50 protein-coding genes and 1 pseudogene (2 of these 51 cut by a window edge) are annotated in these 57671 nt (G+C 38.6%); 35 read left to right on the top strand and 16 right to left on the bottom strand.

Annotated features, from left to right (window positions below; genetic code table 11):
• On the top strand, positions 1-1354 hold the 3' portion of the coding sequence (locus WBW42_RS13180) for an amino acid permease (protein WP_032070709.1). The gene continues 38 nt to the left of window position 1, outside the view; only the last 1354 of its 1392 coding nucleotides appear in the window; its start codon lies beyond the left edge, outside the window; the stop codon is at positions 1352-1354.
• Between the two features lie 58 nt (positions 1355-1412).
• On the opposite strand, the gene WBW42_RS13175 is transcribed toward WBW42_RS13180, so the two are convergent.
• Positions 1413-2498, bottom strand: a complete 1086-nt coding sequence (locus WBW42_RS13175) for an HlyD family secretion protein (protein ID WP_032070710.1) — start codon at positions 2496-2498, stop codon at positions 1413-1415.
• Positions 2495-4072, bottom strand: a complete 1578-nt coding sequence (locus WBW42_RS13170; RefSeq protein ID WP_032070711.1) for an MFS transporter — start codon at positions 4070-4072, stop codon at positions 2495-2497. The genes WBW42_RS13175 and WBW42_RS13170 overlap by 4 nt, the downstream gene beginning before the upstream one ends.
• A gap of 166 nt (positions 4073-4238) precedes the next feature.
• Between WBW42_RS13170 and WBW42_RS13165 the strand changes: the two genes are divergently transcribed.
• Positions 4239-4859, top strand: a complete 621-nt coding sequence (locus tag WBW42_RS13165; RefSeq protein WP_014206840.1) for a TetR/AcrR family transcriptional regulator — start codon at positions 4239-4241, stop codon at positions 4857-4859.
• A gap of 81 nt (positions 4860-4940) precedes the next feature.
• On the opposite strand, the gene WBW42_RS13160 is transcribed toward WBW42_RS13165, so the two are convergent.
• From WBW42_RS13160 to WBW42_RS13150, 3 genes are all read right to left on the bottom strand, one after another.
• Positions 4941-6518, bottom strand: coding sequence for an aldehyde dehydrogenase (NADP(+)) (locus WBW42_RS13160; RefSeq protein WP_032070712.1), 1578 nt, complete (start codon positions 6516-6518; stop codon positions 4941-4943).
• A gap of 15 nt (positions 6519-6533) precedes the next feature.
• Positions 6534-8321: an IlvD/Edd family dehydratase gene (locus WBW42_RS13155; RefSeq protein ID WP_032070714.1), complete on the bottom strand. Its 1788-nt coding sequence runs from the start codon at positions 8319-8321 to the stop codon at positions 6534-6536.
• A gap of 87 nt (positions 8322-8408) precedes the next feature.
• Positions 8409-9584, bottom strand: coding sequence for a fumarylacetoacetate hydrolase family protein (locus tag WBW42_RS13150; RefSeq protein WP_032070715.1), 1176 nt, complete (start codon positions 9582-9584; stop codon positions 8409-8411).
• 111 nt (positions 9585-9695) lie between these two features.
• Here WBW42_RS13150 and WBW42_RS13145 point away from each other — a divergent pair, with 111 nt between their 5' ends.
• From WBW42_RS13145 to WBW42_RS13130, 4 genes are all read left to right on the top strand, one after another.
• Complete coding sequence (locus WBW42_RS13145; RefSeq protein ID WP_032070716.1) at positions 9696-10631, top strand: LysR family transcriptional regulator; 936 nt, start codon at positions 9696-9698, stop codon at positions 10629-10631.
• A gap of 213 nt (positions 10632-10844) precedes the next feature.
• Positions 10845-11816 (top strand): D-erythronate dehydrogenase, encoded by a 972-nt coding sequence (gene denD, locus WBW42_RS13140; protein WP_032070717.1) that lies wholly within the window; start codon positions 10845-10847, stop codon positions 11814-11816.
• Between the two features lie 33 nt (positions 11817-11849).
• Complete coding sequence (locus WBW42_RS13135; RefSeq protein WP_017392709.1) at positions 11850-13226, top strand: MFS transporter; 1377 nt, start codon at positions 11850-11852, stop codon at positions 13224-13226.
• Positions 13226-14098: an NAD(P)-dependent oxidoreductase gene (locus WBW42_RS13130; protein ID WP_032070718.1), complete on the top strand. Its 873-nt coding sequence runs from the start codon at positions 13226-13228 to the stop codon at positions 14096-14098. The genes WBW42_RS13135 and WBW42_RS13130 overlap by 1 nt, the downstream gene beginning before the upstream one ends.
• Before the next feature lie 116 nt (positions 14099-14214).
• Here the strand turns inward: WBW42_RS13130 and WBW42_RS13125 are convergent, their stop codons facing one another.
• A complete protein-coding gene (locus WBW42_RS13125; RefSeq protein WP_032070719.1) occupies positions 14215-15558 on the bottom strand; it encodes a PepSY-associated TM helix domain-containing protein in 1344 nt (447 codons plus the stop codon).
• A 324-nt stretch (positions 15559-15882) separates the two neighbouring features.
• On the opposite strand from WBW42_RS13125, the gene WBW42_RS13120 reads away from it, so the two are divergent.
• The 18 genes and pseudogenes from WBW42_RS13120 to WBW42_RS13035 all read left to right on the top strand — a co-directional run bounded on the left by WBW42_RS13120 (position 15883) and on the right by WBW42_RS13035 (position 34688).
• Complete coding sequence (locus tag WBW42_RS13120; RefSeq protein WP_045126671.1) at positions 15883-16902, top strand: ABC transporter substrate-binding protein; 1020 nt, start codon at positions 15883-15885, stop codon at positions 16900-16902.
• 2 nt (positions 16903-16904) lie between these two features.
• On the top strand, positions 16905-17915 hold the full coding sequence (locus tag WBW42_RS13115) for a FecCD family ABC transporter permease (protein WP_080777090.1): 1011 nt from the start codon (positions 16905-16907) through the stop codon (positions 17913-17915).
• Complete coding sequence (locus tag WBW42_RS13110; RefSeq protein ID WP_032070722.1) at positions 17912-18676, top strand: ABC transporter ATP-binding protein; 765 nt, start codon at positions 17912-17914, stop codon at positions 18674-18676. Before WBW42_RS13115 ends, WBW42_RS13110 begins: the two co-directional genes overlap by 4 nt.
• The gene (locus WBW42_RS13105) at positions 18673-19164 is read left to right on the top strand and encodes a GNAT family N-acetyltransferase (RefSeq protein WP_032070723.1); all 492 of its coding nucleotides are present in this window, start codon (positions 18673-18675) and stop codon (positions 19162-19164) included. Before WBW42_RS13110 ends, WBW42_RS13105 begins: the two co-directional genes overlap by 4 nt.
• A 7-nt stretch (positions 19165-19171) precedes the next feature.
• Positions 19172-19267 (top strand): annotated as a pseudogene (locus tag WBW42_RS13100) (sulfite exporter TauE/SafE family protein); the annotation flags it as partial.
• A gap of 182 nt (positions 19268-19449) precedes the next feature.
• Positions 19450-20334, top strand: coding sequence for a phosphoribosyltransferase family protein (locus WBW42_RS13095; protein WP_032070724.1), 885 nt, complete (start codon positions 19450-19452; stop codon positions 20332-20334).
• A gap of 11 nt (positions 20335-20345) precedes the next feature.
• Complete coding sequence (locus tag WBW42_RS13090) at positions 20346-21839, top strand: nicotinate phosphoribosyltransferase (RefSeq protein ID WP_032026605.1); 1494 nt, start codon at positions 20346-20348, stop codon at positions 21837-21839.
• A 60-nt stretch (positions 21840-21899) separates the two neighbouring features.
• The gene (gene ntrR / locus WBW42_RS13085) at positions 21900-22667 is read left to right on the top strand and encodes an ADPR responsive transcriptional repressor NtrR (protein ID WP_032070725.1); all 768 of its coding nucleotides are present in this window, start codon (positions 21900-21902) and stop codon (positions 22665-22667) included.
• 72 nt (positions 22668-22739) lie between these two features.
• Positions 22740-24128 carry a methylenetetrahydrofolate reductase C-terminal domain-containing protein gene (locus tag WBW42_RS13080; protein WP_032070726.1) on the top strand — a complete coding sequence of 463 codons (1389 nt, stop codon included), beginning with the start codon at positions 22740-22742 and terminating at the stop codon, positions 24126-24128.
• A gap of 174 nt (positions 24129-24302) precedes the next feature.
• Positions 24303-24425, top strand: a complete 123-nt coding sequence (locus tag WBW42_RS13075; protein WP_000737387.1) for a hypothetical protein — start codon at positions 24303-24305, stop codon at positions 24423-24425.
• Between the two features lie 728 nt (positions 24426-25153).
• Entirely contained in the window at positions 25154-26215 is a 1062-nt protein-coding gene (locus tag WBW42_RS13070) for an HlyD family secretion protein (RefSeq protein WP_032070727.1), read from the top strand.
• A 24-nt stretch (positions 26216-26239) separates the two neighbouring features.
• Complete coding sequence (locus tag WBW42_RS13065; RefSeq protein ID WP_163114508.1) at positions 26240-27787, top strand: DHA2 family efflux MFS transporter permease subunit; 1548 nt, start codon at positions 26240-26242, stop codon at positions 27785-27787.
• A gap of 187 nt (positions 27788-27974) precedes the next feature.
• On the top strand, positions 27975-28763 hold the full coding sequence (locus WBW42_RS13060; RefSeq protein WP_170248859.1) for a hypothetical protein: 789 nt from the start codon (positions 27975-27977) through the stop codon (positions 28761-28763).
• Entirely contained in the window at positions 28760-30346 is a 1587-nt protein-coding gene (locus tag WBW42_RS13055) for a GH3 family acyl-acid amido synthetase (protein ID WP_045126674.1), read from the top strand. Before WBW42_RS13060 ends, WBW42_RS13055 begins: the two co-directional genes overlap by 4 nt.
• Positions 30343-31671: a TolC family protein gene (locus tag WBW42_RS13050; RefSeq protein ID WP_032070730.1), complete on the top strand. Its 1329-nt coding sequence runs from the start codon at positions 30343-30345 to the stop codon at positions 31669-31671. Before WBW42_RS13055 ends, WBW42_RS13050 begins: the two co-directional genes overlap by 4 nt.
• Positions 31664-32827 carry a hypothetical protein gene (locus tag WBW42_RS13045; RefSeq protein ID WP_045126675.1) on the top strand — a complete coding sequence of 388 codons (1164 nt, stop codon included), beginning with the start codon at positions 31664-31666 and terminating at the stop codon, positions 32825-32827. The genes WBW42_RS13050 and WBW42_RS13045 overlap by 8 nt, the downstream gene beginning before the upstream one ends.
• Before the next feature lie 232 nt (positions 32828-33059).
• Positions 33060-34031, top strand: a complete 972-nt coding sequence (locus WBW42_RS13040) for a 5'/3'-nucleotidase SurE (protein WP_080777092.1) — start codon at positions 33060-33062, stop codon at positions 34029-34031.
• A gap of 12 nt (positions 34032-34043) precedes the next feature.
• Entirely contained in the window at positions 34044-34688 is a 645-nt protein-coding gene (locus WBW42_RS13035) for a hypothetical protein (RefSeq protein ID WP_032070733.1), read from the top strand.
• Positions 34689-34723: 35 nt separating this feature from the next.
• On the opposite strand, the gene WBW42_RS13030 is transcribed toward WBW42_RS13035, so the two are convergent.
• Positions 34724-35164 carry an HD domain-containing protein gene (locus tag WBW42_RS13030; RefSeq protein ID WP_032070734.1) on the bottom strand — a complete coding sequence of 147 codons (441 nt, stop codon included), beginning with the start codon at positions 35162-35164 and terminating at the stop codon, positions 34724-34726.
• A gap of 805 nt (positions 35165-35969) precedes the next feature.
• On the opposite strand from WBW42_RS13030, the gene WBW42_RS13025 reads away from it, so the two are divergent.
• On the top strand, positions 35970-36551 hold the full coding sequence (locus WBW42_RS13025; protein ID WP_032057752.1) for a TetR/AcrR family transcriptional regulator: 582 nt from the start codon (positions 35970-35972) through the stop codon (positions 36549-36551).
• On the opposite strand, the gene WBW42_RS13020 is transcribed toward WBW42_RS13025, so the two are convergent.
• Together WBW42_RS13020 and WBW42_RS13015 are read right to left on the bottom strand one after the other, a co-directional pair.
• Positions 36552-37661, bottom strand: a complete 1110-nt coding sequence (locus WBW42_RS13020) for an XRE family transcriptional regulator (protein ID WP_032057753.1) — start codon at positions 37659-37661, stop codon at positions 36552-36554. It abuts the gene before it with no gap.
• Positions 37662-37673: 12 nt separating this feature from the next.
• Positions 37674-38387, bottom strand: coding sequence for a hypothetical protein (locus WBW42_RS13015; protein ID WP_032057754.1), 714 nt, complete (start codon positions 38385-38387; stop codon positions 37674-37676).
• A gap of 209 nt (positions 38388-38596) precedes the next feature.
• Between WBW42_RS13015 and WBW42_RS13010 the strand changes: the two genes are divergently transcribed.
• On the top strand, positions 38597-39115 hold the full coding sequence (locus WBW42_RS13010) for a GNAT family N-acetyltransferase (RefSeq protein WP_032057755.1): 519 nt from the start codon (positions 38597-38599) through the stop codon (positions 39113-39115).
• A gap of 252 nt (positions 39116-39367) precedes the next feature.
• Complete coding sequence (locus tag WBW42_RS13005; protein ID WP_032057757.1) at positions 39368-40309, top strand: type II toxin-antitoxin system HicB family antitoxin; 942 nt, start codon at positions 39368-39370, stop codon at positions 40307-40309.
• A 125-nt stretch (positions 40310-40434) separates the two neighbouring features.
• Here the strand turns inward: WBW42_RS13005 and WBW42_RS13000 are convergent, their stop codons facing one another.
• On the bottom strand, positions 40435-41358 hold the full coding sequence (locus WBW42_RS13000; protein WP_171072118.1) for an alpha/beta hydrolase: 924 nt from the start codon (positions 41356-41358) through the stop codon (positions 40435-40437).
• A gap of 110 nt (positions 41359-41468) precedes the next feature.
• Between WBW42_RS13000 and WBW42_RS12995 the strand changes: the two genes are divergently transcribed.
• Positions 41469-42368, top strand: a complete 900-nt coding sequence (locus WBW42_RS12995) for a LysR family transcriptional regulator (protein ID WP_032057759.1) — start codon at positions 41469-41471, stop codon at positions 42366-42368.
• A gap of 94 nt (positions 42369-42462) precedes the next feature.
• On the opposite strand, the gene WBW42_RS12990 is transcribed toward WBW42_RS12995, so the two are convergent.
• Genes WBW42_RS12990 through WBW42_RS12980 form a run of 3 tightly spaced genes read right to left on the bottom strand, consistent with a single transcriptional unit; the run spans position 42463 to position 45156 of the window.
• Positions 42463-43305 (bottom strand): SDR family NAD(P)-dependent oxidoreductase, encoded by an 843-nt coding sequence (locus WBW42_RS12990; RefSeq protein ID WP_032057760.1) that lies wholly within the window; start codon positions 43303-43305, stop codon positions 42463-42465.
• Positions 43306-43350: 45 nt separating this feature from the next.
• A complete protein-coding gene (locus tag WBW42_RS12985) occupies positions 43351-44211 on the bottom strand; it encodes an SDR family NAD(P)-dependent oxidoreductase (RefSeq protein ID WP_032057761.1) in 861 nt (286 codons plus the stop codon).
• Between the two features lie 30 nt (positions 44212-44241).
• The gene (locus WBW42_RS12980; RefSeq protein ID WP_032057762.1) at positions 44242-45156 is read right to left on the bottom strand and encodes an alpha/beta hydrolase; all 915 of its coding nucleotides are present in this window, start codon (positions 45154-45156) and stop codon (positions 44242-44244) included.
• A gap of 191 nt (positions 45157-45347) precedes the next feature.
• On the opposite strand from WBW42_RS12980, the gene WBW42_RS12975 reads away from it, so the two are divergent.
• Positions 45348-46367, top strand: a complete 1020-nt coding sequence (locus tag WBW42_RS12975) for an AraC family transcriptional regulator (protein ID WP_032057763.1) — start codon at positions 45348-45350, stop codon at positions 46365-46367.
• A gap of 43 nt (positions 46368-46410) precedes the next feature.
• Here the strand turns inward: WBW42_RS12975 and adeT1 are convergent, their stop codons facing one another.
• Positions 46411-47406: a putative multidrug efflux protein AdeT1 gene (gene adeT1, locus WBW42_RS12970; RefSeq protein ID WP_032057764.1), complete on the bottom strand. Its 996-nt coding sequence runs from the start codon at positions 47404-47406 to the stop codon at positions 46411-46413.
• 1449 nt (positions 47407-48855) lie between these two features.
• Between adeT1 and WBW42_RS12965 the strand changes: the two genes are divergently transcribed.
• The 6 genes from WBW42_RS12965 (at position 48856) to WBW42_RS12940 (ending at position 55693) form a co-directional block, all read left to right on the top strand.
• Positions 48856-49146 carry a hypothetical protein gene (locus WBW42_RS12965; protein ID WP_032057606.1) on the top strand — a complete coding sequence of 97 codons (291 nt, stop codon included), beginning with the start codon at positions 48856-48858 and terminating at the stop codon, positions 49144-49146.
• Between the two features lie 479 nt (positions 49147-49625).
• The gene (locus WBW42_RS12960; RefSeq protein ID WP_002113678.1) at positions 49626-50159 is read left to right on the top strand and encodes a fimbrial protein; all 534 of its coding nucleotides are present in this window, start codon (positions 49626-49628) and stop codon (positions 50157-50159) included.
• Between the two features lie 87 nt (positions 50160-50246).
• Positions 50247-50981, top strand: coding sequence for a fimbrial biogenesis chaperone (locus tag WBW42_RS12955; RefSeq protein WP_032070685.1), 735 nt, complete (start codon positions 50247-50249; stop codon positions 50979-50981).
• Between the two features lie 55 nt (positions 50982-51036).
• Complete coding sequence (locus tag WBW42_RS12950) at positions 51037-53598, top strand: fimbria/pilus outer membrane usher protein (protein ID WP_032057602.1); 2562 nt, start codon at positions 51037-51039, stop codon at positions 53596-53598.
• A complete protein-coding gene (locus WBW42_RS12945; RefSeq protein ID WP_002113594.1) occupies positions 53595-54617 on the top strand; it encodes a fimbrial protein in 1023 nt (340 codons plus the stop codon). Before WBW42_RS12950 ends, WBW42_RS12945 begins: the two co-directional genes overlap by 4 nt.
• Before the next feature lie 104 nt (positions 54618-54721).
• Positions 54722-55693 (top strand): DUF4882 family protein, encoded by a 972-nt coding sequence (locus WBW42_RS12940; RefSeq protein WP_002113831.1) that lies wholly within the window; start codon positions 54722-54724, stop codon positions 55691-55693.
• A gap of 57 nt (positions 55694-55750) precedes the next feature.
• On the opposite strand, the gene WBW42_RS12935 is transcribed toward WBW42_RS12940, so the two are convergent.
• On the bottom strand, positions 55751-56860 hold the full coding sequence (locus tag WBW42_RS12935; RefSeq protein ID WP_032057601.1) for an S-(hydroxymethyl)glutathione dehydrogenase/class III alcohol dehydrogenase: 1110 nt from the start codon (positions 56858-56860) through the stop codon (positions 55751-55753).
• A 226-nt stretch (positions 56861-57086) separates the two neighbouring features.
• On the bottom strand, positions 57087-57671 hold the 3' portion of the coding sequence (locus WBW42_RS12930) for a non-contractile tail sheath protein (RefSeq protein WP_032057600.1). 1287 nt of this gene lie beyond the right edge of the window; 585 of the gene's 1872 nt are visible here — the last part of the coding sequence; the start codon falls outside the window, past its right edge — the gene reads right to left on this strand; it ends in the stop codon at positions 57087-57089.

Genomic DNA, 57671 nt, shown 5'->3' with positions numbered 1-57671 from the left:
TTCAAATCGCCATATCACAATGATTAGTATTGGTGGTGTTATTGGTGCAGGTTTATTTGTAGGCTCATCTTCTGCAATTGCCAAGGCGGGCCCAGCAGTAATACTTGCATACCTGATTACCAGCATTATGGTATTTCTGGTGATGCGGATGTTGGGTGAAATGGCCGTTTTAGAACCGGACACTGGTTCATTTTCTACATATGCCCGTAAAGCGATTGGCCCTTGGGCAGGCTTTACCATTGGTTGGTTATATTGGTGGTTTTGGGTGCTTGCGATTCCGGTAGAAGCCATTGCAGGTGCTGAAATTTTACATTCGTGGTTTCCGAACGTTTCAGTTTCTATCTATGCATTTTGTTTTATTGTATTTCTAAGCTTAGCTAATTTTTTTAGTACCAAAAGTTTTGGTGAGTTTGAGTTCTGGTTCTCTTTAGTCAAAGTAGTAGCTATTATTGGTTTCATTATTATTGGTATTTTGGCAATTTCAGGTATTTGGCCTTTAGCTAAAAATGTTAGCGGCGTTGCTAATTTATATAACAATGCTGGTTTTATGCCGCACGGTATGGGCGGAATTTTATCTGCTATTTTAATTACGGCATTTTCATTCTTTGGTGTAGAAATTGTCTCAATTGCCGCAGCAGAATCATCAAACCCTAAACAGAAAATTAGACGTGCAACGAACCTCGTGTTGTACCGCATTATTCTTTTCTTCGTGGTCTCAATGTTTATTGCCGTTTCACTTGTCGATTGGCGTTCACCAGATTTACAGAAGTACGGGACATTCCAATACGTTTTAATGAGCTTGAACGTACCGGGTACTAAACTCATCATTGATACGGTTGTATTTATTGCTGTTGCGAGTTGTATGAATGCTGCGATTTATACGTCCTCTCGTATGCTATTTCGTTTGGGCACTCGTAGTGAAGCGCCTCAAGCCGTAACTAAAATCAATTATGCGGGCGTACCTGCAATTGCAGTGTTTTCTTCAACTTTTATTGGTTTAGTATGTTGTGTTATTAACTATGTATTCCCTGGAAAAGTATTTGGATTATTGCTTTCAAGCACAGGGTCAATTGCTTTACTGGTGTACTTGGTTATTGCGTTCTCACAACTACGTTTAAGACATAAGCTCGAGGCAGCTGGAGCCGAAATACCATTTAAAATGTGGTTATTCCCATGGCTGACTTGGTTTGTGATTATTATTATTTTAAGTGTGTTGGCTTATATGTTCTTCTCGCCAGCATATAGTTATGAAACGACTTTATCTTTAGGGGTAACTTCGCTTGTGGTGGTTTGTGGATTGTTCGTCACGCGAAAGCGTAAAGCAACCAGATCGGTTGCCATGAATTTAGATTAATTAAAAAAGAGACCGTAAAAGGTCTCTTTTTTCTCTCATATTCCAAGGTTTAGACTAATTATTTAGTCGTATCAATAGAGACTAAAACCGATAAACCAGGACGTAATAATTTAACATCTTTTTGATTTTTAATGAGCTTGATGCGTACAGGAAGGCGTTGAACGATCTTGGTAAAGTTACCAGTCGCATTGGTTGCAGAGATCGGAGAGAAAAAAGCGCCAGTAGAAGGAGAGAAGCTGTCTACCACACCTTTTAGCTCAACGTTATAAGCATCTACATAGACATTAACAGGTTGTCCGATCTTGATTTTTTTTAACTCAATTTCACGGAAGTTGGCTTCTACATAAACCTGATCTAAAGGAACAACCACCATGAGTGGATTACCAGCGCTCACAAAGTTACCTACGTTAGCTGACTTTTGACCAATCATGCCATCAATAGGCGCACGAACCTCTGTATAGCTCAAATTCAGTTTTGCTTTATCAAGTGCGGCTTGTGCTTGTTTAAGAGCAGCTTGTTTGGCTTGTACCTGAATCTTGTATTGGTTGAGCTGATACTGTGCATCAATCACTTTTTCTTTACTGCTGTCTAAGTCAGCATATTGTTCAGTCAATGTAGTCTTAGACTGCTGGGTAATTAATCTAGATTCAGCACCAAGTGCCTGCAACTGCTCATAACGCGCCGTATTATCTTTTGTGAGTTTAATTCCAGCTTCTACTTTTCTCAGCTGTGCTTCAGTTTCTCGAATAACTGTCGGTTGTCTTTCTACCGCCAGCATTGCTTCGTTCAGATCTGCTTGTGCTTTTGTATAATTAGATTCAGCTTCTGCCAAAGCAGCTTGATAATCGCGTGCATCAATCCGCGCTAAAAGTTGGCCTTTTTTTACGGTCTGGTGATCTTTAATGTAAATTTCCTCAATATTGCCCGATACTTTTGGGGCAATTGTTGAGTACTCTACATCTACACGTGCATCGTCTGTTTCAACAACCGAAGAGGGTAAAAATATAAGTTTTAAAACCCACAAAATAGATGCTAAGACAATAATAAACGCAATAGCCATAACCCAATGCTTTTTGAGAAATTGCACCTTGGTTAACTTGGGCGGTTCGGTATGGGGGGTGTCTTGGGCTTCGAGAGTACTCATAAAGATTTTCCTGAGTTATGACTATTCATTAACTTAATGAGAGCAATACGTGGCGGATAAGTTCGAACTGGCAAAATCAACATCACGATGAATAAAATAGCGGTAAGGCCAGCTAAGATGAGATATTGATCGCTAATAACTAAAACTGATTGTTGCGCTTGAATCGCAGAATTTAGGGCAGATAAGCCACCTGAAACACGATCTGCACCATTTGCAGTGAGCACAGGTGGAGTAAGTGGGTTAATAACAGGGCCTTGAATATTTTGGAAAACATGTTGGGCGGTATTTTCAATCAGCCGGGTTGAATGGTATTCACCGCGCACTCGATTGATCCAATCCAAAATACAAATACCCAGTACACCGCTAATGGCACGCGGGGTATTAATCATAGGGGATGCATAAATTGCCATGGTTGGGTGAACACTGTTTGTACCCATCATTAAGAGCGAGAGCACGACACAGGTTTGGCCCAGACATGAGATTGCATGCCAAAAATAAAATTGGTCTTGATTCCATGTGGTATCAAGTTGACTTGCACCTAGGCAACCCGCAATGACCAGAAGTAAACCAAATCCGTGTACATATCGGCTATCCACCCAAGCTTGATTTAAAAGCTTCACAACAATAGGAATATAGATAAATTGCAATGCCGCAATTTGTAAGCCAATCCACATGGTCTGAGTGGGTTTATAGCCATGCACAGCACTTAAGTAATTGAGTGGTAATGTGCTGGTGGACATACCAATAATAACAAAGCAAAAGAGTGCGAAAACAGCATAAGCAAAATTTCTGATTTCGAGCATTTGCGGTTTAATGAGTGGTGAAGGATAGCGCCATTCATGTATAAAAAACCAAGGTAAAGTAATCGCACTGATTAAGGCCAATACACAAATTAATTGGGAATGGAACCAATCTAAATGGTTGCCATGCAACAACATGGTGCTCAGGCTCGCTAAGCTAATAATTGCTAAAATGGCACCCATCCAATCGTAAGTTTTTATTCTTGAATAATTAAGAGGATCTTGGGGAATCCCAAAATAAACCAGTGCAGCGCTTAGCGCACAAAACGGAATGGTTTGGAAAAATATCATTTTCCAACCAACCACATCTAAATAAAACGCAGAGAGTGCGGCACTTAAGTTGGGAAAGAACGTCGCAGTTAATGCATAGCAGGCTAATCCCCATAGTCGAATATCAGGTCCTAAAAATCTAAGCGCACAGGCCATGAGTAAAGGAATGGTTAAACCATTGGCGAGGCCTTGTAAGCCACGTAATAGATAAAAGATTTCGATATTTGGACTAAAAGGAATTAAAACGCTAGAAAAAAGGCAAAGTCCTATAGCAAAAAGAAGAACTCTGCGCATAGAAAAAATGACTGCCCAACTCGTAGACAGGATCATTCCAATAATCATGGCACTTGCGTAAATACTGTTAACCCAATAACCCGAGTCGACACTAATGCCCATTGCACCTCGAATGTCGACTAAAGTAATGCTGGTAATTCGGTTATTAAATTCAACAGTCATTGCAGCAAATATTGCACCTGCTAAACCGATGAGTGGCTTTGTATTCATCTTTTACCTTAAATCTTAAACATCAATTCATTGCACGGAGTAGATATTTACTGTACTGTACCGATCGGTACTCTACTCTTTAATTAAATTTCCGTCAATTCTCGATTTTGAGCTTTTCGATGAGTTACACTTAGAACGAAATCGCTAAAATTTTTATAAGGTCAATATGTCTGGTTTAACGAAAGCTCATGAAAAAGATCAAAAAATTCTGGATGCAGCAACAAAGTTTTTTTTGATCCACGGCTTTAGTGGCACAACGACAGACATGATTCAAAAGGAAGCGGGGGTTTCAAAAGCAACAATGTATGGTTGCTATAAGAATAAAGAAGCGATGTTTGCAGCGGTGATCGAACGTCAATGTACCAACATGCAAAAACAAATTATTTTAGTTGAAACAAAAGCCGACAATTTACGCTCAGCACTAACTGAAATTGGGAAGACCTATCTGTGTTTTATATTATCGCATTCAGGCTTGGCTTTTTTTAGGGTCTGTATTGCAGAAGCGGTAAGGTTCCCAGAGTTATCTGAAAAATTCTTTGAATTGGGTCCACAGCGTCTAGCAAATATCATTGCAGGATATCTAGAAAAATCCGTTAAACAGGGCGAAATTGAATTAAGTTCTTCTTCAGAAGTTGCTGCGAATATATTTTTATCGTTATTAAGAAGTGATGCTCATCTAAAATGTCTGACGCATCCTGATTATTTAATATCAGAGAATGAAATTAGTACTTGGGTTGAGTATGCTGTTGATTTATTTTTAAAAAATATCAATTACAAACCAAATTAATTTAGGAAATTTTATTCTATCTATAAGCTTTGGATGTAGAAATTAAAAAGAGACCAGTTTGTGGTCTCTTTTTTTAATTGATTAGATCGCCTCTTTGGTCATCTCACCATTCACTAATCTTAAAATCTGCAATGGATTGCTGTCTTTTAAAGCCTCTGGCAATAAGCTTTGCGGATAGTTTTGATAACACACAGGTCTTAAGTAACGATCAATGGCCAAGGTTCCGACTGAGGTGCCTCGTGCATCTGAAGTGGCTGGATATGGCCCGCCGTGCACCATCGCATCACACACCTCAACACCTGTTGGGTAGCCATTTATAAGTAATCGACCGGCTTTTTCTTCTAACACAGGAACCACATCTGCAAACTCGGTTAAGTCTGCTTCATCAGCAATTAAAGTCGCAGTCAGTTGTCCATTCATGCTTTGTAAGGACTGAATGAGTTGGGCTTTATCTGCTACTTTAATGATGACTGTGGTTGGCCCAAAGATTTCTTCTTGTAAAAGCTGGTCACCTGCTAGCAATAATTCAACATCAGCTTTAAACAGTTGCGGTTGCGCCTGATTGCCTTGCTGGGTTTGACCTGCCAAATGTTCAATACCTTGATGCTCAGTTAAATGCTCAAGACCTGCGGTATAACTTTTTAAGGTGCCGGCATTCAGCATAGTCTGTGCAGGTTTGCCACCTATAATTTCGGTTAGGTTGCTAATGAGCTGAGTAAATTCGGCTGATTTAATTCCCAAAATTAAACCTGGATTGGTACAGAACTGACCACAGCCTAAAACAACTGAATCTGCCAAATCCTGTGCAATTTTTTCTCCACGGTTTTTTAATGCTTCTGGCAACATCAGCATCGGGTTAATGCTGCTCATTTCAGCAAATACGGGAATTGGTTGTGGACGGGCTGCGGCCATATCACATAGAGCACGACCACCACGAAGTGAACCGGTAAAACCTACAGCCTGAATTAAAGGATGTTTCACTAGTGGCTCACCCACGCCATTACCGTAGATCATGTTAAATACACCTTTAGGCATATTTGATTTTTCTACGGCACGTTCGATTGCCTGCGCTACAAAATCTGCTGTCGCCATATGTCCACTATGGGCTTTTACCACCACAGAACAACCTGCGGCGAGTGCCGACGCAGTGTCACCACCTGCGGTTGAAAAGGCGAGCGGAAAGTTACTTGCCCCAAAGACTGCCACAGGGCCGACACCGATTTTAATCTGACGCAGGTCTGGGCGTGGTAAAGGCTGACGCTCAGGTAAAGCGGTATCAATACGGGCACCTAAAAAATCACCACGGCGCAGCACTTTGGCAAACAAACGCATTTGCCCACTGGTACGACCACGTTCGCCTTGCAAACGTGCAAGTGGCAAAGCAGTTTCCTGTGAGACGATTTCAAGGAAATCTGTACCCAAAGCATCGAGCTCATCGGCAATATTTTCTAAAAAAACTGCACGCTGTTCAGGAGACGTATGGCGGTAAGTTTTAAAGGCTTGACTGGCTGCTTCACAGGCTTGATTCACCTCTTGTTCGGTTGCATGGTGAAACTCATAAGGCAAAGTTTCGCCAGTCGTTGCATTGACACTTTTTAGTAAATTGGAACTTTGTGCACTACGTGAACCGCCAATAAAGTTGTGTCCGATAATGGTCATAATAGAATCCTGAAATTAATGAGAATGCCGTGGCAGGTTATTTTGATTGATCACACGCATGTATAACGTTGCAGGCTCTAAACAGCCGCCAGTAGATAATTGCCCCACCATGTTGCGATACATTTCTTGCCAAGGCGTTTGAGATGTAGAAACAGTGGGTTTCCATTCACGGCGGCGTTGTTCTAACTCTTCGTCAGAAATGAGTACGTTGACTGAACGTTTATTTAAATCAATACGTAAACGGTCATTGGTTTTAAGTAAGGCAATTCCACCGCCTACAGCCGCTTCTGGTGACATATTGAGAATAGATGGGCTGGCAGACGTACCGCTTTGACGGCCATCACCTAAACAAGGCAAAGAGTTAATTCCTTTTTTAATTAACTCTGCGGGTGGGGCCATATTTACAACTTCCGCACTGCCCGGATAACCAACAGTACCTGCGCCTCGAATGACTAAAATACAATGTTCATCAATTTTTAAAGCTGGGTCATTAATTCGTGCGTGATAGTCTTCGGGACCTTCAAAAACGATTGCACGTGCTTCAAAGCTATTTTCACTATTTGGGTCAGATAAATAGGTTTTCTTAAACGCTTCGCCCACTACAGACATTTTCATAATGGCGCTGTCAAAGAAATTGCCACTCAGCACAATAAAGCCTGCACCATGTTTCAATGGTTGTTCATATGGGAAAATGACATCTGCATTTGAAGTTTTTGCATTTTTAGCAATTTCTCCTATTGTTTTGCCGCTGACTGATGCACAGTCTTCATGTAAAACCCCCGCTTTTTGTAATTCATGTAAAACAGCAGGAACACCGCCAGCACGGTGAAAACCTTCACCCAAATATTTACCCGCCGGCATGCAATTCACAATAAGTGGAATATTTTCTCCAACGCGTTGCCAGTCTTCTAAACTCAGCTCAATCCCCATATGACGGGCAATCGCAATGAGGTGAGGAGGGCAGTTACTTGATGCACCTAATGCTGAGGCTACAGCAATGGCGTTTTCAAATGATTGTTTATTCATGATTTTAGATGGTCGTAAATCTTCTAGAACCATTTCACATATTCTTTTGCCAGTCATATAGGCCATTTGCCCACGTTCGCGATAAGGCGCTGGAATGCTTGCACATGTCGGTAAAGACATACCTAAAGCTTCTGCTAATGCATTCATTGAAAGTGCAGTACCCATGGTGTTGCAATGCCCGACCGAAGGGGATGCGGAAGTGGTCATTTCCATAAACCCTTCATAGTCAATTTCACCCGTGGCAAGTAAATTTCTTGCATGCCAAAGCACAGTGCCTGAGCCAATTAACTCACCTTTAAAGTGACCATCTAACATTGGCCCACCAGATAACACGATTGCTGGTATATCTGCTGTTGCGGCTGCCATTAAACAGGCAGGGGTAGTTTTGTCACAACCTGTGGTTAGCACCACGCCATCAAGTGGATAACCATGTAAGATTTCAACTAAACCTAAATAGGCTAAGTTGCGGTCAAGTGCAGCAGTTGGACGACGGGTTTGTTCTGCAATCGGGTGGACAGGGAATTCCATGGGTATACCACCCGCATCTCGAATACCTGCTTTAACCCGTTCGGCAAGTTCTTTATGGTGACGGTTACATGGAGTTAAATCACTACCTGTTTGTGCGATACCAATAATAGGGCGGCCTGATTGTAGCTCGGCACGGGTCAGGCCATAATTCATGTAACGCTCAACATATAAAGCGGTCATATCGGCATGTTCAGGATCATCAAACCATTCTTGGCTACGTAAAAAAATCCGTTTATCTTGATCATTCATTTTTAGATCCTTCTACTGATCTCGCTCAGAAATTTAATTTTTTAAGTGATGAATATTACGATTGAATCAGTCGATAATACGTGAAAATTATAGTAATTCGCGTTGTTTTAAATTGTGCATCAAAGCATTTATGCCAAAATTCCATGGCATCGCTTTATCACTGGTCATGACTGTGTTGTATAAAGTGCCGAGCTTTGGTGAATGAATACGGACCACATCTCCAACTTTATGGGTAAAGCCAGCCCCAGCTTGTTCTCGATCTTGAGTAGGTGCAAATAAAGTACCTAAGAACAAAACAAAACCGTCTGGATATTGGTGATTTTCATTCAGCGTTTGTTGAATTAAATCTTCCGGGTCACGGCTAATTTGAGACATGGAACTCACGCCATTAAGCACAAAGTTATCTGTACCTTGAATTTGCAGTTCAACATCGCAAGCACGGATATCATTTAAAGTAAAAGTATGGTCAAAAAGGCGAATAAACGGTCCAATTGCACAAGATGCATTGTTATCTTTGGCTTTACTCAACAGTAAGGCACTACGGCCTTCAAAGTCCCGTAAATTAACGTCATTACCTAAAGTCGCACCTAAAATTTTACCGTGGCTATTTGCAACCAATACAACTTCTGGTTCTGGATTATTCCACTCAGACTTTGGGTGAATACCAATATTTTGACCCGTTCCTACGGCTGCTAAGACAGGTGCTTTAGTAAAAATTTCAGCGTCGGTACCAATACCCACCTCAAGATATTGAGACCACATTTTTTGTTCAATTAAATATTCTTTGAGTTGCAGCGCTTTTTCAGAACCGGGTTCAATTGTTTTTAAATTATCGCCAATTACCCCTTGTACCACTTCACGGATTGATTGAGCTTTTTGTGCATCGCCACCTGCTTGTTCTTCAATCACACGCTCTAACATGCTTGCTGCAAAGGTGACACCAGCTGCTTTAATCACTTGCAGGTCAATAGGGGCTAAAAAATATGCCTTGTTTGTATCTGGTTCAGCGACTGTGTTGGCAAACAACTCATCAATTGAGCCAACTAATTTTCCTTCAATTTCAGCTAAAGCTTTTAAAGGATCTGAACTCTCAAGTAACTGGGAAATAGTGTGGAACTTTTCAGAAATATCAAAAACCTGATCACCTTTTAAAAGAATTGGAGATGGACCGGAAATTTGATTTGGAATCCACGCGCGACCAATTAAACATCCTTGAGTAGCATCGTCTGGTAATGAGTTCTGGGAATTTAACGTAAAGTTCATTTAAAGCATCCTTCTTTTATTTGAAATCATGATATGTTTCTTATTTAATAAACACCAATCGTAATAATTTAATTATTAATAACGAAAAGTTATCGAAAAGGATTTTTGAAAATGGCGGATTTAACTTACGCAAGTTTAAATAATTGGTTGAAATTCAAACATCTGGTGTTGTTAGAAACTTTGGCGAGAACCAATAACATGCATTTGGCCGCCGAGCAGATGAACTTAAGTCAGCCTGCGGTGAGTAAAATGCTAAAGGAAATAGAAGGATTACTGGGCTTTCCTGTTTTTGAACGTTTACCCCGAAATATGCCAGTAACAGCTTTGGGTGAGCACGTGATTCGATATGCGCAGCGTGTTTTAAACGATGCAAAGCATTTTGTTGAAGACATTGAACTTTTACGGTTAGGCGGTCATGGTTTTTTAAAAGTAGGTGGTATTTTTGCTGCAACTGCTGTGGTGATTCCAAACTCAATTATTGAGATTAAGAAACAATGGCCGCTACTTTCTATTGATGTTGTTGAGCAGACCAGTGACCATTTAATGGAAATGCTAAGTGAACACACTTTAGATTTAGCTATTGGCCGTTTTACCGATGTGACGCAAAGTCAGTTTTTTGATTTTCAACCTTTAGGCCCAGAGCCGTTTTGTATTGTCGTAAATAATGCTCATCCATGTGCTAAGAAGAAGTTTTGTACATTAGAAGAATTATTAAATTGGCCATGGGTACTCTATCCTAAAGGCACGCCAATTCGACAACGTATGGAAGGCGCATTTGCCCGAGCAAAAGTTAAAATTCCCTTAAATACAGTCAATACCATGTCGATGCAGACCTTTTTGCAGATCTTAAAAGGTGCACCTATGGTAGGAATGTTGCCCGAAGCCATGGTGATCGATCAAGTAAAAGAGGGGCAATTACAGATTTTAGAAACGGATTTGATTTTAGATGCGCAGGATTATGGAATTTTGACGCGTAAAGATGAACCAGTTTCTGATATTGCAGCAGCATTTATTAATATCTTACTTAAAAATGCGAAACGTAAATAAAGTATTCAGCCTCAAGCCATGGAGTGGTTTGAGGTTTTCAAGTTGAAAGACAACTTGCTTTATTGAGTAAATTTATAAACATAAAACTGATATTAAAAAGTTATCAATATTTAGAAATTATTCATTGGAAATTATTGCAGGGACTCCTTATCGTTTAATTCACGACAATTACAAAAGTTTTTAAGTGAATAAAAACTAGGAAAGGACCTCTGTATGAATGTGCTAATCACTGGTGGAACAGGTTTTATTGGAAAACAAATTGCCAAAGAGATCTTAAAAACTGGCAGTTTGAATTTAGATAACAATAAACCTGAGCCCATCGATAAAATTATTCTGTTTGATGCATTTGCAGGCGATGATTTGCCGCAAGACCCAAGAGTTGAAGTGATTGTCGGTGATATTACCGATAAAACTACAGTTGCTCATATTACAGAAAATATTGATGTCGTTTGGCATTTGGCTGCTGTGGTGAGCTCAGCAGCGGAGGCTGATTTTGATTTAGGTATGGATGTTAATTTGTATGGACTCTTAAATTTATTAGAAGAATTAAGAAAGAAACAAACCACGCCTCGAGTCATTTTTGCTAGCGGCTGTGCTGTATTTGGTGGTCAATTGCCAGAAGTTGTGACAGATGAGACAGTGGTTACACCAAAGTCTTCTTACGGCATGCAAAAAGCAGTAGGAGAATTGCTGGTCTCGGATTACTCAAGAAAAGGCTTTATTGATGGACGTATTTTAAGACTACCAACTATTGTGGTTCGTCCCGGTAAACCTAATAAAGCTGCCTCGACATTTTTTAGCTCAATCATCCGAGAACCATTAAAAGGCGAAACGGCTATTTGCCCAGTACCGTCAGATACTCCAGTCTTTATTACTTCACCGCGACGTTGTGTTGAATCAATGATTAAAGCGGCATCAATTTCTTCAGATGTACTTCAAGATAACCGAATTATTCCGTTACCGGGATTAACAGTCACGGTTAAAGAAATGCTTGAGGCGCTTGAAAAAGTTGCGGGCAAACAAGCAACTGATTTGGTGCAATGGCAAGAAGACAAAACCATTCAACGTATTGTTCAAAGTTGGCCTGTTCAGGTGAAAGCTGAATATGCCGAATCTTTAGGTTTCCAAGCAGATAAAAATTTTGAAAGCGTGATTCAGGCACATATAGAAGATACCCAAAATTAATGGCAGTGATCGCCAGTTGATGTGAGAGTTATTATGGAAGATATCAAGAATGTAACTGCTCTCGAAGAGCAGACAATCAAACGTATTTCGAACAGAATTATCCCGTTTCTCATTATTTTATTCATTATGGCATTTCTAGACAGGACCAATATTGGTTTTGCTGCGTTACATATGAATGATGCACTTGGAATTACTCAAACCATTTTTGGTCTGGGTGCGGGTGTATTTTTTCTAGGTTATTTTATTGCAGAAGTTCCAAGTAATATCTTGCTTCATCGTTTTGGAGCGCGGATCTGGATTGCCCGAATCATGATTACTTGGGGCATTATTGCAGCACTCATGGGTTTTATTCATAGCGGTACGCAGTTTATTGTTTTACGGTTTTTACTGGGTATTGCTGAAGCAGGTTTCTTTCCTGGTGTGATCTTTTATTTAACCTTATGGTTTCCTGCAAAATATCGTGCCCGTGTTTTTGCCACGTTTTATCTGGGATTGCCAATTGCTCAAATTATTGGAGCACCAATTTCAGTTGGCCTTATGCAATGGGGTAATACCATTGGTTACGAAGGTTGGCGTTTGATGTATGTGCTAGAAGGGATCCCTTCCATTATTTTAGGATTAATCTGTCTTAAATATTTAACCAATAACCCGAAAGAAGCAGAGTGGTTAACGGCTGAGCAGCGCCAATGGTTAATGTCTACACTAGAGCGTGAAGAAAGAGAAAAAGAGCAATCTGCCGATGCCGCTTTAACTAAAGGTGAACTCATTAAACAAGTGTTTAAAAATCCTTTGGTTTGGATTATGGCGGTTGTTTATTTTGGAATTACCTCTGGTTCAAATGCGATGTTCTTCTTCTTACCAAGTGTTTTAGAGTCATTCCGTAACACATTTGGTATGCAAATTAGCCTTATTCAAAATGGCTTACTCACCGCAATTCCATATGCATTTGCAGCTGTTGGGATGGTTTTATGGAGCCGCCGTTCTGACCGTAAACAAGAACGTTATAAACACGGTGCTTGTGCTGCACTTATGGCGGCATTAGCCATTGCGATTGCACTGATTGTAAATCAACCGTGGGCCATTATTGTCGGCTTTATTCTTCTTGCGATTGGTGTATTTAGTGCGATTAACATTTTCTGGACTATTCCTGGGCAAACTCTAACGGGAGTTGGTGCCGCAGCTGGAATTGGGTTAATTAACTCGGTAGGTAATTTAAGTGGTTTTACTGGTCCATATTTAACAGGCTATTTATATACCACCACAGGCACCTATACAGTGGCATTCCTTGCTATTGCTGGCTTTGTAGCAATGGGTGGTTTGGGCTTGTTGTTATTAGCAAAGTTAAAATCGAATAGCTTAAAAGTAGAACAGCAGCAACTTAAAGTTCGAACTGCTACGGAGATGAAATAATGGCGACCATCGGATTTGTGGGTACAGGCATTATGGGACTGCCGATGGCTATGCATTTACTCAAAGCAGGCCATCACATTAAGGTTTGGAATAGAACTTTATCTAAAGCAGATAGTTTAAAAGAAGCTGGTGCCCAAGTTTGCTCTGACCTTGAACAAGTGGGGAAAGATGTAGAGTTTCTAATCTGTATGCTTAGCGATGGAAAAACCTGTGATGAAATCCTGTTTAAAGAACACGGTGCAATTTCACAGCTAAAACCTGAAAGTACGGTCATGGTCATGAGTTCAATACCCGTTGAAGTTGCACAAGCACAAAGTGAAAAATGCAGAGAAAGAGGGTTTAAATATTTAGATGCCCCAGTCTCTGGAGGCGAAAAAGGTGCGAAAAATGCAAGTCTTGCTATTATGGTAGGCGGTGAAGCTAAAACATTTTCACAGGCTGAAACTATTTTAAGTGCAATGGGCCGACCAATTTTAGTAGGTGGAGCTGGCTGCGGAATGCTGGCAAAACTGGTAAATCAAATGATAGTAGCGACCACAATTGCAACTGTAAGCGAGGGGTTATTGCTTGCGACTAAAGCAGGAGCCGATCCTATTAAGCTCAAACAAGCACTCACAGGAGGTTTTGCAGATTCTCCAATTTTACAGCAACATGGCGAGCGTATGCTAAGTAGAAATTTTAAACCGGGTGGCACTGCTCGAAACCAGCATAAAGATATACATACAGCCGTTAGCTATGCTAAATCACTAGAATTGAATTTACCTGTTGCCCAACAAGTCAGCCAATTATTTGAAAATATGCTTGCTGCCGGAGACGGTGAACTTGACCATTCTGGTTTAATTCGTGAACTTGAGCGAATGAACCCAGTGTGAAATTGCTTTAAATTTAGCGGTACTTGATGAATAGACATAATCAAGTACCGCTTTTTTTATGGTTGATGCTTAGATTTTGTAATAAGAAAAATAATTAGTGGTTATTGAAATTTTATTTACGATTTAGACGGAATATATTTACGCATAGCAAAGATAAACAGCGTAAATAAAATACTAAAACCAAAAACAGGTAAGCTGAGACCTAACATGATCCCCACCAATATTAACCATATTTTTTGTGAGCTAGTTGCGCGGTTCCAAATTAATAGACTTTGACCAACAAAGTGAGTTGTCATAAGTTTTAAATTCGAGTTTTTAAACGCAGCTTTATATGCATAAATAATCATAATACACAGTGCGAAAGCATAAAGTGCCAGTACCAATTGATTTATCCAGCCAAATAAAACACCAATATGCGCATCAACTCCCCAACGGGTGAGCTTTGCCACTAAAGAGTAGTCTTTAAAAGCAAGTTGATCTATAACTTTGTGTTGTTCCATATCAATGGCGATACTGTCTGCTTGAGTTGGCCATTTGCGCTGAATTTCGGCTACAGTCCAGGCTTGATTTCCACTGGTTGGTGGTTTGATTTGTATCTGTGCTGCATCAATGCCATGTGCTCTGGCTATTGAAAGAGCAGTATCATACTCAGTAGAGATAATATTTAAATTAAGATTTTCACTATGAGACATCTCGTGATGTTCATGGTGCATCACTGTAGGTAAATTATCTGTTTGAAGAGAAGTTGCTAAAGTTGGGGTTTGCCAGTTAAACCACTGACGAGCAACTCGAATATTATCTCCAGCCCATTCAGACCATGTAAGACCTGTAACGGCGATTATTAATAAGAGAGGAAATAGAGTTAAACCCAACGTGCTATGCCATCTTAGTAATTTATTTTTTTGTGTTTGCCTGATTTTAAGATTTTGACGCCGTTTCAACCAATTATACAGTCCAGTTAAAGTCAAAATGGCTAACCAGCTTGCTGCCAGTTCACTATAAAAGCGGCCCCATTTTCCTAGCAATAAATTGCTATGTAACTGGTCGAGCGTAGTGCGAAATGGCAGAACCCCACTGGTACCATAAACCGCTAGATGACCTTGGGCTTTAAGTGTAAAAGGATCAATAAAAACGGCTTCACTTGTAAAATCGTGGATAGAGTCTGAAAAAATTACACGTGTTGTCTGATCAGAGCTTGGGGCTGGCCTAACTTCAATTACCTGTGCAGACTTTGGCATTACTTGCTTTGCAGCTTCAATTTGCTGGCTCAGCTTATGTGGTGTTTGATTCAGTGGCTCAATATATAGAACATCTTTATAAATGGCTTGTTCAAGTTGTGGTGTAATAGCATAGAGTAAACCAGTGATTGCTGCGAACAAGATAAATGGTGCAATAAAAATACCGGCATAAATATGAATTAAACGGTAAAGACTACGCCAGAAAGATGATTGGGTCAGCATCGGAAGATAATGTCTATCAGATTTTGGGCTGGATTATAACGAGTTATTTATTTTAATGTTGATTGAGCGGTAGCCATTATTAAATTATTTAAATAGCTCTAATGTGCACTTTTTAAGCCAATAATTAAATAGTTTTTATTACTTGGTAAATTTGGCGTTTTTTTTGCTTACTCTTTAATATCTTAGCTATTACATTTAATTTGACCGCTGTATTAACCATGATTCAAACCGTCTTGCTCACTTATGGTGTTTTTTCCACATGAAAAATGCACCAAATAGGCATGTCTTTTTATTTTGCACTGTATTTGTGCAAGGTATGACGTAATGAAGTTATTAGCTTCATTACTATCTTTACTCATTCTATGTGGATGCTCTTCATCTGAACAAAATGGGAAAATACAAGAAAAGTTAGCGGCCCATTCGATATGTGTCTTTGATAGTACAAATACAAAAGTCTGTATAGCCAAGCCTGCCCAAAGAATTGTTTCTCTGTTTGAGTCAGGTTTAGATGGCTTATATATGCTAGGGCAAGGCCACAAAGTGATTGGCATCCCGGCCGAAGTATACATCCAACCTTTATTATTTAATGCCTACTCAAAAATAGATCAACGTATTGCCAATAAACAGCTTGCTACGCCTTCACAAGGGGCAAATGCAACCAATATTGAAAGTCTAGTACTGTTAAAACCTGATCTGGTAATTGTAGGAAGCGGGCAGACCCAAACAATTGAACTGTTACGGCAGTTTGGCATTGCCGTATATGTCATGGAGTCAGGCACCTACAAACAAGTGAAAGAAGAACTTTCTGGAATTGCTATTCTGAGCGGAGCCCAAAAGCGAGCTCAGGAAATTTTAAATTTCTCTGATGAAATTGTGGCAGAAGTCGCAGCCAAAACGGCTCGTCAGCCAAATAAACAATCGATTTACTATGCTTGGTCAGGAGGGCGTATTTTTTCTACCTCGGGACGTCAGTCGATTACCAATGATTTTATTGAGCTAGCGGGTGCATACAATATTGTTCAGACCGCTGCTAACCAACCCAACGTAAACCCCGAAACCCTCATTGAATGGAACCCCGACAATATTGTGCTTTGGAATACCAACCCTAAACTGATTTATGAACGAAAAGAATTACAAGGTTTAAGCGCCGTACAAAACCGTAAGGTATTTAATTTGAGTCCTGCATTTATATATAACCCGCATACCATCAAAATCATTATTACGGCGATTTATTTGAATCATAGTATTTATCCTGAACAGTCTGATTTACCTGTAAGTGCTTTACAACAGCGTATTTTAACTAAGTTGTATGGTGAGCACCTTGCCAAAGCGTTGGTGCAATGAATATGGAAAAGCTGAAATATTATTGGTTTTACCCTTTACCTTTCTTCATGATTTTTATCTCGTTGCTCATAGGCCCAACGCAGACATTGAGTGCATGGGACTATTTGCGGTGGGGTGTGCAAGCAGTTTTTGGTACACCATATTTTGATGCTGAGCAATTTAGACTGATGCAAAACATTCTCGTAAATGTGAGATTACCCAGAATTTTACTGACCTTTATGGTGGGAGCTGCGTTAGCAACTGCGGGAAATGGTTTACAGGCCTTGTTTCGTAATCCCTTGGTTGATTCTTATGTACTTGGTATTTCATCTGGTGCAGCGTTTGGTGCAGCTTTAGCACTTTCTTTAAGTTGGCTTTCACCCAATCTATCAGCCTTTATTTTTGGTGTGTGCGCCGTTGGCTTAACGTATTTATTTGCACATCAAAAACATGAAAGTCAGACGTCTTTAGTCATGGTAATTTTATCGGGCATGATTGTTTCGGGGCTGTTTTTGGCAGGTCTTACGGTTATTCAATACTTAAGTGATCCATTTAAATTACAAGCGATTGTGCAATGGACGATGGGCAACTTACATCAGGCGTCTTGGCAAAAGGTTCAATACGCCATACTACCAATCTGTATTGGCCTTGCTGGATTATTTGCGATGCGTTGGCGCCTAAACCTAATGGCACTCGGTGCTGAAGAAGCGCAGGCCGTGGGTGTTAACCCAAGGTGGGAACAACTTCTTTTAATTGCGCTAGTGACTGTATGTACCTCAACTTCTGTGGCTGCGGCAGGTATTATTAGTCTATATGGGCTCTTTATGCCGCATATTGTGAGAATGTTGGTTGGGCCAGATCATCGCTACAGCATTCCTGCCAATATGGTGTTGGGCGGTAGTTTTCTACTGTTGATTGATAATTTTTCTCGGGTTTTACTGACGTTTGAAATACCAATTGGTATTTTTACCATGTTACTTGGCGCGCCATTTTTCTTATTATTAATGAAAACACAGAGGACTCATTGGGCATGATTCAAATTGATCAGTTAAATTATGCCTATGGGCACAAACAGGTTCTTAAAAACATTCATCTGGAGTTTCCTGAAAATCAGTTTTCCGTAATTTTAGGGCGCAATGGTTGCGGAAAATCGACACTTTTTAAATTGATGGCTGGCCTAGAACCTGTAAAAGATGGCTTGATTCGTTACTCTGGAAAACCACTATCGGACTTTAAAGGGAAAGATCGGGCTGCATTACTCGGTTTTTTACCGCAGTTTCATAAAACCGTATTTCCATTTTTGGTTAAAGATGTGGTGATTACGGGACGTTCCGCTTTTAGCCGATATCGTCCTTCAAAATCAGACTGGGAACGTGTAGACCAAGCTTTGCTTGATTTAGACATTGAGCATTTACGCGATCGCCCTTATACCGAGTTGTCGGGTGGTGAACGGCAATTGGTTATGATTGCCCGTATTTTAGTGCAAGCCCCGAAAGTCATTTTGCTTGATGAACCAACCAACCATCTCGATGTTTATTATCAGTCTTATTTAATGAAAAAATTGCGTCAGTTGTCGCGGCAAAATTTTACGGTGATTGCGATTATGCATGATCCCAATTTAGCTTTTTTATTTGCCGATCATTTGTTTTTTATGCGCCAACACGAAGTCGTTAAGCCAGAGTCAAAAACTCGAATAACTGATCCGAAGTTTTTAAAAAGTGTCTATGATGTTGAGTTTCATGAAGCCATGATTCAAGACAAAACTATTGTTATTCCTGATCATTCGTGGCTATGAATATGTTGAATTATCAGGTGGTTAGAAAAACAGATTATGAGCCTGCGGTAGAGTTTGCGCTTTATACAAGGCAGCTGTTATTTCGAGAAATTTATCATGGGCAAGTCCCCAAAGATTTAAAAAATTTTGAGCAATATTATGTCCATGATCCATTAGGCTGCTTTATTACTGTAAAAGATCAAAACCGCATTATTGGCACCATTGCTTATCGGGCGTATGACCACCGTTTTGATTTAAATCTGCCGCTTAATACGGTTGAGGTGGTTAAGTTATTTGTTTTGCCTGAATACCGTCGTAATGGCATCGCAACTCAGCTATGCAACATGTTGTTTAGCCATGCCAAAAACCATGCTATTACTAGTTTCTATTTGCATACTCATCCATTTTTACCGGCGGCTGAAGAGTTTTGGACTCTACAAGGTTTTGAGATTATTCAACGGGAATGGATTGATACGTATGACACCATTCATATGAGTAAATATTTATAGTTTGTTAGAAGAATTTATTTCAAAACTACCTGATTTATGGCGGGCAAAGTTATATCCGCTACTTTTAATAATAGTTTTACTCGTCATGTTTTTTGTAAATTAATTTTTTATTTCAATTGTTTGAAGAATAATTTCTCTGAAATATCGAATCTCTAAATACTCTAAAACTGTAAATTTTATGTCTTAAATGGCTTTGAAAAAAAGTTTAAAAATTAGACTTGCAATATATAGTGGCTTTGTGCCACTATATATTCATCAAAGGTCATCAGACAAAAAGAGGATGATATGGCTATCCAGCTTTTAGATGCGGCAAGAAATGAAATTCCAGTGAAATTCACGCAGTTTTCTGGTGGCGAGCGTCATGTTCAAATTGATGAAACAACGTTAGGTTCATTATCTGGCAACGTATTGGTCCGCGCCAACATGACTACAAGTCACGATGTGATGGACTATTTGTTACTTGAAAATATATTGCTGACTCAAGGCTTAACCGTTGACCTAGAAATTCCGTATTTTCCATATGCACGTCAGGATCGTATTTGTGCAGTAGGCCAAGCATTTTCACTTGATGTGATGACCAAGTTACTCAATATCAATGCTGACAAAAAAGCGGGCAAACAAGGCAAGATCACTGTTTGGGACTGTCATAGTGAAGTAACGACAGCCTTACTCGCTGCCAATACTTCTTTTAGCGAAGTTGTAAACATCAGTTCAGTCGACATCATCGCAAAGAGTGAAGCGCTAAGCACATTGTTAAAAGATGAAAAAACAGTGCTGATTTGCCCAGACAAAGGCGCGAAAGCACGTACACAAATGGTTGCAGATGCTTTTAATTCTGAGCGCAAACAGCCTATCACTATTGTTCAGTGCGATAAAAAACGTGACCCAGTGACTGGCAAAATTTTAGGTACGCATGTACATGCGACTGATTTATCAGGCCTAACAGCGGTCATTACCGATGACATTTGTGACGGCGGTGCAACCTTTATTGGTATTGCCAAAGAACTGCGTCGCCTCAATTGCCATAAGGTCGTTCTATATGTGACCCACGGTATTTTTAGTAAAGGGATTGAAGTTTTTGATGGGCTGCTTGACCAGCTATTTACCTCGGACAGCTTTCCACAACAACCATCAGACAAAATTTCAGTAATTGCTTTTGCAGCAAAATAAAGAGAACAAAGATGACTATTAAACTTAATCCATTAAACGCTATCGATTTTTATAAAGCGGATCACAGACGTCAGTATCCAGCAGGCACAGAGTACGTGTACGCAAATTTTACGCCGCGTTCATCTCGACTCGCTAAAATGTTGCCTGACTTTGACGATAAAGTTGTGTTCTTTGGTCTTCAGGGTTTTATCAAACACTTTTTAATCGATACATGGAATGAAGGCTTTTTTAAGCAACCTAAAGACAAAGTCGTGGCTGCATATAAACGCCGTATGGATAGCTCATTAGGTGAAGGTGCTGTACCAGTCGATCATATTGAAGCTTTACACGATTTGGGTTATTTACCTTTACGGATTAAAGCTTTGCCAGAAGGCAGCCGCGTCAATATGCGTGTACCCGTGCTCACCGTTATTAATACCGACCCGCGTTTCTTTTGGTTAACGAATTATATCGAAACCGTGTTAAGTGCTGAGCTTTGGAAAAGCTGTACTACGGCCACTATTGCTTATGAGTACAAACGTTTATTAACTCAATATGCCGTAAAAACTGGCGCACCACTCGATTTTGTACCTGTGCAAGGACACGATTTTAGTAGCCGTGGTATGAGTGGAATTTATGATGCAGCTCAGTCTGGTGTGGGTCACTTAACCAGTTTTATTGGAACAGACTCGGTTGCTTCAATCGACTACGCAGAAGAATATTACAATGCAACAGGTGTGATTGGGGTTTCTGTACCAGCGACCGAACACAGTGTGATGTGTATGGGTACAGAAGACAGTGAGCTAGAAACATTTAAGCGTTTAATCTGTGAGCTTTATCCATCGGGTGTTGTCAGTATTGTGTCTGATACTTGGGACTTTTGGCGAGTCATTACAGAATTTACGGTGGCTTTAAAACCTGAAATTTTGGCGCGACAACCCAATGCTTTAGGCTTGGCTAAATTGGTTTTCCGTCCAGACTCTGGTGACCCAGTTAAAATTATTTGTGGTGACACAAACGCCGAAGTCGGCAGTCCAGCATATAAAGGCGCTGTTGAATGTTTATGGGAAGTGTTTGGTGGTACAACAACTGACCAAGGCTATAAAGTACTGAATGAACGTGTCGGTTTAATTTACGGTGACTCGATTACTCTAGACCGTGCACAGCGTATTTTAGAAGGGCTAGAAGCCAAAGGTTTTGCTTCAAACAACTTGGTGTTTGGTATAGGCAGTTTTACCTATAACTACTTAACTCGCGATACCTTTGGGTTTGCTGTGAAAGCGACTTGGGGACAGGTGAATGGTGTAGGCCGCGAACTGTTTAAAGACCCGATTACTGACTCAGGCGTTAAAAAATCTGCGAAAGGTCTATTACGCATCGAAGAAAGTGAAAATGGCTTTACTTTGTTTGATGAGCAAACAGCCGAACAAGAACAAGGTGGAGCACTAAAAACAGTCTTTGAAAATGGTAAACTTCAGTATGAGTGTACTTTGGATCAAATACGTGAGCGTTTATCCATCGCATAACTGAGTTTAGATGAGCCGTTGCATGAGTATCGGCTCATCATTTTCACTGAGAGACTGAACGTGACTATTCAAACTGAACAAGAATTCCTTGCCAGTTATGATCGCCGAGATTATGACGCACCTTTACTCACTGTAGATATGGCTATTTTCTCGGTATTTAATGGTCAGTTGCAGGTATTACTCATTAAGCGGCCCAACTTTCCAGCCAAAGACCAATGGGCTTTACCGGGTGGTTTTGCCGATTTAACCCATGATCAAGATTTGATGGCCACAGCTTATCGTAAGCTCGTCGAAAAAACAGGGATTAGTTCACCTTACTTAGAACAAGTTGCTTCTGTCGGTAACGCGAAACGTGACCCGCGTGGTTGGGCCGTGACTATTTTGTATTTTGCATTAATTGATTTTAATGCCTATCAACATCAAGCATTGGCTGAATACAGTGAATGGGTGCCTGTAGCAAAAGCAAAAGATTTAGCATTGGCGTTTGATCATAATGAATTGCTCAGCTTGGCTTTAGAGCGTTTAACCAGTAAAACTCGCTATACCGCATTGCCAGCCAGTCTCATGCCTGAGTTGTTTACACTTACTGAGCTACAGACTATTTATGAAATTATTCTTGGGCAATCCTTAGATAAAAAAGCGTTTAGACGCCGTATGATAGAAGCGGGGGCAGTTGAAGAAACCAATCACAGTAAAATTGTAGGCAAACGACCAGCTCAGCTTTACCGCTATGCACTCGATTCTTTCGATTTTATATTTCCTCGCTCACTCGAATTACCTAGAAATAAAGAGAGTGAAGATAAGCAAAACAATGAGCTTTCTAACTAGCGCATCTTGATGCACTTTGATTTATAATGCCGCGCTTATGATTGATGTCATGTTTTGATCAGCACTTTGCCTATGTCTCACGTTTCTTCCTGCTTCCAGCAAAACCAGTTTTTTGTGTTGGTGGAATATCTCACTTCTTTGCATGAAATTTATCCTGTGAAACATGAGTTTGCAGGATATCCGACTGCAATGACATTGGCAGATCGTGTACATTCAGATCATGATATTGCGCCGCTTGAGGCCAGCAAAAGTTACTCTGACTCAATAGAGAAAGTCTTACATTTTTCAGGTAAGGCCCGAGATATACAAGACTTTGAGCGCTTTTTACGACAAGCTCAAGCAGCCAATATTCAAAACTTGTTATTGCTTACAGGCGATAAACTCAAAGAACACAATAATGGTCGAGATGGACAGCCGCGTAGCCGATACCTAGAGTCTGTAAACGCCGTAATGGCTGCCAAGCAACACGGCGGATTTCGCATTGGGGTTGCTTTTAACCCATTTAAATATGTCGAAGCTGAGCGTGATGCACAGTACTTAAAACTGCATAAGAAGATTAAAGCAGGCGCTGACTTTATCATTACGCAATTGGGCTATGACATTGAAGCCTTAAAACAAGTCAAATCATTTTTAACCAAGAACAATTATTCGCAGCAAATACTGGTTTGTGTAATGCCACTGACTTTGGGCCGTGCCAATTTTATGGTGAAGCATAAAGTCGCAGGTATTGTGATTACCCCCCACATGCTAAAAGTCTTGGCAGATGAAAAACAGACAGGGCATACAGACCATGTTTATTTGCGCTGTGCTTTACAGATTTTGATATGTAAACATTTAGGGTTTGCAGGAATTCACTTATCTGCCTGTCATAAGCCAGAAGAACAAATTCTGCTTGAAAGCTACATTGAGCAGTACAGACATTTGGAGCTTAAAGCCTTAGAAGAGCTTTGGAATTCACTTTGGCAAGTTACGATAGGTAAAGAGTTTTCACCTGAAATTGCTCGGTTTTCACGTCAGCCAACCTCTAAACAATTAATTAAATATCGCCAATTGCATGTTATGCATGAAGCAATGTTTGGATCAAAAATTGCCAAGGGGCTTGGACGCTTTATTTTCAAAGCATCCTTTTGGGAAAACTCTTTAGTAGCTAAAGTATTAATTAAAACCGAAGTGCTGAGTAAACATAGCCTAGTCGGTTGTGAAAGCTGTGGTCAGTGTCGCCTAAGCGATACTTTATATATTTGCCCTGAAACGTGTCCAAAAGGTTTAGCCAACGGGCCTTGTGGCGGTACAACTTTAGACCGCTGTGAATTTGGTGACCGTGAATGTATTCACTCAGTAAAAGCAAGACTTGCAAAAGCAGTTGCACAAACTGAAATACTACAAGAAAAACTGATTCCAACTGTGCCTCTTGAAACTAGAGGAACCAGTTCTTGGAAAAACTGGTATTTAGCGACTTAGGCTTAAGTTTTGTATTAACCGTTGATTTGATCTTGCTAAAAAAATCAAATGATAGGCTAAAGCACGGCGATAATTTAAAAATAACAATTGTTTGCCTTAATTATGTCCAATCAAAACGGCTATCGAGGAGTATACTTAAAGCAAATCTTTTGCGTTAAAGGAAAGGCTGTCTCAATGAAAAAATTGGTTGCTGTACTTACTGTAATTGTTGTTTTAACTGGATGCGTTTACGACCCTGTTAATTACAACAAAATACACGACCAAGAGTTCCAAGATCACCTCAGGCAAAACGGTTAGTAATAAAAAGCCCACTCAATGAGTGGGTTTTCATTTGGAATAACTTTAGAAGAAATATTTAAGGGTTTATATAAGTAAAAGATCACTTAAACCACTATTTTTAAAGGTTTGTTCGGCTTTTAAAAAAGGGTTTGAAATTATTTTATCTGGAAAATATAAGTCATTTTAGTCATCAGGATGACTTATTTATCAAAAATATCGTTTATTTATTTTATGGATATTGTTATTTTTGAAAAATATAATATTTATAACTTATATATATTTTATATTTATAAGTATAACAACTTTGATTGTTAACTCATTTTTAAATTAAATATTGTTTTAATTAATAATACTTAATGATTACATAATAAAACTTATTTTTAATGTTAGTGAAATAAATCACTCTATTCAAACATATATCTCTATTTGTTACTATTCTTATAAATTATTTATTAACAAATACTTATCTTTGTTTTTTTGAGATTTTTTTAACCAAAAATCTCCACAAATTAGAATTACATAATTTTTTAATATAGTTTATATAATATGTTTTATTGACATAAATAGAAAAAATATCTGGCAAATAGGTCAATGATATTTAATTCACTTAAGAACCATAATTTGCACCAAATTTTACGCTGTCACGATTCATTGAATAAAACCAAGTGAAAAGTTACGTAAAAAAGAAACCAATAATTTTATTGGCTTAAATAAAAAATCGAATATTACAAATAAGCGGAATGAATATGGATAACGTAGCTCAGCTAGAAACTGATACTAATTTCCAAAGCCGAAAGAAAATAACTTGGGGTGTTTTTAGTGTCCTGCTGTTATTTTTATTTGCTGGCATATTATATTATTTTTTTGTATATCGTTTCTATCAATCTACTGATAATGCTTATGTGCAAGCCGATGTTACTTGGGTGATGCCAAAGATTTCAGGCGAAGTGATGGAGTTATTAATTAACGATAATCAGGTAGTAAAAAAAGGGGAAACTTTAGCAGTATTAGATCACCGTGATTATCAAGCTCGTTATGATCAAGCTCGTTCAGTAGTCAGCTTGAAAGAAGCTGCACTGGGTGTACAGCAACAAAATGAAAAGTCTGCCAAGTCTTCAATTATTGAAGCTCATAGTGGCGTAGTGGCAGCACAAGCTGATTTAACTCGTTTAAGAAAAGAGTTTGAGCGTTATCAAGATTTATTAAAAGATGGGGTGATTACCCGACAAAACTTTGAAGGGGTTCAGTCTCAATATTTAACGGCTCAGGCACAACTCAGCAAAGCGCAAGCCGCCGTCAATGCAGCAGAAGCGCAGTTAGGGAGTTTACAAGCGAGTCGAGCGCAGCTTCTAGCGGATATTCAAAGTGCCAATGCAAACTTAAACCTGTATCAGGTCGATTTGGCTTCATCAAAAGTGGTCAGTCCTGTAAACGGTAAGATCGGTAGTCTTGCAATCCAGAAAGGTTCACGTGTTTCTCCGCAAACCCGCTTAATGGCGATCATTCCTGAAAATAGTTTGTATGTACAAGCAAACTTTAAAGAAACACAAATCGAAAAAATGCATATTGGTCAGAAAGTTAAATTAAAACTTGATGCTTATCCAAGCCTGACATATACCGGAAAAATTGAGAGCTTTTCACCAGCTTCCGGCGCGACTTTCTCACTTATGCCACCAGACAATGCTACAGGCAACTTTAACAAGGTTGTTCAGCGTATTCCTGTACGTATTGCCATAGATTCAAGCCCACATATTGATTTGATAAAACCCGGAATGTCGGTGAGTGCCACCGTTGACCTAAGAACTTAATAATAAAATTTTAGGTAATAACAAATGAATAAGCACCTTGAGGCCGAGTGGAGATTCCCAGCAAAAACTGCATGGGCAATTTTTGCTGCCATGATTTTTGGCAACTTCATGGCGATTCTTGATATTCAGATTGTGGCGAGTTCTCTAAACGAAGTTCAAGCTGGTATGAGTGCAAGTCGTTATGAAGTCACTTGGGTGCAAACGGTTTATTTAATTGCCGAGATTATTGCAATTCCCATGTCGAGTATTGTCTCGCGGGTACTTTCAACACGGGTGTATTACACCATCTGTGCAATTGGTTTTACGGTCAGTTCTTTACTTTGTGCCTTGGCATGGAACTTAGAAAGTTTATTGGTTTTTCGTGGCATTCAAGGTTTTATGGGCGGTGGAATGATTCCGACCTCCATGACGGCGTTGTACTTACTTTTTCCAGAACCAAAACGTTCATTGCCTTTGGTCATGTTTGGCATGATCAGTACCTTGGGTCCGGCTATTGGCCCAACCATTGGCGGTTGGCTCACTAATAATTTCTCATGGCACTGGATGTTCCTGATCAATATTATTCCGGGCATTATTATTGCTACGGTCATCTACTCGGGTCCAAATATCGACCGTGCCAACTACTCACTCATCAAAAGCATGGACTGGTTTAGCCTGATTGGTATGGCGATGTTTTTGGGTGGGCTTGAATATTTCCTTGATGAAGGTGCAAGACATGACTGGCTTGCAGACACAGGCGTTCGGATTGCGTTTATGATCTGCGTTGTGGGCGGCATGATTTTCTTTTCTAGAAGTTTTACCCAGCCTAAACCTTTGCTCGATTTATCCGTATTTAAAAATAAAAACTTTACCTTAAGTGCAATCACAACGTTTGTGATTGGCATGGCGCTCTATGGCTTGGGTTATATGATTCCCGTATTTCTTGGGCAAGTCCGTGAAATGAATAGTAGCCAAATTGGTCACGTCATGATGGTGACAGGCATTGTGATGTTCTGCTTTGCGCCGTTCCTTGCATGGCTCATTCCCAATTTTGATACCCGAAAAACCGTATTTGTTGGAATGATTTTGGCGGGCTTTGGTGTTTGGCTCAACTCACACCTCAGCATTCATAGCGATTATGACTTTATGTTTTGGCCGCAAATTTACCGTGGTATTGGTCTCATGATTTGCCTGATTGTGGTGTCGCATTTAGCCATGAGTACTTTGCCGCTGAGTAAAGTGGCTGATGCCAGCGGTATTTATAACCTGATGCGTAATATTGGCGGCGCGTTTGGACTAGCTCTCATTAACTCATCTTTAGATTGGCTCACTGCGCTTCATGTCACCCAGATTAATCAGGGGATGACACCCCAAAACTGGATATTTACAGAACGACTTGACCAACTCACGGCGCAGTATCAAGAAGTCGGCTCAAATGCACAGCAAATCGCGCTCAGTGTGATTTATCGTGACATTCATTTTCAGGCACTCACATCGAGTTTTAATGACCTATTACGCATGCTCGCAATCATCATGTTTGTGACCGCATTTTTAACCATCTTTATGGATCGGGGGAAGAAAATGAATATGTAGATATTTAAAAATAAAGGCAGCTTTCAAAGAATGAAAAACAATAGGGCATATCAAAACGTATCCCTTCATAGAAAAAGAACATTGATCTGAGTTTTCTAAAATCGGTTGATGAGATCGGGGAACTCACAAATTAGAGGTGGAAGGTTAAAGGATTATGATTAATACAACGTATAAACTAATTTCAAAATTGAACCTGAAAAACACGACTTATGGTCAATATTTTGAAAAAGAGCAAATCGATACTGAGCGATTAAAAGTGATGTATTCCATTTACGAACAGTATTATGAAAATACGAGATTTTCTATTTTCGTAGATGATTTCCAAAATAAAAGCGGTGCGATCTTAATTTTTGACTCTGAAACAGATGAGATTGTAGGTTTCTCGACTGTGGTGGTGCAGCATTTCTATTTAAACGGTAAAGACTACACCGTGTTATTTAGCGGTGATACGGTTATTTTGAAGAAGTTTTGGGGCACGCGTAGTCTACAAAGTACTATGCTCAAACTCATGATCAAGCTTCGAATCAAATATCCATTTAACGAACTCTATTGGCTCCTCATTTCTAAGGGCTATAAAACTTATCTGTTACTTGCCAATAACTACTATGTCTATTACCCAAATATTAAAGATGAAAACCAGCATCTTTCAGAAGTGGTTGAGCACTACTGTGAAAAATTCTTTGGTGAATACTACGACCGTGAAGCGGGCCTTTTAAATTTTGGCGATGACTATCAGCCACTAAAAGGTGAAGTCGCACCAATTACTGCCGAAATGAGAGAAAAGAATCCAAATATTCATTTCTTTGAACAAAAAAATCCGACATGGAAAGCTGGTACAGAACTACCTTGTATTGGCCGTCTTGGTTGGAAAGACATAGCCCGTTTCCCCGTAAAGCTGATGACTAAACCGACCAGTAAAGGAAAGTTTGAAGCATGCGTAACCCATAAAACAAAACGTAGAGAGGCCATCCAATGAAATCTAATGAATGGCTAACTTTGGGTTCGCATCTGATTTTAAAAAAATGGTGTGATGCATCTGACCGTAATTTTCAAAAACAATTTAATGCCTTAGAGACCACGCAACGTCAAATTTTGCATTCGATATTACAGACCTCGACCTTTGCCCAAGATAAAAAGGTTCAAAACTATGAGCAGTTTGTAAAATCATTTCCTGCGACACGTTACGGCGCATGGCGTGAAGACATTCAACGTTACCGTGAACAAAAACTTTCACTCTCTAGTAGTAAACTGGTTCGTTTCCAGCCAACCAGTGGTTCGAGCGAACAAATCAAGTTTATTCCATACACCAAGCTGTTTTTAGATGAACTTGACCATGCAATTGCGCCGTGGATGGCGAGTTTATACCGTAAATGCCCACAGCTTAGCTCGGGCACACATTACTGGTCGGTGTCATGGTTACCTGAAAGTCAGCGTGAAGTTTTAAAAGACAAAAACCTAAATGATGACAGTGCGCTACTCGGTGTAGGCAAGCGAATTTTGTCTAAGTTTACCCAAGCAGTTCCAAGTAACGTTGCATTTGCGGCCAATGCTGACGATGCACTGTTTGCTACCATTTGCTATTTGGTCGCAAACCGTAACTTAGCCATGATTTCGGTATGGAGTCCAACGTTTGCTTTGCAATTGCTCGAACGTTTGGAGTCACTACAACAAGACGTGATTGAGGTTTTACAAAGTGGTTCATGGGGTAACCGTCAGGCTTCATTAAAAGAAGTCACTGCACCGCATAGCCCTGAAAGTGCTCAAGCCTTAAGTGATGCTTCAAACGGCACACAGATCGATTTTAAAAAACTTTGGCCAAAGTTAAGTTTAGTGTCGAGTTGGGATACTGCAGGTTCCAAAGCTTGGGCCGAAAAATTAAAAGAGAAATTACCCAGTGTTCAGTTTGAAGGCAAAGGACTATGGGCGACGGAAGGTGTCGTCACGATTCCCTATAACGACCAATACCCACTCGCATACCAAAGTCATTTCTATGAATTTGAATATTTAGAAGGTGAGAAACAAGGGCAAATCATTCCGTCGTGGCAACTTAAGCAAGGTGATGTGGTCAGCCCGCTGATTACCTCTGGCAATGGCTTACTTCGCTACTGTTTGGATGATTGCTTACGGGTAACAGGCTTTATTGAACAAATTCCGTGTTTTGAATTCCAAGGCCGCCGTTTTGGGGTAGATCTGGTCGGTGAAAAGTTAGCACCTGAAACAGCTCAACAGTTATTGTCGCAGTTAAATGAAACCGAATCGAAAGCGATTTCCTTACTGGCGATTGATACCCAACAACAGGTTAAACCATTTTATTGCGTGCTTTTTGAAGGCGACATTCATCACAGCATTAACAATGAATATATCGACAGTATCTTGCGCCAAAACTTCCACTACGAACTTGCACGAAACTTGGGGCAGCTCGACCAGCCTCAAATTCGCCAAGCCAATAATGGCTGGAATGCCTACAAAAAACTGGTCATGTTTGATGGCATTATCGAAGGTAATATCAAACCTGAGCCACTTAAAAAAGTCACCCTCAATAGTTTGGAACAACTATGAAAGGGATGAAGCCATTTAATACTCGGTTTTTAACACTTCGACACGCCTTGTATTTAGGCGTGTTGGTTGTGTCGAATACACATGCCATGACTTTAGATGAGGCTTTATCTGCAAGTTTAAGACATGAAAGTCAGCTTGAAGTCAGCCGTTTAAGCGTGAACCAGTCCACCGCAGTGCTTGAACAGGCTAAACAGCGTGATGGACTTAAAGTCAATTTAGTCGGCCAACTGGACTATGAAAGAATAGATACACCTTCACACGTCCTGTTTCCAACAGAAGGAAACCGTAAAGGGCGAAGTTTGCAGTTGCAGGCAGATTATCCGATTTATACGTCTGGGCGACACCGTTTAGGAATTGATGTTGCCGAAAGTCAGCTTTCAGCCCAAAACCAAGGTTTGTCAGATCAACGGTCGGAAACCATTTTAAATACTGTGATGGTCTATACCGACGTATTAAAAAAGAAAGCCATTTTAGAACTTAGACAAAAGACCATGGCAAATTTGCAACGGTCTTTATATGAATCTAAGCGCCGTTTTGACGTGGGAATGATTACCCGTGCAGACTTGGCTCAGGTTTTGGCGCAAGTTGCTCAAGGCCAAGCCGATATCACACAAGCCCAATCTAACTTGACCGTAAGTGAAGCACAGTTTTATCAAGTAACGGGTACAACACCTGATAACCTTGTTGAGATTAAACAACTACCTGCTATTCCCGCTAACTTGGATGAAATTTTGGCGCAAACCAAAAACCATCCAGCTCTAATGCGTAGCAAATACGAAAAGCAGGCTGCCGAGAAACAATATGCTCTAACCAAACGCGAACTGTGGCCAACGGTCATGCTGACGAGTCGTGCCGGAAAGCAAGATGAAGCGAGTTATATTGGTTCTGAAAGTAATAACTATATGGTTGGGGTGCAGCTCAATGTACCGCTTTATGACGATGGCTTAAACCGTGCCAATGTTAAAAAAGCACAGGCCGATATCGATTTGGCTAACCAAAAAATACGAAGTCTTGAACTAGATTTAAATAAGCGTACCCGTACAACCTATGCACAGCTTCAAACCATTCGACAAAATAAAGAAGCATTGGCAAATGCCATAGAGGCAGCTTCTATTGCTTTTGTCTACACACGTAAAGAGTTTGATGTTGGCACCAAAACGACATTTGATTTGCTTAATACAGAGCAAAAGCTACTCGATGTCCAAACCCAAAAAACCGTAAATGACCAAGACGAAGTGGTGTTTGTTTATCAGCTACTCGACCAAATGGGTCGTTTAAATAGTTTGGTTCCTACACAGACCGCACAACAGGTGAATAATGAATAAAACAAATCCACCACTTGCTGACAGCACTCTCATTACCCGTGAAGCAACTTTGGCAGATGATCAGGCTTTGCGAGATTTAATCGCCGTACCCATGACCACTAAAGGCATACAAATTAGCTTTCAGCGTGAACCGAGCTATTTTAGAGCGTCCGACATTGTCTATCGACATAAACTGCATGTGGTGATTGAAGACACTGAGAGTCTAAAAAATGTCGCTTGTTATAGCAATGGTTACCGCCCGTGTTATGTCGATCGGAACGTTCAAAACTTACGTTACGCGGGTGATTTACGGGTAGATCATAACTATCGTGGCAAATCACTGGTGAAGGTTTTGGCGAAGCATGTAAAGCAGACCATGCATGAACCGAACTATAGCCAAATGATTATTTTTGATGATAACCATGCTGCGCGCGCCGCTTTACAAACGGGTAAAACGGGAATGCCCGATTATTATGATGAAGGGCTTATAGAAACACTCAGTCTGACGAGTACTGGCGCAAAACGAAAAATCACGGCTTTTTTAAAGCAAGTTGATAAACAGAGTGATCTTCAAGAGATCCGTACTTGCGTTGCAGAGGCTCAGCACATAGCTGCAATGAACCAGTTTATTAGCGACATGGCCGAGTTTTATAACTTTATTCCAGCCTATGACTTCGAAGAACTAGTCCAAGGGCATCAGTACTTTTCAGGGATGAAACTCTCAGACTTTTCACTTTACTTTAAAGGCGAAAAACTGGTGGGCATGTTTGGTTTGTGGGATCAGCATAGTATTAAGCAAACCAAGATTTTAAATTATAGTTCGGCCATAGGTGTGCTTAGACCCATTTATAACTTGCTAACCCCAATGACTAAAGGCATGCGTTTGCCTAAACTGGGTGACTCTATTCAGTACCATGTATTGCATACGCTTATGTGTCATCCCGAAGATTTGGCTTTGCATCATAAAATGCTCGAAGATGCCTATAACCAGTCAAAACAACAGGGCGTTGGTGTCGTGAGTTTTACACTTTCTCATAAAGACCCGCGTTATCAGTTAAACCAGTTTTATAAAGGTGAACGTTTAATAGGAATGCATGGTTTTATTAGTTATGAAGGTGACCCACGACCACATTTTGATAAAAACTTGATTCCATATTTAGAAGTTGGACGTATTTAATTTAAAGCTTGAAGTGATACTTTGAATGAAGCCCACGGAAGTGGGTTTTGTCATTTTGAATTTGAACGTTTAAGTTGAAGATCAGTTTATAAAAGAAAATATAGCAATAATTTATAATATAATTATTTAATTTTTAATGGAAAAGTATTTTAATTTTTATTGATGCGTAGTCACTAAACGTACATATAGCGCAACTACTATACAAATCGAAATTTAAGAACATGGTAGTTAAGTGATGAAAAAAAGTTTATTGGGCGGCCTTATTCTGTCTTTGTGTACAACTCCAGCTTTTGCACTAAATATTTTATTGGTTAACGATGACGGTCTTACCAGCAATGTCAAAGCACTCTATGATGAATTAAAAGCAAATGGTCATAACGTGCTTGTGTCTGTACCTTGTTCACCACAAAGTGGCCGTGGTGGCGCAATCGTGATGTACAGCTCAACAACGATTACCGCGGATAATGATAAGCAAATTTCGGCTGAAAATGGTTGTCACAATGGTGCAGCACCAATAGGTGCACCTGCGGCGGGGACTTTTACCAAAGCGGGTTATACCAATGGCGACTGGAATTACGCGCATGGTACACCAGTGATGGCAACGGTTTATGGATTGGATGTAGTTGCACCGAAACGCTGGGGGAAAGCGCCAGACTTAGTTTTATCTGGCCCGAATGAAGGTCAAAATGTCGGAAAAGTCGTTGTGCACTCTGGCACGATTGGCAATGTACAGTTTTCGGCAGGCCGTGGCATTCCATCAATTGCCTTAAGTGCAGATACAAACACGGTAGATGATAAGACTTTAAACAACCCTAACTCCGCAATTGTGGCAAAACAAACCATAGTGTTATTAAAAGAATTACAAGCTAAGGCAGGTAAAGGGCAATTGTTGCCAAAAGGCATCACGCTAAATGTGAATTTCCCTAAAAATTTAACAACCAGCACGCCGTTTGCGTTCTCAAAAATTGGAACTTATGACCTATATAAGCTGAAATTCCAAGTGACGAAAGACAATAAAGGCAATAACCAGTTTGGCTTAGGAATTGATGCGGCACCATCTGCGCCAACTGCCGCGCAAATGTCGGATGAAAGCGCCGTAGTGCAAAGTAAAATTGCTGTAACTGCAATGCAAGTTGCTTACGATCAGCGCCCAGCAGCTCAAGAATGGCTCAAAATTCGTTTAAAAAGCCTATTTAACAAGTAAGGGAGAAAGACCATGAAACGTTGTTTGTTGGTTTTACTTCTTGGGCTTGGATTGGCGGCTTGTAATGACAATGATCATGATGACCAAGTCTCGACTGAAAAACCTGCACTGGCTCCGAGCCTAGATGTTGGTACTTATATTATTAGTACCGAAACTGATCAAGAGTTGCCTATGGCGGGCAAATACTATTCTGGCGCAGATGGTTCTAAATTATTGGTTTTAGATGATGACGAAAATCGTGCCAAAATTGTGATGAGCTATGACGCAAAAACCAAAGCTTGGCAGAGCAACCAGTCTAATCAATCAATGACCGTTGAATTGGCGTATTATGAAAAAATTGATGATCAGAAAATTATGCTGAATCAATTGGTGGGTAATTACGATTTATCTTTTTCAGATGGAACAACGGTAAATGCCGAGGTGAATGCACAAGGCAAAATTGTCTCGAAAGACCCAAATTGTGTGTTTACAGGTGTTATTACTGAAAATGCCTTAGCCAATACAGCAAACTATCAACTGACCGATAATAAGTGTGATGCGCTAAAAAATAACTCGAAAGGTTATGTTGTGGTAGATGAAGACTTAGAACCTATGAGTTTTAGACTTGTATCTGACACGATTGCATCAAAAGACATTTGGGCATTTGCGCAATCTTAAAAATCAAAAAGGCAACGGATTCATTTCGTTGTCTTTTACCCCAACCTATCTTGCGCCGTTGAAACAATTAGCATGGTTTGAAGATAATAATCTACACGTGATTGATTATTTTCCTTATGCGAGTTATGCGCATTAAAGGCTGCGTCATGAAGTTTTACGACTCGAGCGATCGGGTTCAAACCACAACGAATTAAATATTCTTCGCGTGTTTCAGTTTCCCGTTTAGTTAATGCATCAACCGCATCACGGACTTCTTTGCCAAATAAACTTTCGATCTTGGCTAGGGTAAGAGGTGTGTCTTCAACGCTATCGTGTAGAAGGGCTGTAATAATATAGACTTCTGAAAATTGGTGTTCAATTAATGAATTGACCACACCTTTAATATGGTAATCAAAGTAATCATGAGGACCATACTTTTGACCTTGATGAGATTCTTTTGATAATTTCTCTGCGAGTTCAACTTTATTTTGAGTCATTTTTGCTCTTATCACTTTAAGTATATGACACGGCCTAATGTCTGAGATGGGTCGTTTAAGTCATAATTTTATACTGAATAGCCACTCTTAAAAACATCTCTTAATAACAGTAGTGTCTCTTTTTATTTATTCATTTTTAGTTGAAATAGGACAATTCAGACTTTAAGTTTTTGAAATTTTAAACTTTAACTTAATGATATAAGGGTAGATTAAAAATATTACTTAAGAATTTCCTTAATTATGTAATTAAATGAAAAACAATAATTATTTAAATAATTTCTAGCCAATTTCACATTGACACTTCAAATATTGGAGATTACCATTTGCGGGCTGGCCTACATTGCCAGACGGTTTTAGCAGACCGTATACGACCGCATCAGGATTATTTCTTCTGAGGAATAGTTTTGTGCGTACGCTCCTCGTTCCCTCCCGTAGCGGTAGGACGGGAGAGGGACACCCTCGGGTGTGCTGGTTGTCGTACCAGTCTGCTAACCCTCTTTCGTTCTGCCACCATAATTCTAATGTCTTGGCAGAACTCCATATATAAGGAGTTGGCTTTGCACATCCATCATTTCTTGGCAACCATTGCCAAAAGCTATAACGACACAGCTTAAAACCATTAAAGTAGCTTGATCGCCGTAAGGCTTTTCAGGCTTTAGCTCGTTATTACTTAAAACTTAGACAATTAAACCTTGAGATGTGCTGCGCACAGTCTTTACGGCTTTGCTATGCCTTTTTTTCTCCCAAAAGGCAGCGGTTTTTATATCTCATTTATATACAACAATAATTTTATAACGGTAAAAATATGCCAAAAATAGTTCTCCCAACACGTGCAGTACAAGTCGTAAATAAATCAATTGAGTTATTTCACTACAATGGGTTTCATCTGGTCGGCATCGACAGACTTGTGAAAGAGTGTGAAGTGACCAAAGCGACTTTTTATAACTACTTTCACTCTAAAGAACGGTTGATTGAAATCTGCCTGATTGTGCAAAAAGAGCGCCTAAAAGAAAAAGTGGTTTCAGTGGTTGCATATGACTGCAGCACAAACGCAATCGATAAACTCAAAAAGCTCTATGATTTACATGCAGACCTAGACGGACTGTATTACTTATTATTTAAAGCTATTTTTGAAACAAAACTAACTCATCCAAAAGCGTACATAACCGCCGTGCGATACAGAACATGGCTCACCAACGAAATATATAGCTTGCTTAGAGCGCTTAACACCGATGTTTCCTTTACCGATGCCAAACTATTTTTATATATGATCGAAGGTGCCATTATTCAGCGTTTAAGTTTGGGTGAAGTTGATGAGAGGGTGTTGGAGGTTTTTTTGGGGGGATTTAGAAATAAAAAAGGTGTCTTTATTGACACCTTACTATAATCAATCAACAAGATATAATTTTGTTTTCTTTTTCGGTATATCTACTTTAGCAAGTGCATCAAATGTTAGCTGATTGAAATCATCTTCAGAAATTCCTATTTCATCTAGCATCTTATTTTTATCAAAAGAAGGTTGCGAAACTAATAATGAAACAATCTTTGGAAGCATCATGCTTTCATCACGGTGAGTTTCTTCTGGCTCTTCAATATGATATCCAAGAGAGTTAATTTTCATTAGATTACTTCGATTAACCCAGTCACTGATCAAGCCTAGTTTATGAGCTTTATAGTTCACTGCTTTTAAAGATGTTCTCCAGATTTTTTTATATTCAATCATGTTATCAATTGATAGATAACGTGGAGAAGTTGCAAAAAATGCTTCTGCGGGCATTAAGAACTCTGATGCAAATTGATCTGCTTCAATTTCTAAGAGCTTATTATCTTTTTCCTCGCGAACCTTTCGATTATGAGTATGCATAATGATATGACCAAGCTCATGTGCACAATCAAAACGCGAACGTTCTGCCGATTTAAAATTATTGACGAATATAAAAGGAGAACCACTTTCATCATCGAAATAAGACAAAGCATCAATTTCTTTTACTTCATTTGGAAGTCTAAAAATACGAATGCCTTTAAGTTCACAGAGTGACACAATATTATTAATTGGTTGAAGCCCCAATCCCCATAACGCTCTTAATTCAATTGCAATATGATCAACATAACGATAATGCTGATCCTGTATCTCGGTAACATCCAAAACTGGACGAGAAAATTGGGGTAATTTAACCTTCTTGAGTAAGTAGGTATTAATATTCTTTGCTAGAAGTGTATAGGCTTCATTGGCTTTTCTATGTTGAGCCTTGATTCTAGCAACGGATCTATAAAAAATTTGTTCTGTGTCATGAGGTTGGATATCATTTTCTATAAAAAATGACATTGGCACATTTAATACTCTACAGATTTCGGTTTGATCATTTTCACTGATTTCCTTATCTGCATCTAAAAGCTGCTTCACTTTAGAAAGCGAGCAGCCTAGTTTTTCTGCAAAATCAGTATTGCTAAGACCTCTTAAATCTTTAGCAATTCTTAAACGATCTTTACTAAACACGTTAACCTCAAGTTAGACTACAAGCTGAATATCAAAATCATCTGGTTTAATCTCGTTAGATGGTTCCAATATTGGCTTTTTAGGATCATTGTCGACTGGATGAGTATTATCTATCTCAAATGCAATTCTGCAAGTGTGATTGCTTGGTAATATGTCAATTTTTGTCTTATCAGGAGTTTGTACAAAACTTGTAGGGTATGCGATTTCAAAAGGAATTGTTGGTATATCAGTTGCTGTGTAGGCTGGATGAGATGTAGAAGGAAAATAAAGAATCCAAGTTCTTAATTTTGATGCATCATCATAACTAGATTGATTTTCTTTAATATTCTTCAAAGTCATATAACCCTTTTCACAAAGAGCTGATAGTACAAGTTCTGGATGCCCAAGTGCTAAGTTACCACTCATGAAAATAATCTGAATTTTCTTATCAACATTTTCTAGTCTTGGCTGGCTTTCATTATGATAAACCCAAGCTGGATCTGATTTTCTAAGAAGTAAAGCGAGTTGTTCTCCAATCTTTCCCCAACGAGCGATAAATCTTGATCTGTTGTATATTGTATTGGTTCTAAATTCAGAATCACCAACCATAATTGCTTGTATAACTATATGAGGATCGGGTAGACCCAGTTCTTTAGCTTTTGCTATAGCATCTTCACCACTGAAGAAGTCACAAGGTGTGGGTTCTGAATCCTTTAAGGATTCATTATTAAACATATCCAAATTCATAAAAGCAAAATCCAAAAGATAGCGAATGTCTTTTTTATAACATCTTTTGATGTTAAAAAAAAGACATTTATATGGAGTTGTTTTACTTTTGTGAGAGATCATAAAAGAGTTAATGGAGGATGAATTAGTAAAAATCTAATTAAAAATAAGCAGTGCTTAGTTTGTGGTTCAGCAATGAAGGTTTACAACTATTAACTTTGAGAAAAAATATGAAAGATATTGAAATTTTAGAGATCAATGAAATTGGCGATTATGAAGAAGGCTTATCGCTACTGTTAGAAGATTCTATAAATAACGGAGCTTCAATAGGTTTCTTAGCTCCTATAGAAAAGAACGAAATCTTAAATTATTGGCGTGAGGTCAACTATAAATTAACACAAGGTAATAGCCGTTTATGGATTGCCATTCGACAAGGAAAAATTGTAGGTAGTGTTCAATTATCTCTGGTAAGTAAAAAGAACGGAGTTCACCGAGCTGAAGTTGAAAAACTCATGGTTCTGACAACAGCAAGAAAACAAGGAATAGCAACATTATTACTGAATGAACTAGAAAATTTTGCACGAGAAAAGGGTCTGCGCTTACTTGTCTTAGATACACGTGAAGGTGATGTGTCCGAACTTTTATATAGCAAAATTGGATTTGTTCGTGTGGGCGTAATTCCAAGTTTTGCATTAAGTTCAAATGGGAACTACGACGGAACAGCGATTTATTATAAAAGGCTTGTTTGAAACTAAAAAATACCCTTATTTATATTTTAGATTGCAAATTTGCACTTACATTTCTATAGGTAGGATAAAAATCTAAATAACCCTTTAACTCTAAAAAATAAAAAAATAGAGTTATGGTTAATTATTTATTTTTCAAATAGTTACATTATTTTTAATAAAAATAGTGTCTATATCATATTGACAGAAGTCTTTAATTAACTCATTTTTAAAGGATATCTAATAATCTATTAAATTGGAGTAATGGGGTTATCCATGAAAAACTATACTGTGACGGTTCGTGTAACAGAAACTAAATCATTGTTTAAAAAACAAGTTTTCGAAGCAACTTTTTTTGAAGATCCAAGTATTAGTGCTGTTGGCTCAAGCTATGATGAGGCAATTAATAAGATAAATAAAAAAATACTAGAATATTTTGATCAATTGTCTGATCGCGGTGAGGATATACCACAGCCAGCGGAAATGTCGACACTAATGTTCAAAAACAGGGACAAGGACGTATTCTTTCATGTGATAACAATTGATACATCTTTATATACAGACAAGACAGAAAAAATTAACGTCACAATGCCAATTTTGTTGATCAGACAAATTGATGATTTTTTGAAAGACAAAGTACACAATTCTAATCTTTTTTCTTCAAGATCTGACTACATCACGAAATCATGTAAGCAATATCTATCTTACGCAAATCATCTTGCTGCAATTTACAATAATGAATCTAGATTCACAGCTGTGCGTTATAAACAGAGTAATACAACTGATAACTGTTGTAATCTGATCGAATATTTGAAGCAGTCATTTTGTGAAGAAGTCATTCTTTTCGCAACTCATCGAAATCCAAGCAATGGTTATACCAATGATGATGGCCCAGATTCTAATCTTCCTCTCTTAGGAGCAATTGTTAAGCTCAAATTACCTGCGTTGCGAGAGACCTATGTTTTATTCGATGGTTTGTTTCTAACTGCTCAAAGGAAGCCACGCTATAACGAAGTAAAGTCGGTATTAGATGAGGCACTTATAACTAATAAAACGTCATTTATTCAGTTAGCAGTACCATTTACATCACAACTTGATCCAACTGAGGCAGTCAAACTACTTAGTAATTTTCCTCGTCAAAAACTTACTACAGAATCTCGACCATCATTTTTTGATCTTTTAAGTAATCTAAGTGAGGCAGAATACTCAAAGTATTAAATCTTTTGATTGAAAATCTTATTATTTCATTTTTTATGATACTCAAAAATAACCTCAAATTAGTGAGGTTATTTTTATGGACAGTCTAAATCGTGACGTTACTACAGTTGTCCCTCAAAAGTTATTTAAAGATGCTTTTGAAAGAACGGAATAATTTTTTCTAAGGCTTGAGCAACAGGTTCAGGTTGGTCATATAAGTCATAATGGCTTGCACCTTTAACCACAAAAAGGTTCTTATCTTTAGAAGCAGCTTTGCTATATAACTCATAACCATCGCGATAAGAACCGAATCCACCCGCTATATCACCAATCACAATTTGTAAAGGTTGAGTGAGCAAGTGTTCTGCCAAATGAAACGCATCAAACCCAACAGCAGCCGCTAAAGCTGAAAAGCGAAGTTTATTTGGTGAACCTTCTGCCTGACCGCGCGGAGTTTTGTAGTAATCTACAGCTTCTTTAATATCAATATCATGAATGCCAGCTTGCTCACGCTCTTGTTGTGAGTTTGGAATGTACTGGGTAATAAACGGTTCGGCACCACGAGCTTCCGCAGTACGCTGTGCTGCAATGGCTTCTAAAGTTTTAATGGCAGCTTCAGGTGTTTGGTCGCCTTCACGCATTAAACGACCATAGTTTGCTGCAACCACAGTTGCGACTGCTTTAAAACGGCGTTCAGTCATAGCAGCATTAACAGCATAACCACCGCCACCACATACGCCTAATACACCAATACGGTTTTCATCAACGTAAGCAAGCGTTGTTAAATAGTCGGCTGCACAGCGGAAATCTTCTACACGTGTTGCAGGGTCTTCAAGAAAACGAGGTTCGCCACCGCTAGCACCTTGATACGATGCATCAAATGCTAAAGTGATAAACCCAGCTTCAGTGAGTTTTTCACCATAGATTGCGCCTGCAGTTTGCTCTTTACAACTACTAATTGGATGCGCACATACAATTGCTGCATATGTTTTGTTTTCATCGAAATCTTTTGGAAAACGAATAGTTGCAGAAACATCGATATTTTTATTTTTGAAAGTTACAGTTTTCATCATCTTCTCTCCGAAAGAAGAACTAGGTCGATGAAATTAATATAACCGTAGTGATTTATTATGATAATCCACTATAATTAGATAGCACTTATATTGAATACTTATAAATAATGAAAGAAAATTTAAATGATTTGCATACTTTTATGGTCGTTGCTCAAGAGCGAAGCTTTACCCGTGCAGCCGCAAAACTCAGAACGTCACAGTCAGCCATTAGCCAAACACTCCGTAATTTAGAAGACCGAATTGGCATAAAACTATTATCAAGAACTACCAGAAGTGTCGCACCGACAGAAGCAGGTGAATATCTACTGAATTTGCTTCAACCTGCAATAGAAGAAATAGAAAATGGTATAAATCAAATTAGTGCTTTAAAAAATGATCCAGCAGGAACATTACGTATTAGTGCAGATGAATATGGAATACAAAGTGTTTTATGGCCAGCAGTTGAAAAAGTCATACAACAATTTCCAAAAATTTCAGTAGAGATCATATCTGACTATGGTCTTGTCGATATTGTAGAAGGGCGTTTTGATGCAGGACTTAGAAGAGGCGGTTTAGTTTCTAAAGACATGATCGCTTTACAGGTGAGTGAGCCAATACAAATGCTAACAGTTGCAACCAAAGAGTTTTTAGCTCGTTATGGTCACCCAAAGCATCCAAAAGATTTAATGGAATACCAGTGTATTAATTTAAGATTACCCACACATGGTGAATTCTATCGTTGGCAATTTACCAAACAAGGTAAAACACAAACAATTACTGTTAATGCTAAAGTTATTTTTACAACCTTATCTCCAGTGCTTCAAGCAGTAAGGAGCGGTGTAGGAATCGCTTATCTACCTATTGAAATGGTTCAGCCTTATATTGAAAGTGGTGAACTGGAAGAAACGCTGAAGGACTGGCGACATAGCTATGAACCATATCACTTATATTATCCCCATAGACGTGAGCAAGCACCTTTATTAAATATCTTAATTGATGCGTTAAAAGAAAATTTTAATAAAAAATAGCTGCGCATAAGACTTATAGTTTGAGTCAATGATTAGAATTTTGCTGCTAATTAAATAAACACGGGTATCTCAAAACATCCGTGTCTTAAAAGATTTAAAATAACTTATGGTTTTTCTCTGCCAAGAGCATGGTCTGTTTAAGCTGCTTACGATTAAAACCTAAAAACTCAATCACATTTCTAAACAATGCGGGTGCTTTCGCAATCGGAGTATTGATTTTAGGTATAACCGTCATATCTTTACGCCGTTCTATGCTTTCAACTACGCCTGAGACAACTTCTTCAATAGAGATATATTTCCAAATACCCGAGTTACCTTTCCATACAGCTTTACCTGCAGGGTCATTTTGAATACTGTCCATCATTGGGGTCTTAAAGAAGGTCGGATGAAGGCTACCAACATCTATATTTGAATATTTTAATTCTAGACGAAGGCTATCACATAAAGCCCAGACGCCTGCTTTACTCGAAGTATAGTGCGTGTTTAACGGGGAGTGGACGAAAGCCGCCATTGAGGACACAGCCAGTAAGTATCCCTGAGTTTGTTTTACATATGGTATAGCTGCGCGGAAAGTACGAAATACCCCTGTAAGGTTAATATCGATGGTTCGCTCAAAGGTTTCGGGAGCCATATGTTCGAGTGCTTCGGTTGAAGCTATGCCAGCATTTGCAATAACCACGTCAATTTTACCGAAGTGTTGAGCTGCATTTGCCATAGCCATTTCTAAGCTTTCCAAAGAGCGTACATCTGCTACCCAACCTGCGGCAATGCTTTTTCCACCTAGCTGTTTTGCCTGACTTTCAACTTTGTTAAGGTCTAAATCTAGGAGTACTAGTTTTGCGCCTTTGGCTTGTAATGCCTGAGCAATCGCAAGACCAAGACCACCTGTTGAGCCTGTGATGACCACAACTTTATCTTTTAATTTGTACTTAGACATATCAGATTTCCAGACATTTTTATAAATGAGTTTTAAGGAAATGGATTATTTCTGGATAGGTTTAGATTCACTTTCAAGTTGTTGAAGTAATCCCTGTAATTTCTTATGGCGTACAACCATTGCATCACTACCTGCATTAAACAGTCCGCGTAATATCGAGAACGGAACCCAACGCACTGGAGCAAAAATGCGTGGCTGGCGACGCTGCACACCTTTTACAATTGCTTGCGCCATATATTCCGGAGAAATAGGCTTGCGTAACCATGCTGGAAATCCTGCTTCAATCATCTCCGTTACAGTTGCGTTCCCTCCAAAGGCAACCTTGGCGATTGGTGTTGCTGTCCAGCCTGGATAGACAACGCTGGCTGTTGCACCGGTATATGCAATCTCTGTACGGAGACAGCGTCCAAGCATTTCTACTGCCGCCTTTGAAGCTGCATATGGAGCATTTGCCATTCCATTGACGAAGCAATAAACAGAAGAGGTTATGAGGATTTGCCCTTTGTTGCGAGTCACCTCTGGTAAGGCAGCACGGACTGTGCGCCAGACACCAAGTAAATCAACCTCAACAATTTTATCGAACTCAGCTTCATCACAGCTAGCAATTGTCGAAGCACCATCACGCCATGAGATACCTGCATTGGTAAAAGCTATATCAAGGTGTCCAAAGTGTTTTATTGTTTTCTGGACTACATCTTTTGTGGCTACTGCATCAGTAACGTCTACCGCTAATGGTAAAACACGAGATGCCTCAAATTCAGATGCAAGTTTATCTACAGCTACCTGTTGCATATCGGTGAGTACCAAGTTTGCACCTAATGCATAAAATTCACGAGCTGTTGCTGCTCCAATTCCTCCAGCGGCTCCTGTAATTAAAACAACTTTTTTGTTAAGGTCATATTTCATGGTTTTTCTCCAAATGTTTTAAATTTACTGTTACTTGACTGGAACGATGCGTTTAAGAAAGTCGATCTGATCACGAACAACACGCTCAAAAGCTTCTCCAACGTAAATTTCAAAATGACCATCGGCGTAGTGCTTAATTTCATGATTGGGCGTATGGCTCGCATGACGCAATGTTGTTTTTGAGGGCGCAACAGAGTCGGTATCACAGACACAAAACAACACGGGCGCTTGAATACGTGATGTCTTACGGCCCGGGTAATAGCGTATGATGTCGAATACAAAACGTGCAGCGACATAGTTTGGAATATTTGATCCAGAAGGCATAAGTGCGAGATAGCCTGAATAAGCGTCAGGTGCATTCATTAATGCTGTGTGTCCTGTTGGAGCTGCAAGAGGCACCATGACTGGCTTTGTGCCGAGCATTGATCCGATCTTGTCTTTTAAAGCGAGTCCCGTGAGCTTAAGGGTTGTTATTGGGTTCATTGCCATGCTGGATGAGAAACCATCAGTGAAGGGGCATTGTGATATAACAGCAGCAAGCCGATTATCGTTAGCCGCTGTTGCCAATACATGGCCTCCACCGAAAGAAGTCCCCCATATAATCACGCGGTTTGGGTCAATTTTTTCTAGGCTACGTGCATAGGCAATAGCGGCTTTCCAGTCTTCGAGCTGACTTTTTATATCTAGTAATTGTCGAGGTTGTCCTTCGCTATCACCAAAATAGCGATAATCAAACACTAAACAAGCATAACCTTCTGCCACAAAGCGTTCTGCAAAAGCAGTTAAACGCATTCTTCGAGTACCACCCAGACCGTGCGCCATCACAATAATTGGCGTAGTGGCTTCGGTCGCTGGACGATATAAATAGGCACTGCATTTCATGCCATTTGAATCAAACTGAACATCAAGTGGTGCTTGGGGCACATTATTTAGACTTTTACCCATCGTATTTTTCTCAATATTGGCTATAACGCTATCTTCTGAAAAATAATGAGATAGGGCTTGATGAAAGCTGCCATATTGCTTGACACTTTGCGCCAAAATTTGGATTGAGCAGGTATTTTTAGTCATTTGCTTTTGCGTGAAAGCTTTAAGTACACTAATTGATAATTGGCGCCAAATTAGAACTATACGGAATGAATGGATTGAATAAGCCGTTGTATAGAAGAAGGATTTCTGAAATCTATGTTCAGTTATTATTTGAATATCTGGAAAAACTAGGACATGACCCAGAAAAGGTGCTGTGTGAACCGTGGCCTAAAGCAGATTCAAATCATTTAGAAGGCGTAGATATCGATCATTGGGAAAGTCTTCTCATTATTGCTAAAGATTATTTAAATGACCCTTTCATTGGTTTACATGTGGGTCAAACCATTACAGCTCAGCATCTAGGTGTATTAGGATCAGTATTTCTTGCCTGCGAAAATCTGGGAGCAGTTTTAGAAAGGTTTGAGCGATATCAGCGGCTTGTCTATGACGTTTATCCTGCCACTGTTCGTATTTATACTGAATATGTAGAGCTTTCATGGGATACAAAAGGTGAGCAAGTAGGTCCTTTATCGGATGAAACTGGCCGTACCGTTATAGTTCAATTTTGCCGTAGCCTCATTAGAGGAAAAGAAAGACTTAAAGAAATACATTTTATTCATGAACAGCCTGAAAATGTTCAGCCTTATGAAGAATATTTCGGCTGTCCTGTGCTTTTTGAGCAACCCGTGGCACTTATGCGTTTCGATAAGGAAATCTTAAATCTACCGCTTAAAAACTCCGACGCGGCTTTAGTTGCCATACTAGAAAAGCATGCCGACAAGTTACTGGCAAGTCTGCCACATATTGATGAAATTACAGATCAAGTTCGTAAACAGATTGCTTACTTACTTCATCAAGGCGAACCAACTATTGAACAACTTGCAGAGCGATTAAATTATTCACGTAGAACCTTGCAACGCCGTTTAACCGAGGCAGGTACAAATTTTCGGAAAGAATTAAATATTGTTCGTTACGAATTGGCAAAATCGTATTTAAAAGATCCAAGGCTACAAATTGTAGAAATAGCCTTACTGTTAGGTTATGCCGAGCACAGTCCATTTACACGGGCTTATAAAGAGTGGTCGGGTAAAACGCCACAACAAGCCCGTGAGGAAATGAATAACTGAGGGTAGAGCTTCTTAAAAGAAGATGTGCATATATTTTGAGTGTTCATTCATCGTTTAATGCACATTCAAAATTACTTGGGTTTTCTTTACATCTCACTTTTTTCAAAAAGTTCATCATTTTTGGGTCGTAGATACCTGCTTTGGTTAGCTGTATACGAGCCTCGCGCATCATTTTCATATAGTTTAATTGTTCATTTTTAGGAATATCCATCCAATATTTAGAAGGAATATCACTTTCATATTTGGCAATAATGCCAAAGGTTCTATTTAATTGGCTGGCTACCCAAGTCCGCGACTTTTGCCCAAAACCTGCTGGGAACTGGTCTTTACGAATAATGAAGTTTGCTGAAATTTGAGTTAAAGGAAAACGAACAATTGCTCCTTTCTCACCTAAACCCTTGTGTAGTTCAAAAGGTTTAAATGCCACAATAGGAGCGGGCACAATATCAATTTCATGGTTATTAAACTTCGAACCGGCATTGGTAACATCTACAGATACAGCCTGACCGCCAACCTGTTGCACAAGCTTTGGTTGCGCCTCATCGTATTTAAATACCCCAATTTTTTTACCGGCAGCTTTAGCGAGTGTATTGATATTTCTATCATTTACAAATAAATATGCAGGGCCAATGGTCCCTAAACCTGCAATTTCGTAAGGACCGACCACCATATTTTTTGCGGCCATTGGTGAAGACAACAGCTTATAGGCATTAATCGCCGTTTTCATATTTGTTAATGCGCCGACCGCATCTAAAGATCCTGTGTATTTATTAAACTGACGGCCACGTAAACCACTAATAATAGCGCCATCACACTTACCGACTTTTAAATCTTCAGCCGCAATGCGTTCATCTACATATGCTTTTAAAGATAGATCAGCACCCCAGTTTTTAGCTTCAAGTGCATAGTCTTTGGCTAAAGCGAAAGCATCTCCCGATTTACCAATGGGGTCATACACACAAACGACTTGTTGTTTTGCATAAATAGTTGTTGTTAAACATGTGCTTGCAATGAGTAAAATAGTTTTAAAACGATCCATATTTAATTATCCATTATTTAAATTATAAAAATTATTTTATGAATCTTGCTTAGATTAGATATGACATTTAAATAAGAATTTAAAGAGAAAAGGTCAAAAGGTAGCCTTAATTAGCACCTTATTTTTTAATTGTATGGCTATGTTGTATATGAATTGAGATCTACCATTGAACTAAATTTAAAGAACAGCTGCATACCGCACTATATCGTTTTTTTCAAGCACGTAAAAGAGGTTTTTAAATATTCTATTTAAATTTCAATAGTATACATAATAATGAAGGTTTCAGTTTTTAGCTTACCAGGTTAAAGATTTTGAGGCTTAAAAGGAGATTTAGAAAACGAAATCTATACAGCAGACAGTAGTTGCAAATACAGCTTGTGAATTTAGTAAGTAGCTCAGCTCACTAGGGTAAATATAAAAATTTAATTACAACTTATAAGAAGTTGTCTAGAAAATTATTCTGGTTAAGATTAGAAATAGGGTTTAATACATAAGCATCCAATAGAACCAGCTTAGGCGTTTAGTAAGTTGCTTGAGCAACAGATGCAGTTGAAGAAGCCTTTAATAATTTAGTGTAGTGAAGTATAAACGGCGTAGTAACAATGCAGAGTAGCCAGAGCTTTATATATCGTAGGTTTCCAAATCTTCTATTTAACATAATATACATTATACGAACAGTTGTATAATTCAATATTGTCCCATAGCTTGGTAGCTATCTTTCATTTGTTTGTAGTGCTTATTTCTTTCTAGCTATTGCGGTACTTTTAGCTATGTGGAATGAATTTTTATTCTAATTAAATTCAGCACTAGCATCTTCTGACGTTGCTATTGATGGATAATAAATAGGATTCATAAAATCTAATTAAATAGAAATTATGATTAGGTTTGGCTAATAATCGCTTGTTTGATTTTTATTGAGCTTTTCTCTACCTAGAGCTCCTAGAAATTAAAACTATATTTCGCCAGACCATTTTCCTAAAATCTTTAAAGTCTATGCTAAATTCTAATTTATTAGCTCTGATATGCTCAAATCCGCAATATAAAGCAAATTACAGATTAGTTTAATAATGTATATTTAGTCACATTTTTATTAAAATCTATATTTTATTTCTCAGTAATAATTTTGAAATATAAATTCTAAATTAAAAAATGAATTATATTTTTATTAAATATTTTAATGTATATCATGCTGTTTTAATTTGCAGTCTGTTTTTTTATTAATCATTATTTTTTAAATTTTTAAAAATAACAATAACTTAATATTGTTTTGGTGGTTTTATTATTAATAAATTTTTAGAAATTATAACTATTGCATTATTTAAAGTATTTAATGTGATTTATATCACGTATAAATTAATAATTTTTTATTATTTAAAGATTAATGATTGTTTTTAAATTAAAAATAAGGTATCAAATATATATAAACTATTTTATAAATAGGTATATAAAATGAAAAATAATATATTTAAACTTCTTGTTTTGATAGTGCTTTCCTCTTACACACTATTTTGTTATGCAAGTAACACAATAATGATAAGAGGAAATATTGTTGAAGATACATGTTCAAGAGAACATAGCGAGATAGAATGTGTTGAGGTAAATAATTTAAATATTAAACTTGATAGTGAATATTTAAATAAAGATAGTCTTTTTAAATTAGCTCAACATACTGAGAAAATGGACACAAGCATTGAGAGCATAAGTTCTAACCACAAAGTCGTGCTTATTAATTACCATTAATATCCAAACTTATTTCTGCAGTAAGTTTGATGAAAGAGTGATTTGTCGAATTCGTCGCATGTTTTGATGAATTGATTGATGAGTCACTCTTTTTTTATAAAAAATGACTATTTGTATATTTTTTCTGTATACATATGCATAATTTATTCTATATAATTGTATTCTATGAATTTAAGCTTATTTTTCACATAATTTGTTTAATTCTTTTTTATTTACATCGTGTTCTTATGTAACTTGCTTCTCTTCATAGCTTTTCTTTTTTATAAAACAAAAAAATGTTCATAAACAATGGTATAGGCTATTGATAGCGGCTATACATCTCAAATAATAAATGTGATTGAATTAAAATTATGAAAAAATAATGTGATCTAGTTTGCATTTTGTTTAATAAGTGTTAAGATCGCCGCATTACTTTTCAAGATGTCAAACACTGGAAAAGTAAGGAAATAAACTTTTATCCAGACTTTTGAGAAAACACTATGAAAAAACTTGCTTTGATCGCTGCTCTTTCGGTTGTAGGGATTGCTAATGCTCAAGCTGCTGATGGTACAATTACAATTAATGGTTTAGTTACAGACAAAACTTGTGACATCGTTACCCCTGCTGGTAAAGACTTCACAGTTACTCTTCCAACTGTTTCTAAACAAACTTTAGCTGTTGCTGGGGATGTTGCTGGTCGTACTCCTTTCCAAATCAACCTAGCTAACTGTTCACAAGGTAAAGTAGCTACTTACTTCGAACCAGGTGCAACTGTTGACTTTAATACTGGTCGTTTACTTAACCAAGACGCTACTGGTGCTAAAAACGTTAACGTTCAACTTTTAGGTAGCAACAACAACTTCATCCCAGTACTTGCTGCGGGTGCAAACGGTGCTCAAGCTAACTCTCAATGGGTTGACGTAGCTGATGGCGCAGGTGCTGACCTTAACTACTACGCTGAATACTATGCAACTGGCGCTTCTACTGCTGGTAAAGTAACTACTTCTGTTCAATACACAATTATCTATCAATAATTAATTGGTAGCGGGGTTTCTATGTCCGCATGGAAACCCTGTTTTGTGTAACGCTTTCCTGAATCTTTCTTGGTTGAGAACTCGAAAATGAAATTGAACAGTTATAATTTTTTGTTAGGTTTAGCATTTGCTTCAGCAGTTATTGCACCTGCTACTCAAGCAGAAATTGTAATTCATGGCACTCGTGTAATTTACCCGTCAGATGCTAGAGAAGTTACGCTACAAGTTAGCAATAACGGTTCAAAGCCAGCACTTGTCCAAGCTTGGATTGATGAAGGTGACCCAAAAAGTACACCGGACCAATCAAAAGTTCCTTTTATGATTGCTCCTCCTATTTCTCGTGTTGAAGCAACGAAAAGTCAGACTCTTCGTATTACAGCTTTACCAAATGCTTCTCAGTTAAATCAGAAGCAAGAAACAGTTCTGTGGTTGAATATTTTAGATATTCCACCAAGACCTACTTCAAAAAGTGAAGATACGACACCTGATAACTTCTTACAACTTGCAATTCGTTCACGGATTAAATTCTTCTATCGTCCTTCATCGATTAAAGAAGACGCGAATTTAGCATCAGATAAGCTTCAATGGGTTAAATCTGGTCAAAGTTTAACGGTAAAAAATCCTACCCCTTTTCATATCACTATGACTTCTGTTTACCAAAAGGCAGGTGATAAAAAAGTTGATTTATTACCTCAAGGGCTAATGATTAAGCCTTTTTCTGAAGCGTCAGTTCAACTTAAGAATGGCAACCTTCAAGATATGAGTTTTATTAATGTTAATGACTACGGTGGTCGCGTTGAGCACCCGATAAAACTCCAGTAATCAGATTTATCTTTTTAATAAATTTAAGCACCTATATGTGTAGGCGGACTTAGCTATGCCAAAAAAAAGGCAAGAATCTTATAAATTATTAAAACGCCATATTTGTTACTACTTGGCTTCTGGTGTTGTCACAATGACAATGCCTGTAGTCGTGCATGCTGAAGAAACAACTACGAGTGCTCCAGTAGAGGCTGAATTTGATTCTGCTTTTTTAATTGGGGATGCTCAAAAAGTTGATATTTCTCGTTTTAAATATGGAAACCCTGTTTTACCAGGCGAATATAACGTTGACGTATATGTAAATGGTCAATGGTTTGGCAAACGTCGTATGGTCTTTAAAGCATTAGACCCTAATAAAAATGCAGTAACCTGTTTCACAGGAACAAACCTACTTGAGTACGGCGTTAAACAAGACATTTTGTCTAAACATACTGCCCTTCAAAAAGAAAATAATAGTTGTTATAAAATTGAAGAGTGGGTTGAAAATGCATTCTATGAGTTTGATACCTCTCGTTTACGTGTAGATATTTCTATTCCGCAAGTTGCTTTGCAAAAAAATGCGCAAGGTTATGTCGATCCAAGCGTATGGGATCGTGGTATCAATGCTGGTTTTCTGTCTTATAGTGGTAGTGCTTATAAAACATTTAATCAGTCGAATGATCAAAGTGAAACAACAAACGCATTTATGGGCGTTACGGCTGGTTTAAATATTGCTGGTTGGCAATTACGTCATAATGGCCAGTGGCAGTGGCAAGATACCCCTGCTGAAAATCAATCTAAATCAGATTATCAAGAAACAAGTACATACTTACAAAGAGCCTTCCCTAAATACCGTGGTGTTTTAACGCTAGGTGATAGTTTTACAAACGGCGAAGTATTTGACTCTATTGGTTATCGTGGTATCGATTTCTCAAGTGATGACCGAATGCTACCAAATAGTATGTTAGGTTACGCCCCGCGTATTCGTGGTAACGCAAAAACCAATGCAAAAGTTGAAGTTCGTCAACAAGGCCAACTTATCTATCAAACAACTGTTGCACCAGGTAATTTTGAGATTAATGACCTTTACCCTACTGGTTTTGGTGGGGAAATTGAAGTTTCTATTATTGAAGCAAATGGTCAAGTACAAAAATTTTCGGTTCCATATGCTTCAGTTGTACAAATGTTGCGTCCAGGTGTAAACCGTTACTCTTTGACTGTAGGTCAGTTCCGAGATCAAGATATTGACCTTAATCCTTGGGTAGTTCAGGGTAAATACCAACAAGGTATAAACAACTACCTAACAGGTTATACAGGCATACAAGCTACAGAAAATTATGCTGCTGTATTGTTAGGTGCTGCTTTTGCTACACCAATTGGTGCTGTTGCGTTAGATGTGACCCACTCTGAAGCCGACTTTGAAAAACAGTCATCACAATCTGGGCAAAGTTTCCGTTTAAGCTATAGTAAGTTAATTTCTCCGACTAACACAAACTTAACTCTTGCTGCATATCGTTACTCGACAGAAAACTTCTATAAATTACGTGATGCTCTACTTATTCGTGATTTAGAAGAAAAAGGTGTAAACACTTATGCGGCTGCGGGCCACCAGCGTAGTGAATTCCAAATTACTTTAAACCAAGGACTTCCTGAAGGTTGGGGTAACTTCTATGTAGTAGGTTCGTGGGTTGACTATTGGAACCGTAGCGAAAGTACTAAACAGTACCAAATTGGTTATAGCAATAACTACCATGGTTTAACTTATGGTTTATCTGCAATTAACCGTAAGGTTGAGTACGGTTCAAATGATGCGACGCATGATACTGAATATCTAATGACGCTTTCATTCCCAATTAACTTTAAAAAGAATTCAGTCAACGTCAACGTTACTGCTTCTGAAGATAGCCGTACTGTTGGCGCAAGCGGAATGGTTGGCGATCGCTTTAGTTATGGTGCCTCTGTTTCACATCAAGACTATGCAAATCCAACATTTAACGCTAATGGTCGTTATCGTACGAACTATGCAACTGTTGGTGGTTCTTATAGTATTGCTGACTCTTACCAACAAGCAATGGTTAGCTTAAGTGGTAGTGTGGTTGCACATTCAGATGGTATTTTATTTGGACCTGAGCAAGGCCAAACAATGGTACTTGTACATGCACCTGATGCAGCTGGAGCAAAAGTTAATAATACCGTTGGTTTAAGCGTAAATAAAGCTGGTTATGCGGTTATCCCGTATGTTACACCTTATCGCCTAAACGATATTACGCTTGACCCACAAGAAATGTCGAGCCAAGTAGAGCTTGAAGAAACAAATCAACGTATCGCACCTTTTGCTGGCGCAATTGCGAAAGTGGATTTTGCGACTAAGACAGGTTATGCAGTCTACATTAATAGTAAAAATGCTGATGGCAACAGTTTACCATTTGGAGCTCAAGTCTTTAACCAAAAAGATGAAGCTGTAGGTATTGTTGCACAAGGTAGTATGATTTACTTACGTACCCCACTTGCTCAAGATAGTCTCTATGTAAAATGGGGCGACGAAAGCAATGAGCGTTGTTCGGTTGAGTACAACATCAGTAATCAGTTGCAAAATAAGCAACAAAGCATGGTAATGACTGAGGCTGTCTGCAAATGAAAAGAATATTATTAACAGGTTTTTTATTTACGGCCGGCCTTGGTGTATATGGTGAAGCCAATGCTTACTGTACACTCAGTTCTGGATTCAGCACAGTTGATATATCAATGGCTGTTGGACGAGTTGTTGTTCGACCAAGTGATCCTGTTGGAAAGGTTCTAAGAAAAGCAACTTTTCCAATCAACTCAACTGGACAGGCTTCAACAGCCAAATGCACGTCATATAGTGATAGTATTACAGCGGTATTAACTCAAAGTTACCCTTTAAGCTCACTCGGTAACAGTATTTATTCTACGAATATTCCTGGGATTGGTATTCGCTTATATCGTGAAGCTGAAAATGCAACTAACTTTTCAGGGTATTATCCATATAGTCGTAGTGTGACACCAGGTACGAGTTATTTTCTTGCTTCGGGATATTTTGTTGTCGAAATTGTGAAAACAGCTGAACAGACTGGTTCGGGCACATTAGTTCCTGGCTTATATAGTCGATACTATGTAAGTGGTTATATGAACCGCCCTTTTTTAACCAGTACTGTTAATGGTAATGCGATTACCATTGCTTCTTCTTCATGTGAAATCCAGGGTAATATTAATAAAGTTGTACAGCTTCCAACCGTTACAAAAGCTGGGTTCAAAGGCGTTGGTTCTACTCAAGGCGAACAAACCTTTGATATGAACATCTTATGTAATGGTGGTATCAACCCTACTGGCTACGAAGAGAAAAACCTCATTAGTTTAACTTATGACTTTACCCAAGACGGAACAAACACTCAGGTACTCGCAAATACTGCTCCGACATCTGAAAAAGCAAACGGCGTAGGTGTACAGTTACTCTGGAACTATCAAAATAAGAATCAAGTCATCAAAAAAGGTGACAAATTAGCCCTAGGTACATTGTCTTCTAACCAGACAATTCAATATAACGTACCGATGACTGCCCGCTACTATCAAACAGCAACAAATGTGACTGCTGGTAAGGTCCGTGCAATGGCTACTGTAACTATTGAATATGATTAATCATATTCAATAGTTTTTAAACCCAATAATTTTAAATATTAATAATAAATTTTACTTTATCACTACTTTCAAAGAATTTAATACTTAACTTAATAGGAATATTTATGAAAAAAATAGGTATAGTTGCTGTTAGTGCAATTACATTATGTTGGGCAATGTATGAGGTATCTTCTGATAATACCAATACAGTAACGCCTAATCAGGCTAGCCAAAAAGTATCATCTAAAAGCATTTCATCGACTACAAAGAATGAAAAATTAGCGTCTCAAACCCTCTTAGCTCAAACTACCTCCCTTAACTCTTCTGCTCCAGTCTGCAAATACAATTTTGACGCGACTCAAGCAGATTTCGATCTATGGAGTAATGAAAATCCTGGATATGTTCCTCTGAAGATATTCCCATCGATAGCAGGCCAAAAATTTAGTCTTAAAGTAGAACCTAGGCCAGAAAGTGAGTATGGCTACATAGATTATGTAGCTAGAAGTAAAGCTAGTCTTAATTCGTCTAATGACATTGGAGATTTCACACTTCCTCATACTGGTATTATCGCATTAGAAATAGAACTTAAAATACCAACAATAAAACTTGTTAATTCAGGATTTGAAAACAATACGTATATGTCTAGTATTTATTTTACGGGCGTGACAAATAATGGTTATACAGTTAGATCAAGCTATGGGTTTGATATGGGAAGTTATGATCCAGATTTTGGTGAAAACCCTCCTATGTTAATTTATTCTGTAAATTATCGTCTTAGCGATAATAGTGGGCCTGATCATTCCTACTACAAAAGCCAGAACATGACAAATAATACACAGGAATATCAACGATTAGGAATATATATTAACCAGAATAATGGGCAGGTCGGTTTTATTGTAAATGGTGTTGATCAAGGTTATAAATCTACTTTACCTGCTCCACTTGAAAATATAAGTTTTAATGTAGTAAGTGGTTTATCAATATATTCTAATCAGTTATTTGGGCAAGAGTTGTCTAGTGAACTCATTACTGACCGTAATGCATTACAGTTTAACTATCCTCAGGGCACAACAGACATGTGTGGTAATGCTATTTAAGATATAAAACTATAAGTGGTAAAAAAGGGCTGAATCACAGCCCTTTTTTTCTTTTATTTAGAAATGAATGACAGTACGAATTGATTTACCTTCGTGCATTAAATCAAAAGCGGTATTAATGTCTTGTAGAGGCATTGTATGCGTTACAAAAGGTTCAAGTTGAATCTCACCTTTCATAGCATCTTCGACCATTTTAGGAAGTTGTGAGCGGCCTTTTACCCCACCAAAAGCAGTACCTAACCATTTACGGCCTGTCACTAGCTGGAATGGACGAGTCGAAATTTCTTGACCTGCACCAGCAACACCAATAATAACGGATTGTCCCCAACCACGATGTGCACACTCTAGAGCCGAACGCATAACCTTGACGTTACCAATACATTCAAATGAATGATCTACGCCCCAACCTGTCATTTCTACAATCACTTGCTGAATAGGTTGGTCATAATCTTTTGGATTTAAGAAATCGGTAGCACCAAACTGTTTAGCAAGTTCAAATTTATCTGGGTTTGTATCTACGACAATAATGCGTCCTGCTTTCGCTTGGCGTGCACCTTGTACAACAGCTAAACCAATACCGCCTAAACCAAATACGGCAACAGAATCACCTTCTTGTACTTTTGCTGTGTTATGCACGGCGCCAATACCAGTTGTCACACCACATCCAAGTAAACAAACTTGTTCGTGATTCGCTTCAGGATTGATTTTAGCCAAAGAGACTTCTGCAACTACCGTATATTCACTAAAGGTTGAACAACCCATGTAATGGTAAATCGGTTCGCCGTTATATGAAAAACGTGTGGTTCCATCCGGCATTACACCTTTACCTTGAGTAGCACGTACCGCAACACATAAGTTGGTTTTTCCAGATTTACAGAATAAACACTCTTTACATTCAGCCGTATAAAGTGGAATCACATGGTCACCAGGTTTAACGCTTGTTACGCCCTCACCCACTTCAACCACAACACCTGCGCCTTCATGACCTAAGATGGCAGGAAAAATACCCTCTGGGTCATCGCCAGATAATGTAAAAGCATCGGTATGACATACCCCTGTATGGGTAATTTTTATTAAAACTTCACCCGCTTGAGGTGGTGCAACATCAACTTCAACAATTTCTAAAGGTTTTCCTGGGGCAAAGGCGACAGCTGCACGAGATTTCATCTTTGGGTTTCCTTTAAATCATTCGGTATTTATAGTCGAGCAAAATAGATTATATATCTCTAATACAAGAGCTTAATTTTGCTTAAATTAAAATTGGCTTTCATGACAATCCATCACAGCATAGCCAGTCAGATACATCTAAGCAAGCCTACATTTAAAAAAGAAGAAAACCTCTTACTTGAAGAGGTTTCTTATCAAATCATTATCTTATAAGCAGCTTTTTTACTTATAGGTAAATATCTGGTGGATATGGTGTGTTATCACTAATTGGAGAATAAAGCGTATTTTCAATAAAGAAGCCATTTGGAGCTTGAGTGGTATCAATCGTAATTGAATCATACATAACTTGTGGATATGCCCAGATAAATTGCTTCATTAACCCTAAAGAAACATTGTTTTTCATGTCACCAAAAATTCGTTGCCAAATGGGTGTTCGATATGGCTTGGTTTTATCAAAACCATAGATATAAGCAATAGAGGCATCGGGAACAAAACCAGATAAATAAATGACTTTATTGGCAGGATAGCCTAACCCTTGTATAGGTATTTGGGAAACTGCCTGATGTGCCAAGTCTAAGCGAGCTTCTAGCAACCAGTCATAAGCTTCTGTCATCATGTAATCAAAATTAGGATATGAATAATGTTGGCTTGGATAGTTAATATAAGTAGCTAATGTCTGAATTGGGGACTGAATGGAAGGAAAGAAAATAAGAGGACTAACTTTGGCAGTAGAATATTTTGCTTTGATCACGGTACGAATATTTTGACAGGTTTGACCTAATTTATTTCTAAGCCATGTTTTAAACTCATC

The sequence above is a fragment of the Acinetobacter sp. LT1 genome, assembly GCF_059800965.1.
Note: the sequence above shows the minus strand (reverse complement) of the source record. Positions and strands in the feature narration are given on the sequence as shown.

Coding starts and splice junctions, on each gene's coding strand:
- WBW42_RS13175 (WP_032070710.1), bottom strand. CDS start 2,498: ATGAGTACTCTCGAAGCCCAAGACACCCCCCATACCGAACCGCCCAAG.
- WBW42_RS13170 (WP_032070711.1), bottom strand. CDS start 4,072: ATGAATACAAAGCCACTCATCGGTTTAGCAGGTGCAATATTTGCTGCA.
- WBW42_RS13165 (WP_014206840.1), top strand. CDS start 4,239: ATGTCTGGTTTAACGAAAGCTCATGAAAAAGATCAAAAAATTCTGGAT.
- WBW42_RS13160 (WP_032070712.1), bottom strand. CDS start 6,518: ATGACCATTATCGGACACAACTTTATTGGCGGTTCACGTAGTGCACAA.
- WBW42_RS13155 (WP_032070714.1), bottom strand. CDS start 8,321: ATGAATGATCAAGATAAACGGATTTTTTTACGTAGCCAAGAATGGTTT.
- WBW42_RS13150 (WP_032070715.1), bottom strand. CDS start 9,584: ATGAACTTTACGTTAAATTCCCAGAACTCATTACCAGACGATGCTACT.
- WBW42_RS13145 (WP_032070716.1), top strand. CDS start 9,696: ATGGCGGATTTAACTTACGCAAGTTTAAATAATTGGTTGAAATTCAAA.
- denD (WP_032070717.1), top strand. CDS start 10,845: ATGAATGTGCTAATCACTGGTGGAACAGGTTTTATTGGAAAACAAATT.
- WBW42_RS13135 (WP_017392709.1), top strand. CDS start 11,850: ATGGAAGATATCAAGAATGTAACTGCTCTCGAAGAGCAGACAATCAAA.
- WBW42_RS13130 (WP_032070718.1), top strand. CDS start 13,226: ATGGCGACCATCGGATTTGTGGGTACAGGCATTATGGGACTGCCGATG.
- WBW42_RS13125 (WP_032070719.1), bottom strand. CDS start 15,558: ATGCTGACCCAATCATCTTTCTGGCGTAGTCTTTACCGTTTAATTCAT.
- WBW42_RS13120 (WP_045126671.1), top strand. CDS start 15,883: ATGAAGTTATTAGCTTCATTACTATCTTTACTCATTCTATGTGGATGC.
- WBW42_RS13115 (WP_080777090.1), top strand. CDS start 16,905: ATGGAAAAGCTGAAATATTATTGGTTTTACCCTTTACCTTTCTTCATG.
- WBW42_RS13110 (WP_032070722.1), top strand. CDS start 17,912: ATGATTCAAATTGATCAGTTAAATTATGCCTATGGGCACAAACAGGTT.
- WBW42_RS13105 (WP_032070723.1), top strand. CDS start 18,673: ATGAATATGTTGAATTATCAGGTGGTTAGAAAAACAGATTATGAGCCT.
- WBW42_RS13095 (WP_032070724.1), top strand. CDS start 19,450: ATGGCTATCCAGCTTTTAGATGCGGCAAGAAATGAAATTCCAGTGAAA.
- WBW42_RS13090 (WP_032026605.1), top strand. CDS start 20,346: ATGACTATTAAACTTAATCCATTAAACGCTATCGATTTTTATAAAGCG.
- WBW42_RS13080 (WP_032070726.1), top strand. CDS start 22,740: ATGTCTCACGTTTCTTCCTGCTTCCAGCAAAACCAGTTTTTTGTGTTG.
- WBW42_RS13075 (WP_000737387.1), top strand. CDS start 24,303: ATGAAAAAATTGGTTGCTGTACTTACTGTAATTGTTGTTTTAACTGGA.
- WBW42_RS13070 (WP_032070727.1), top strand. CDS start 25,154: ATGGATAACGTAGCTCAGCTAGAAACTGATACTAATTTCCAAAGCCGA.
- WBW42_RS13065 (WP_163114508.1), top strand. CDS start 26,240: ATGAATAAGCACCTTGAGGCCGAGTGGAGATTCCCAGCAAAAACTGCA.
- WBW42_RS13055 (WP_045126674.1), top strand. CDS start 28,760: ATGAAATCTAATGAATGGCTAACTTTGGGTTCGCATCTGATTTTAAAA.
- WBW42_RS13050 (WP_032070730.1), top strand. CDS start 30,343: ATGAAAGGGATGAAGCCATTTAATACTCGGTTTTTAACACTTCGACAC.
- WBW42_RS13045 (WP_045126675.1), top strand. CDS start 31,664: ATGAATAAAACAAATCCACCACTTGCTGACAGCACTCTCATTACCCGT.
- WBW42_RS13035 (WP_032070733.1), top strand. CDS start 34,044: ATGAAACGTTGTTTGTTGGTTTTACTTCTTGGGCTTGGATTGGCGGCT.
- WBW42_RS13030 (WP_032070734.1), bottom strand. CDS start 35,164: ATGACTCAAAATAAAGTTGAACTCGCAGAGAAATTATCAAAAGAATCT.
- WBW42_RS13025 (WP_032057752.1), top strand. CDS start 35,970: ATGCCAAAAATAGTTCTCCCAACACGTGCAGTACAAGTCGTAAATAAA.
- WBW42_RS13015 (WP_032057754.1), bottom strand. CDS start 38,387: ATGAATTTGGATATGTTTAATAATGAATCCTTAAAGGATTCAGAACCC.
- WBW42_RS13010 (WP_032057755.1), top strand. CDS start 38,597: ATGAAAGATATTGAAATTTTAGAGATCAATGAAATTGGCGATTATGAA.
- WBW42_RS13005 (WP_032057757.1), top strand. CDS start 39,368: ATGAAAAACTATACTGTGACGGTTCGTGTAACAGAAACTAAATCATTG.
- WBW42_RS13000 (WP_171072118.1), bottom strand. CDS start 41,358: ATGAAAACTGTAACTTTCAAAAATAAAAATATCGATGTTTCTGCAACT.
- WBW42_RS12995 (WP_032057759.1), top strand. CDS start 41,469: ATGAAAGAAAATTTAAATGATTTGCATACTTTTATGGTCGTTGCTCAA.
- WBW42_RS12990 (WP_032057760.1), bottom strand. CDS start 43,305: ATGTCTAAGTACAAATTAAAAGATAAAGTTGTGGTCATCACAGGCTCA.
- WBW42_RS12985 (WP_032057761.1), bottom strand. CDS start 44,211: ATGAAATATGACCTTAACAAAAAAGTTGTTTTAATTACAGGAGCCGCT.
- WBW42_RS12980 (WP_032057762.1), bottom strand. CDS start 45,156: ATGGGTAAAAGTCTAAATAATGTGCCCCAAGCACCACTTGATGTTCAG.
- WBW42_RS12975 (WP_032057763.1), top strand. CDS start 45,348: ATGAATGGATTGAATAAGCCGTTGTATAGAAGAAGGATTTCTGAAATC.
- adeT1 (WP_032057764.1), bottom strand. CDS start 47,406: ATGGATCGTTTTAAAACTATTTTACTCATTGCAAGCACATGTTTAACA.
- WBW42_RS12965 (WP_032057606.1), top strand. CDS start 48,856: ATGAAAAATAATATATTTAAACTTCTTGTTTTGATAGTGCTTTCCTCT.
- WBW42_RS12960 (WP_002113678.1), top strand. CDS start 49,626: ATGAAAAAACTTGCTTTGATCGCTGCTCTTTCGGTTGTAGGGATTGCT.
- WBW42_RS12955 (WP_032070685.1), top strand. CDS start 50,247: ATGAAATTGAACAGTTATAATTTTTTGTTAGGTTTAGCATTTGCTTCA.
- WBW42_RS12950 (WP_032057602.1), top strand. CDS start 51,037: ATGCCAAAAAAAAGGCAAGAATCTTATAAATTATTAAAACGCCATATT.
- WBW42_RS12945 (WP_002113594.1), top strand. CDS start 53,595: ATGAAAAGAATATTATTAACAGGTTTTTTATTTACGGCCGGCCTTGGT.
- WBW42_RS12940 (WP_002113831.1), top strand. CDS start 54,722: ATGAAAAAAATAGGTATAGTTGCTGTTAGTGCAATTACATTATGTTGG.
- WBW42_RS12935 (WP_032057601.1), bottom strand. CDS start 56,860: ATGAAATCTCGTGCAGCTGTCGCCTTTGCCCCAGGAAAACCTTTAGAA.